Annotated in this window: 43 protein-coding genes, 1 tRNA gene, 1 other RNA gene and 4 pseudogenes (2 of these 49 cut by a window edge); 21 read left to right on the top strand and 28 right to left on the bottom strand. The window is 62.2% G+C overall.

Annotated features, from left to right (window positions below):
- From pcaD to ABS769_RS03885, 7 genes are all read right to left on the bottom strand, one after another.
- Window positions 1-661: the 5' portion of a 3-oxoadipate enol-lactonase gene (gene pcaD / locus ABS769_RS03915; RefSeq protein ID WP_317060940.1), read on the bottom strand. The gene continues 122 nt to the left of window position 1, outside the view; the window shows 661 of its 783 coding nt (coding positions 1-661); the start codon lies at window positions 659-661; its stop codon lies off the left edge, out of view.
- 10 nt (window positions 662-671) lie between these two features.
- A complete protein-coding gene (locus tag ABS769_RS03910; RefSeq protein WP_317060939.1) occupies window positions 672-2,024 on the bottom strand; it encodes a 3-carboxy-cis,cis-muconate cycloisomerase in 1,353 nt (450 codons plus the stop codon).
- 111 nt (window positions 2,025-2,135) lie between these two features.
- Window positions 2,136-2,699 (bottom strand): protocatechuate 3,4-dioxygenase subunit alpha, encoded by a 564-nt coding sequence (gene pcaG, locus ABS769_RS03905; RefSeq protein WP_317060937.1) that lies wholly within the window; start codon window positions 2,697-2,699, stop codon window positions 2,136-2,138.
- A 4-nt stretch (window positions 2,700-2,703) separates the two neighbouring features.
- Complete coding sequence (pcaH, locus tag ABS769_RS03900) at window positions 2,704-3,432, bottom strand: protocatechuate 3,4-dioxygenase subunit beta (protein ID WP_023902289.1); 729 nt, start codon at window positions 3,430-3,432, stop codon at window positions 2,704-2,706.
- Window positions 3,433-3,546: 114 nt separating this feature from the next.
- On the bottom strand, window positions 3,547-4,755 hold the full coding sequence (gene pcaF / locus ABS769_RS03895) for a 3-oxoadipyl-CoA thiolase (protein WP_317060936.1): 1,209 nt from the start codon (window positions 4,753-4,755) through the stop codon (window positions 3,547-3,549).
- Window positions 4,752-5,540, bottom strand: coding sequence for a CoA-transferase subunit beta (locus ABS769_RS03890; RefSeq protein ID WP_039517333.1), 789 nt, complete (start codon window positions 5,538-5,540; stop codon window positions 4,752-4,754). The genes pcaF and ABS769_RS03890 overlap by 4 nt, the downstream gene beginning before the upstream one ends.
- Window positions 5,537-6,400 carry a CoA transferase subunit A gene (locus ABS769_RS03885; RefSeq protein ID WP_317060935.1) on the bottom strand — a complete coding sequence of 288 codons (864 nt, stop codon included), beginning with the start codon at window positions 6,398-6,400 and terminating at the stop codon, window positions 5,537-5,539. Before ABS769_RS03885 ends, ABS769_RS03890 begins: the two co-directional genes overlap by 4 nt.
- A gap of 256 nt (window positions 6,401-6,656) precedes the next feature.
- On the opposite strand from ABS769_RS03885, the gene ABS769_RS03880 reads away from it, so the two are divergent.
- The 8 genes from ABS769_RS03880 (at window position 6,657) to glpK (ending at window position 14,913) form a co-directional block, all read left to right on the top strand.
- Entirely contained in the window at window positions 6,657-7,733 is a 1,077-nt protein-coding gene (locus ABS769_RS03880; RefSeq protein WP_006449036.1) for an aromatic ring-hydroxylating dioxygenase subunit alpha, read from the top strand.
- A gap of 21 nt (window positions 7,734-7,754) precedes the next feature.
- Window positions 7,755-8,558, top strand: coding sequence for a GntR family transcriptional regulator (locus ABS769_RS03875; protein WP_317060934.1), 804 nt, complete (start codon window positions 7,755-7,757; stop codon window positions 8,556-8,558).
- Window positions 8,551-9,534, top strand: coding sequence for a PDR/VanB family oxidoreductase (locus ABS769_RS03870; protein ID WP_317060933.1), 984 nt, complete (start codon window positions 8,551-8,553; stop codon window positions 9,532-9,534). The genes ABS769_RS03875 and ABS769_RS03870 overlap by 8 nt, the downstream gene beginning before the upstream one ends.
- Before the next feature lie 59 nt (window positions 9,535-9,593).
- Window positions 9,594-9,683, top strand: a non-coding RNA gene (locus tag ABS769_RS03865) — sX9 sRNA.
- Window positions 9,684-9,694: 11 nt separating this feature from the next.
- Window positions 9,695-10,522: a DeoR/GlpR family DNA-binding transcription regulator gene (locus tag ABS769_RS03860; protein WP_317060932.1), complete on the top strand. Its 828-nt coding sequence runs from the start codon at window positions 9,695-9,697 to the stop codon at window positions 10,520-10,522.
- Between the two features lie 223 nt (window positions 10,523-10,745).
- On the top strand, window positions 10,746-12,260 hold the full coding sequence (glpD, locus tag ABS769_RS03855; protein WP_317060931.1) for a glycerol-3-phosphate dehydrogenase: 1,515 nt from the start codon (window positions 10,746-10,748) through the stop codon (window positions 12,258-12,260).
- Window positions 12,261-12,456: 196 nt separating this feature from the next.
- Complete coding sequence (locus ABS769_RS03850) at window positions 12,457-13,278, top strand: MIP/aquaporin family protein (RefSeq protein WP_317060930.1); 822 nt, start codon at window positions 12,457-12,459, stop codon at window positions 13,276-13,278.
- A 135-nt stretch (window positions 13,279-13,413) separates the two neighbouring features.
- On the top strand, window positions 13,414-14,913 hold the full coding sequence (glpK, locus tag ABS769_RS03845; RefSeq protein WP_104592572.1) for a glycerol kinase GlpK: 1,500 nt from the start codon (window positions 13,414-13,416) through the stop codon (window positions 14,911-14,913).
- Window positions 14,914-15,028: 115 nt separating this feature from the next.
- Here glpK and ABS769_RS03840 read toward each other — a convergent pair whose 3' ends face one another.
- From ABS769_RS03840 to ABS769_RS03830, 3 genes are all read right to left on the bottom strand, one after another.
- Window positions 15,029-15,541 (bottom strand): nuclear transport factor 2 family protein, encoded by a 513-nt coding sequence (locus ABS769_RS03840; protein WP_317060928.1) that lies wholly within the window; start codon window positions 15,539-15,541, stop codon window positions 15,029-15,031.
- A 321-nt stretch (window positions 15,542-15,862) separates the two neighbouring features.
- Window positions 15,863-17,980 (bottom strand): peptidase domain-containing ABC transporter, encoded by a 2,118-nt coding sequence (locus ABS769_RS03835; RefSeq protein ID WP_317060927.1) that lies wholly within the window; start codon window positions 17,978-17,980, stop codon window positions 15,863-15,865.
- Between the two features lie 437 nt (window positions 17,981-18,417).
- Window positions 18,418-18,612 (bottom strand): hypothetical protein, encoded by a 195-nt coding sequence (locus tag ABS769_RS03830; protein WP_317060926.1) that lies wholly within the window; start codon window positions 18,610-18,612, stop codon window positions 18,418-18,420.
- 30 nt (window positions 18,613-18,642) lie between these two features.
- Between ABS769_RS03830 and ABS769_RS03825 the strand changes: the two genes are divergently transcribed.
- Window positions 18,643-18,843 carry a hypothetical protein gene (locus tag ABS769_RS03825; RefSeq protein WP_317060925.1) on the top strand — a complete coding sequence of 67 codons (201 nt, stop codon included), beginning with the start codon at window positions 18,643-18,645 and terminating at the stop codon, window positions 18,841-18,843.
- A gap of 73 nt (window positions 18,844-18,916) precedes the next feature.
- Here ABS769_RS03825 and ABS769_RS03820 read toward each other — a convergent pair whose 3' ends face one another.
- The 3 genes and pseudogenes from ABS769_RS03820 to pobA all read right to left on the bottom strand — a co-directional run bounded on the left by ABS769_RS03820 (window position 18,917) and on the right by pobA (window position 22,213).
- A complete protein-coding gene (locus ABS769_RS03820; protein WP_317060924.1) occupies window positions 18,917-20,161 on the bottom strand; it encodes an HlyD family secretion protein in 1,245 nt (414 codons plus the stop codon).
- 227 nt (window positions 20,162-20,388) lie between these two features.
- Window positions 20,389-20,631: pseudogene (locus tag ABS769_RS03815) on the bottom strand (transposase); the annotation flags it as partial.
- A gap of 397 nt (window positions 20,632-21,028) precedes the next feature.
- On the bottom strand, window positions 21,029-22,213 hold the full coding sequence (gene pobA, locus ABS769_RS03810) for a 4-hydroxybenzoate 3-monooxygenase (RefSeq protein WP_317060923.1): 1,185 nt from the start codon (window positions 22,211-22,213) through the stop codon (window positions 21,029-21,031).
- A 98-nt stretch (window positions 22,214-22,311) separates the two neighbouring features.
- Here pobA and ABS769_RS03805 point away from each other — a divergent pair, with 98 nt between their 5' ends.
- Window positions 22,312-23,208, top strand: coding sequence for a helix-turn-helix domain-containing protein (locus ABS769_RS03805; RefSeq protein ID WP_317060922.1), 897 nt, complete (start codon window positions 22,312-22,314; stop codon window positions 23,206-23,208).
- A gap of 669 nt (window positions 23,209-23,877) precedes the next feature.
- Here ABS769_RS03805 and ABS769_RS03800 read toward each other — a convergent pair.
- Window positions 23,878-24,456, bottom strand: a complete 579-nt coding sequence (locus ABS769_RS03800; RefSeq protein ID WP_006449316.1) for a response regulator transcription factor — start codon at window positions 24,454-24,456, stop codon at window positions 23,878-23,880.
- The gene (locus ABS769_RS03795) at window positions 24,453-25,679 is read right to left on the bottom strand and encodes an ATP-binding protein (RefSeq protein ID WP_180973927.1); all 1,227 of its coding nucleotides are present in this window, start codon (window positions 25,677-25,679) and stop codon (window positions 24,453-24,455) included. The genes ABS769_RS03800 and ABS769_RS03795 overlap by 4 nt, the downstream gene beginning before the upstream one ends.
- A 120-nt stretch (window positions 25,680-25,799) precedes the next feature.
- Here ABS769_RS03795 and ispG point away from each other — a divergent pair, with 120 nt between their 5' ends.
- From ispG to ABS769_RS03780, 3 genes are all read left to right on the top strand, one after another.
- On the top strand, window positions 25,800-27,065 hold the full coding sequence (gene ispG / locus ABS769_RS03790) for a flavodoxin-dependent (E)-4-hydroxy-3-methylbut-2-enyl-diphosphate synthase (RefSeq protein ID WP_317060921.1): 1,266 nt from the start codon (window positions 25,800-25,802) through the stop codon (window positions 27,063-27,065).
- Window positions 27,046-27,759, top strand: a complete 714-nt coding sequence (locus ABS769_RS03785; protein ID WP_317060920.1) for a phosphatase PAP2 family protein — start codon at window positions 27,046-27,048, stop codon at window positions 27,757-27,759. The genes ispG and ABS769_RS03785 overlap by 20 nt, the downstream gene beginning before the upstream one ends.
- Before the next feature lie 308 nt (window positions 27,760-28,067).
- On the top strand, window positions 28,068-28,355 hold the full coding sequence (locus tag ABS769_RS03780) for a cupin domain-containing protein (RefSeq protein ID WP_317060919.1): 288 nt from the start codon (window positions 28,068-28,070) through the stop codon (window positions 28,353-28,355).
- 79 nt (window positions 28,356-28,434) lie between these two features.
- Here ABS769_RS03780 and ABS769_RS03775 read toward each other — a convergent pair whose 3' ends face one another.
- The 8 genes and pseudogenes from ABS769_RS03775 to amaB form a co-directional block, all read right to left on the bottom strand.
- Window positions 28,435-29,733 (bottom strand): MFS transporter, encoded by a 1,299-nt coding sequence (locus tag ABS769_RS03775; protein WP_317060918.1) that lies wholly within the window; start codon window positions 29,731-29,733, stop codon window positions 28,435-28,437.
- A gap of 165 nt (window positions 29,734-29,898) precedes the next feature.
- Window positions 29,899-30,048, bottom strand: a pseudogene (locus ABS769_RS03770) (aspartate/glutamate racemase); the annotation flags it as partial.
- A gap of 184 nt (window positions 30,049-30,232) precedes the next feature.
- Window positions 30,233-31,144, bottom strand: coding sequence for a DMT family transporter (locus tag ABS769_RS03765; protein ID WP_317060917.1), 912 nt, complete (start codon window positions 31,142-31,144; stop codon window positions 30,233-30,235).
- Window positions 31,138-32,190 (bottom strand): UDP-N-acetylmuramate dehydrogenase, encoded by a 1,053-nt coding sequence (gene murB, locus ABS769_RS03760; protein ID WP_317060916.1) that lies wholly within the window; start codon window positions 32,188-32,190, stop codon window positions 31,138-31,140. Before murB ends, ABS769_RS03765 begins: the two co-directional genes overlap by 7 nt.
- Window positions 32,187-33,242 carry a quinone-dependent dihydroorotate dehydrogenase gene (locus ABS769_RS03755; RefSeq protein WP_317060915.1) on the bottom strand — a complete coding sequence of 352 codons (1,056 nt, stop codon included), beginning with the start codon at window positions 33,240-33,242 and terminating at the stop codon, window positions 32,187-32,189. Before ABS769_RS03755 ends, murB begins: the two co-directional genes overlap by 4 nt.
- 5 nt (window positions 33,243-33,247) lie before the next feature.
- Window positions 33,248-34,015, bottom strand: a complete 768-nt coding sequence (locus ABS769_RS03750) for a class I SAM-dependent methyltransferase (protein ID WP_317060914.1) — start codon at window positions 34,013-34,015, stop codon at window positions 33,248-33,250.
- A gap of 2 nt (window positions 34,016-34,017) precedes the next feature.
- Window positions 34,018-34,302, bottom strand: a complete 285-nt coding sequence (locus ABS769_RS03745) for a DUF4190 domain-containing protein (RefSeq protein ID WP_006449325.1) — start codon at window positions 34,300-34,302, stop codon at window positions 34,018-34,020.
- A 378-nt stretch (window positions 34,303-34,680) separates the two neighbouring features.
- Window positions 34,681-36,216, bottom strand: a complete 1,536-nt coding sequence (gene amaB, locus ABS769_RS03740; RefSeq protein ID WP_317060913.1) for an L-piperidine-6-carboxylate dehydrogenase — start codon at window positions 36,214-36,216, stop codon at window positions 34,681-34,683.
- Between the two features lie 133 nt (window positions 36,217-36,349).
- Between amaB and ABS769_RS03735 the strand changes: the two genes are divergently transcribed.
- The 3 genes from ABS769_RS03735 to ABS769_RS03725 all read left to right on the top strand — a co-directional run bounded on the left by ABS769_RS03735 (window position 36,350) and on the right by ABS769_RS03725 (window position 38,457).
- A tRNA-Arg gene (locus ABS769_RS03735) sits at window positions 36,350-36,423 on the top strand.
- 191 nt (window positions 36,424-36,614) lie between these two features.
- Complete coding sequence (locus tag ABS769_RS03730) at window positions 36,615-37,721, top strand: AAA family ATPase (RefSeq protein WP_317060912.1); 1,107 nt, start codon at window positions 36,615-36,617, stop codon at window positions 37,719-37,721.
- Window positions 37,714-38,457, top strand: coding sequence for a DUF4435 domain-containing protein (locus ABS769_RS03725; protein WP_317060911.1), 744 nt, complete (start codon window positions 37,714-37,716; stop codon window positions 38,455-38,457). The genes ABS769_RS03730 and ABS769_RS03725 overlap by 8 nt, the downstream gene beginning before the upstream one ends.
- Window positions 38,458-38,631: 174 nt before the next feature.
- On the opposite strand, the pseudogene ABS769_RS03720 reads toward ABS769_RS03725, so the two are convergent.
- Window positions 38,632-38,736 (bottom strand): annotated as a pseudogene (locus ABS769_RS03720) (IS5-like element IS1646 family transposase); the annotation flags it as partial.
- Between the two features lie 68 nt (window positions 38,737-38,804).
- Here ABS769_RS03720 and ABS769_RS03715 point away from each other — a divergent pair.
- The 3 genes and pseudogenes from ABS769_RS03715 to ABS769_RS03705 all read left to right on the top strand — a co-directional run.
- Window positions 38,805-39,937 (top strand): IS3 family transposase gene (locus ABS769_RS03715; RefSeq protein ID WP_317060910.1). Its coding sequence is split into 2 segments (ribosomal slippage): window positions 38,805-39,066 and window positions 39,066-39,937, totalling 1,134 coding nucleotides; the frame shifts between segments, so codons are not numbered across the junction.
- 184 nt (window positions 39,938-40,121) lie between these two features.
- Window positions 40,122-40,820 (top strand): hypothetical protein, encoded by a 699-nt coding sequence (locus ABS769_RS03710; protein ID WP_317060909.1) that lies wholly within the window; start codon window positions 40,122-40,124, stop codon window positions 40,818-40,820.
- A 395-nt stretch (window positions 40,821-41,215) separates the two neighbouring features.
- Window positions 41,216-41,595: pseudogene (locus ABS769_RS03705) on the top strand (transposase); the annotation flags it as partial.
- 164 nt (window positions 41,596-41,759) lie between these two features.
- Here the strand turns inward: ABS769_RS03705 and pgaD are convergent.
- From pgaD to ABS769_RS03685, 4 genes are read right to left on the bottom strand one after another with little or no spacing between them, the layout of a single operon-like run.
- Entirely contained in the window at window positions 41,760-42,206 is a 447-nt protein-coding gene (gene pgaD / locus ABS769_RS03700; protein ID WP_176341808.1) for a poly-beta-1,6-N-acetyl-D-glucosamine biosynthesis protein PgaD, read from the bottom strand.
- Complete coding sequence (gene pgaC, locus ABS769_RS03695) at window positions 42,203-43,456, bottom strand: poly-beta-1,6-N-acetyl-D-glucosamine synthase (RefSeq protein WP_317060908.1); 1,254 nt, start codon at window positions 43,454-43,456, stop codon at window positions 42,203-42,205. Before pgaC ends, pgaD begins: the two co-directional genes overlap by 4 nt.
- A 3-nt stretch (window positions 43,457-43,459) precedes the next feature.
- Window positions 43,460-45,358: a poly-beta-1,6-N-acetyl-D-glucosamine N-deacetylase PgaB gene (gene pgaB, locus ABS769_RS03690; protein WP_317060907.1), complete on the bottom strand. Its 1,899-nt coding sequence runs from the start codon at window positions 45,356-45,358 to the stop codon at window positions 43,460-43,462.
- Entirely contained in the window at window positions 45,340-47,298 is a 1,959-nt protein-coding gene (locus tag ABS769_RS03685; RefSeq protein ID WP_317060906.1) for a tetratricopeptide repeat protein, read from the bottom strand. Before ABS769_RS03685 ends, pgaB begins: the two co-directional genes overlap by 19 nt.
- A gap of 748 nt (window positions 47,299-48,046) precedes the next feature.
- Here ABS769_RS03685 and ABS769_RS03680 point away from each other — a divergent pair.
- Entirely contained in the window at window positions 48,047-49,747 is a 1,701-nt protein-coding gene (locus ABS769_RS03680; RefSeq protein ID WP_317060905.1) for a ShlB/FhaC/HecB family hemolysin secretion/activation protein, read from the top strand.
- A 69-nt stretch (window positions 49,748-49,816) separates the two neighbouring features.
- Window positions 49,817-57,671 carry the 5' portion of a hemagglutinin repeat-containing protein gene (locus ABS769_RS03675; protein WP_317060904.1) on the top strand. Its footprint extends 5,609 nt past the window's final position, so the window shows 7,855 of its 13,464 coding nt (coding positions 1-7,855); it begins with the start codon at window positions 49,817-49,819; its stop codon lies beyond the right edge, outside the window.

Genomic DNA, 57,671 nt, shown 5'->3' with positions numbered 1-57,671 from the left:
GCAGATCGGTGGGTGGGCAGACCGGGTCATCTTCGCCAGCGACTGCGAGCAATGGCAGCGCCAGCGTGTCGAGCGCGCCACGAAAGTCGGCATCGGCCACGGCCTGGCAGCAGGCGATATAGCCGTCCGGCGAGGTCGCCACGAACGCGGCCACGATCATCTCCAGCCGTTGCGCGTGGCTGATGGTAAACGGCGGCGTGAACCAGCGCTGCAAGGTGGCATCGACCAGCACGGCCAGGCCTTCGCTGCGCACCTGTGCGATGCGCGCGTTCCAGCTCTCGCTGCTACCGATCTTCTGCGCAGTGGCGCAGACCACCAGCCGCCGCAGCCGTTGCGGTGCGTGCAGGCCCAGCCATTGCCCGGTGAGGCCGCCGATCGACACGCCGCAGAAGTCGCTCTGATCGATCTGCAACGCATCCCACAGCGCCAGCACGTCCTGGCCCAGGTCGCCAACGCTGTAGGGGCCGGGCGGCGTGTCCGAATCGCCATGGCCGCGGCGGTCGTAACGCAGGATGCGGTAGTGCGGCGCAAAGGCAGCGATCTGCATGTCCCACATCTGCAGGTCGGTGCCGAGCGAGTTGCAGAAGGTCAGCCAGGGGCGGCCTTCGGTGCCGTCCAGCCGATAGTGCAGGCGGTGCGTGGGCAACTGCAGATAGGCCATCAAAGTACCTTCAGCGAGAAAAAGAAGCGGCAAGCACGCGATCGATCCAGACCGAGGACATGCCGCGCCAGCTGCCCACATCGAACAGCGCCTGCAGTTGCGCATGCGTGAGCACCGCACTGACCAGTGCATCCTCGGCGAGCACCTCGCGCAGATGCCGCTGCTGCGCCTGCGCGCGTGCCACCGCCTGCTCCACCACCGCATGCGCCTGCGCCTTGCCGAGCTGCGCTGCGAGCGCGAACACCACCGCCTCGGCATACAGCACGCCGCCATGGCTATCCAGATGCGCGCGCATGCGCTCGCGGTCCAGTTCCAGATCGGCCAGGCACAGCTGCATCTGCGCAAGACTTCCGGCAGTGAGGCACACGATCTGCGGCAAGGTCTCCCATTCGGCGTGCCATTGCCCGGCGGCGCGCTCATGCGGCTGCGCCATCGCGCTGAACAAGGTCGCGACCAGGCCGGGCACGCGCGTGGCAGCCGCAATCGCGGCGACGCTGGAGACCGGATTGCGTTTGTGCGGCATTGCCGAGGAGCCGCCCTTGCCGGCAGCGGCAGGCTCGAACACTTCGCCGACTTCCGATTGCATCAGCAGCACCACATCGCCGCCGATCTTGCCCAAGGTGCCGGCCAACAGGCCGAAGGCGCAGCCGACCTCGACGAGGCGGTCGCGCGCGGTGTGCCACGGCAATGCAGGCAACGGCAGCGCCAGCGTCGTGGCCAGTGCCTGGGCGACATCGAGGCCGCGCTCCTGCAACGACGCCAACGTACCGGCTGCGCCACCGAACTGCAGTACCAAGGCATCGCGCTGCAAGGCCTGCAGGCGGTGGTGCGCGCGCTGCAACGCATCCAGCCAGCCGGCGACCTTGAGCCCGAAGGTGACCGGCACCGCCTGCTGCAACAAGGTGCGCCCAGGCAGGCCGGTATTGCGCTCGCGTTCGGCCAGTGCGGCCAGATCGGCGCACAGGTATTGCAGACGCGGTAGCAACAGGTCGAGCGCAGCGCGCAGCTGCAGCACCGTGCCGGTATCGATGACGTCCTGACTGGTGGCGCCCCAGTGCACCCAGCGCGCGGCCTGCGCATCGCGTTCGGCCACGCGTGCGGTCAGCGCCTTGACCAATGGAATGGCAGGGTTGCCGGCGAGTGCAGTGGCCTGCGCCAACGCGGCCAGATCGTAGTGCTGCACGTCGCAGGCATTGGCAATGGCCTGCGCGGCCTCGGCCGGGATCACACCGCATTGCGCCTGCGCGCGGGCAAGCGCGGATTCGAACGCCAGCATCGCCTGCACACGCGCCGCGTCGTCGAACAACGCGTCGCACGCAGGCTCGCCAAACAAGGATCCCAACAGGGAAGACGTCGCAGTCATGCATGGCCTCTCTTGACGTGCGGGCAGCATGGCACCGATGCGCAGGAGTGCCAACTGGCGTGCGCGGTGCGCACGCATCGCAGCATGGGCAAACGCGCAATGATGCTGCGATCAATAATGGAAGAACACCGTTTCCGCATCGCCCTGCATGTGAATGTCCCACACGTAGTTGCCACTACCGCGCGATTGCGCCAGCAGCGTGGCACGACGTTCGGCCGGCACCAGGGCAAGGATCGGATCGCTGCTCAGTTGCGGGTCGTCGGCGAAGTACAGCCGTGTCGACACGCCGCGCAGCAGCCCGCGCATGAACACCAGCACGGTCAGATGCGCGGCCTGCAGCTTGCCGTCGGGCCCGGCGACCTGGCCTGGCTTGATGGTGCTGAAGGAAAATCGCCCCTGCGCATCGGTCGGCACGCGGCCCCAGCCATCGAAGCTGGGGTCATGCGTTTCATAGCGAGTATCCGCGGCATGCGCATAGATGCCGGCCGCATCGGCTTGCCAGAGTTCCAGCACCGCGTCGGCCACCGGAGTGCCGGCGCCATCGAAGACACAACCGCTGATCTGCACCTGCGTGCCTGTGGCCTGCGCAGGTGCGAGCTGGTCGCGATACAGCGGCTCCAGCCCGAGCCGGTAATACGGGCCAACGGTTTGCGACGGGGTGGTGTGCAGGCTCATCGATTCACTCCCAGACCGTTTGCTTGCGACCGCGCAACACGATGTCGAAGCGGTAGGCCAGCGCGTATTCGCTCACCGCGTTTTCCCAGTCGAAACTGGACACCATGCGTTCGCGCGCCAGCGGATCGTCCACGCAGTTGTAGATCGGGTCGTGCGCCAGTAACGGATCGCCGGGGAAGTACATCTGGGTGATCAAGCGCTGTCCGATGCCATCGCCATGCAGCGAAAAATGGATATGCGCCGGCCGCCAGGCGTTGTAGTGATTACGCCACGGATACGCACCCGGCTTGATGGTCTTGAACGCATAGCGGCCGTGGTCGTCGGTGAGCACCTGGCCGGTACCGCGAAAATTGGGATCCAGCGGCGCATCGTGGCGATCGCCCGCATGTTGATAGCGGCCGGCCGCGTTGCATTGCCACACTTCCACCACGCTGTTGCGCACTGGCTTGCCGTTTTCGTCCAGCACGCGGCCGGAGACGATGATGCGCTCGCCCAACGGCTCGCCGGCAAAGCCGGCAGTGAGATCGGCGGCATGCTCGCCCAGGGTCAGCCGATCCAGTCGCGGCCCGGTGACTTCCGACAGCGTGACCGGGATGTCGATCGGCGCGCGTGTGGGGCCGCGCAACGCGGTGGATGCATAGGGAAGATGCAGATACGCCGGCTGCGTGCCGATCCGGGTGCGGCGATAGCCAAGCAGCGGATCGACTGGCGTGTCAGAGCTGGGGTCGCGCATGCGGGATCTCCATCGGTTGCGCTGCGGCGCGGTCGAGAATGCTGGCGTCAACGCTGCAAGCGTCGAGAACGCTATGGGTGTGCGGTAACGGCAGCGGTGGTTGCAACGGGCGCACTACACGCGCTCGATCGCCAGCGCCACGCCCTGCCCCACGCCGATACACATGCTGGCCAGGCCAAGCCGTCCGTTGCTGGCTTCCAGCTGCCGCAGCAAGGTCAACGCCAGCCGCGCGCCGCTCATCCCCAGTGGGTGGCCGAGTGCGATGGCGCCGCCGTTGGCGTTGACGTGTGGCGCATCGTCGGCCAGCCCGAACGCGCGCGTGCAGGCGAGCGCCTGCGCGGCGAAGGCTTCGTTGAGTTCGATCGCATCGAACTGCTCGATGGTCAGGCCCAACCGCGCCAGCAAGCGCTGCGTGGCCGGCACCGGGCCGATGCCCATGTAGGCCGGCTCCACACCCGCCGAGGCGAAGCCGAGCACGCGTGCCCGCGGGGTCAGCCCATGCGCGTGCACGGCCTGCGCAGACGCCAGCAACAGGGCGGCAGCGCCATCGTTCAGACCAGCCGCATTGCCGGCCGTCACCGTGCCGGGCTGGCGAAACACCGGCTTGAGCTTGGCCAGCATCTCGGCAGTGGTGTTCGGGCGCGGATGCTCGTCGCGATCGACCGCGCTTGCCTCGCCCCCTTTGCGTGCGGCCACCGGCACCGGCGTGATTTCTCCATCGAAGAACCCGGCCGCCTGTGCAGCGGCAACGCGTTGCTGACTGCGCAATGCAAAGGCATCCTGGTCTTCGCGCACGATGGCATAGCGCTGCGCCACGTTCTCTGCAGTTTCGCCCATCAACTCCACGCCATAGGCGCCCTGCAGACGCGGATTGACGAAACGCCAGCCCATCGTGGTGTCTTCCAGCTTTTGCGTGCGGGCGAACGCGCTCTCGGCCTTGCCCATGACCCAAGGCGCGCGGGTCATCGATTCGACCCCGCCGGCGATCGCCAGCCCCAGCTCGCCGGCACGGATGCCGCGCGCCACCGTGCCCACCGCATCCAGCCCGGAACCGCACAGGCGATTGAGCGTGCTGCCCGGCACCGAGCTGGGCAAGCCCGCCAGCAACAGACTCATGCGCGCGACATTGCGATTGTCCTCGCCGGCCTGATTTGCGCAGCCCAGGTAAACATCGTCGATCAGCGCCGGCTCCAGTTGCGGATTGCGTGACATCAACGCGGCGATCGGTATCGCGCCCAGGTCGTCGGCGCGCACGCCGGCCAGGGCGCCGCCGTAGCGGCCGATCGGCGTGCGGATGCCATCGATCAGATAGACCTCGCTCATGCCTCGGCTCCGGCTGCCTGCTTGCCATGCGCTGCGTCGGTGCGTGCCTGCAGCGCGCGCAGCGCCTGCAGTTCCGCAGCACTGGGTGGGGTGGTCTGCGCCAGATCGGCAGCGAAGCGGATCGGCCAGCCGGTGGCCGCGCTCACCTGCTCGCGGGTGCTGCCGGGATGCAGCGCGGTGACGGTGAGTTCGCGGGTCACGGGATCGGGCTCCATCACGCACAGGTCGGTGACGACCACGGTGGGGCCGGCGCCGGGCAGGCCGGCACGCTGCCGCGCATCGCCACCGTCCAGATGCCCGACCGTGGTGATGAAGTCCAGCGCAGGCACGAAACTGCGTCTGGATTGGCGAATGATGATGAACACCTGCTTGGCGCTGGCCGCGATCTCCGGCGCACCGCCCGCGCCAGGCAGCCGCGTTTTCGGCGCGTCGTAGGGGCCGATCACCGTGGTGTTGAGGTTGGCATGGCGATCGATCTGCGCCGCGCCCAGGAAGCCCACGTCCACGCGCCCGCCCTGCAGCCAGTAGCGGAAGATTTCCGGGGTGGAGACCACGGTGTCGGCGGTTTCGGCCAGTTCGCCGTCGCCGATCGACAACGGCAGCACCTCCGGGCGCGCGCCGATCGGGCCGGATTCGTAGATCAGGGTGACATCCGGCGCATGCGTCAGCCGCGCCAGGTTGGCGGCGGTGGACGGCAGGCCGATGCCGACGAAGCACACCGCGCCATCGGGCAGGCGCCGCGCCGCCGCCACGGTCATCATCTCGTTGGTGCTGTAGTCGCTCATGCGGCCACCTGTAGCTGCGATTGCGCGTGCACGCGCTGGAAGGCAGCGAAATCCTCGGTATCGAGAATATGCGTCTGGATCCACGCCTGAAAGCGCGCACGGTCGCGGGCGATCGCATCCCAGGCCAGATAGAAGCGATTGTCGCGGGCGTAGTAGCCATGCGCATACGAGGGCGCGGCGCCGCCGGGCACGTGGCAGACCGCATCCACCACCCAGCGCGGCAGGATGCAGGCGTTGGGAGGCGCATCCAGCGTATCGACGATCTCTTCCACCGTCACGATCACCTTGCGCGCCGCCAATGCGGCCTCTTTCTGCACGCCCAGAATGCCCCATAGCAGCACATTGCCGCGGCGGTCGGCCTGCTGCGCATGAATCACGGTGACATCGGGATTCACCGCCGGCGTGGTGGCCAGCGTTTCGCCGGTATACGGGCATTGCAGGAACTTGATGCTGTCGTTGACGCGCGGCAGGTCCGAGCCGACATAACCGCGCAGCACCGCGAACGGCAGGCCCGAGGCACCGGCCACGTAGGCGTTGGCCATATCGGCATGGCTATGTTCGCGGATCTGTAGCGGCTGCGGCCAGGCGTGTTCGACCGCATCGCGCAGCCGGTGCAGCGAGCCGACGCCGGGATTGCCGCCCCAGGAAAACCGCAATGCCGCCGCGCACCCGGCGCCGATCAGCTGGTCGTAGATCAGATCCGGCGTCATGCGCACCAGGTGCAGGTCGCGCTTGTGCTGGCGGATCACCTCATGGCCGGCGGCGTGCGGGATCAGATGGGTGAAGCCTTCCATCGCCACGCAATCGCCGTCAGCGATCAGCTGGGACACCGCTTCTGAGAGGGAGACGATCTGGGCCATTGCAAGAGTCCTGCGCAGCGAGCGTGCGGTCACGGTAGGCGCAGCGGCACAGCCCGGTCAATCCGATTATCGGTGTGCATATTCGATAATCGCACAATTTCGCTTGGCGACTGACGCTCCAACATTGTCTCCGGTGTATACATAACTTCGCTTGCAAGCAGACGCCAGCGCTGGCAAGCGGGTCAACTGATTGCCAGCCGGCGTACCACTGCCGATCCGCACCCCAGGTTGTATACAAACCCCAGGAGTCACGGTCATGTCCCAGTCCAAGCAGCTGTTTCCCCTCAACGCGTGGTATGCCGTCGCCTGGGACCACGAGATCAAGCACGCGCTGGCCCCGCGCAAGGTCTGCAACCTGGATGTGGTGCTGTATCGCAGCACCGCCGGGGCCGTGATCGCACTCGAAGACGCGTGCTGGCATCGCCTGGTGCCGCTGTCGATGGGCAAGCTGCGCGGCGACGATGTGGTGTGCGGTTATCACGGGCTGGTCTACAACACCCAGGGCCGCTGCGTGCACATGCCCTCGCAGGAAACCATCAATCCGTCTGCCTGCGTGCGCAGTTTCCCGGTGGCCGAGAAGCATCGCTATGTGTGGATCTGGCCCGGCGACCCGGCGCAGGCCGACACCAGCCTGATTCCCGATCTGCATTGGGCGCACGACCCGGCCTGGGCCGGCGATGGACGCACCATCTACGCCAAGTGCGACTACCGGCTGGTGCTGGACAACCTGATGGACCTGACCCACGAGACCTTCGTGCATGGCTCCAGCATCGGCCAGGACGAGATCGCCGAAGCGCCGTTCGATGTGATGCACGGCGACCGCTCGGTGGTGGTGTCGCGCTGGATGCGCAATATCGACGCGCCACCGTTCTGGGCCAGCCAGATCGCGCGCCATCTGGATTACCACGGCAAGGTCGATCGCTGGCAGATCATCCGTTTCGAAGCGCCCGGCACCATCGCCATCGATGTCGGTGTGGCCATCGCCGGCACCGGTGCGCCGGAAGGCGACCGCAGCCAGGGTGTCAACGGCTACGTGCTCAATACCATCACGCCCGAAACCGACACCACCTGCCATTACTTCTGGGCGTTCATGCGCAACTATGCACTGCACGATCAATCCCTGACCACGCTGACCCGGGCCGGCGTCACCGGCGTGTTCGGCGAGGACGAGGCGGTGCTGGAAGCGCAGCAGCGCGCCATCGATGCACATCCGGATCACACCTTCTACAACCTCAACGTCGATGCCGGCGGCATGTGGGCGCGCCGCGTGATCGATCGGCTGATCGCACAGGAACAGCGCGCGCAGGAATTGTCGCTGCGCATGGTGGGCTAAAGCACCGCGACGGAGGTTCGCATGTCACCGACCACCCCGTTTCGCAGCAGTGCCGCGCAAACCACGCGCGCGCTGCTGTCGCTACGCGAACTGATTCTCGACGGCACCCTGCCGGCCGGCGCGCGGCTGTCCGAGCTGGCGGTGGTGCAGCGGCTGGGCATGTCGCGCACGCCGGTACGCGCCGCGTTGCAGCGTCTCTGCGAAGAAGGCCTGGCCAGCGCACTGCCGGGCGGCGGCTACGCTGTGCAGGCCTTCAGCGAACGCGATGTGCACGATGCGATCGAACTGCGCGGCACGCTCGAAGGCCTGGCCGCGCGCATGGCCGCCGAACGCGGGGCATCCGCCGCATCGCTGACCCAGGCTCGCCAGTTGCTGGACACGCTCGACGGCATCGTCGGCTCGCCGCTGCACGCCATCGACTTCACCGCCTATGTGCAGGCCAATGCGCAGTTCCACGCGTTGCTGGTGGCCATGGCCGGCAGCGATGTGCTGGGCCGCGAACTCACCCGCGTGCTGCAGTTGCCGTTCGCCTCGCCCAACAGCCTGGTCATGGCGCAGACCACCAGCGCCGAAGCACAACTGATCCTGACCCTGGCGCAAGACCAGCATCGCGAAGTCATCGCTGCCATCGAATACCGCCAGGGCGCGCGTGCCGAAGCGCTGATGCGCGAACACGCACGGCTTGCGCATCGCAATCTGCGCCACGTACTGCAAACCCCGGCGGCGATCACCCAGGTGCGCGGTGGCGCCTTGATCGGCCGCGCCCATCCGTCCAACGCTGGCAGCAGCCAGCACACCCTTCTGCCCGGAGTTCCCCATGCGTAAAGACACCCAGTGGCACCGCGCCCACGTCGTCAGCATTGCCGATGCCTGCGAGGGCGTGCGCGAGATCGTGCTCGATCCCGGCACTGCGGCGCGCCCGTTCGAGGTGGGCAGTCATCTGGATTTTCGCGTGCAGTTGCATGGCCGGCCCGATGTGCGTTCGTACTCGCTGGTGGGCGAACCGCGCTCCGATGGCCATTACCAGATCGCGGTACGGCAGATGCCCGACAGCCGCGGCGGCTCGCGGCATATGTGGACCTTGCAGCCCGGCGATGTAGTGGAGATCTCGCCGCCCAGCAACAACTTTGCGCTGGATGAGAGTGGCGAGGAAATCCTGCTGATCGCCGGCGGCATCGGCATCACGCCGATCATCGGCATGGCGCAGCGGCTGTCACGTCGCCACCGGTCCTTTCGCCTGCTGTACGTCGGTCGCTCGCGTGCTGCGATGGCGTATGCGGACGAGTTGGAAACCTTGCTCGGCGAGCGCCTGCAGCTGCATTGCGACGACACCGCTGGGCGGCCGGATCTTGCCGCCGAATTGGCGCGCCTGTCGCCCAATGCCGAGGTGTATGTGTGCGGGCCGCTGGGCATGCTCGAAGCAGTGCGCCAGCACTGGCACGCCGCCGGGCGTTCGCGTGCGCGGCTGCATTTCGAAACCTTCGGCAATAGCGGGCGGGTGCCGGCGCAGGCCTTCGTGGTCAAGCTGCCCGGGCTCGGCCTGGAAGTGCCGGTGGCGGAAAACGAATCGATGCTGGATGCCCTGGCCGATGCCGGGGTGGAGCTGATCGCCGAATGCCGTCGTGGCGAATGCGGGCTGTGCGCGGTGGAGGTGCTGGACAGCGCGGCCGATATCGACCACCGCGATGTGTTCTTCAGCGACGAACAACGCCGCGAGAACCGCAAGCTGTGCGCCTGCGTTTCGCGCGCGGTCGGTGGCAGCATCAGTATCGATACGGGGTATCGCGGCGAGCTGGGCTGAGGGCGCAGCAAAACTGCCGCGCCCACCATCAGCCAGGCGTGGCAGGCACTCGCTGCGGCGTGTGCCACGCGCACACTGCGGTTTCTGCGTGCGCCGTCCACGCCCACCTGACGACTGCTCGCTACGGCTTGCACGCAGCCGTGTTTGCATCCTCACGCACATGCGCGATCATCTGCGCATGGAGTCGACTCACTACAGGACGGTCCCGGCGCCGGCGCTCAACCCGCGCCAGGAGCAATTGGTGGCATTGGTGCGGCAGCAGGGCTTTGCCGAGGTGGAAGGGCTGGCAACGCGCTTCGACGTCACCCCGCAGACCATTCGCCGCGACCTCACGTTGCTGTGCGATGCCGGCGTGCTGCGCCGCTATCACGGCGGCGTCAGCATGCCCTCTAGCGTGGAAAACCTGGCCTACACCGCGCGCAAGGCGCTACAGGCGCGCGAAAAGCAGCACATCGCCGCCCAGGTCGCCCGCTTCATTCCCGACGATGCCTCGCTGTTCATCAACCTGGGCACCACCAATGAAGAGGTGGCACGCGCATTGCTGCAGCATCGCGGCCTGCGTGTGATCACCAACAACCTCAACGTGGCGGTGATGCTCAGCGCCAATCCCAGCTTCGAGGTCATCGTGGCCGGCGGCGTGGTACGCGGACGCGACCAGGGCGTGACTGGCGAGGCGACGGTGGAGCTGATCCGTCAGTTCAAGGTGGATTTCGGGGTGATCGGCATTTCCGGCATCGACCTGGACGGCACCTTGCTGGATTTCGACTACCAAGAGGTGCGGGTGGCCCAGGCCATCATCGAGCACTCGCGGCAGGTGCTGCTGGCTGCCGACCACAGCAAGTTCGGCCGCAACGCCATGGTGCGGCTAGGCGCGATCGCCCAGGTGCACGACTGGTTCACCGACCGGCCACCGCCGCAGGAACTGGCCGCGGTGCTGGCCGAGGCCGGCACCCGGGTGCATCTGGCCGAGCCTGGCGACGCCGGCTGAGCCAATTGTTCGTTTTTGTGCGTTTACGGTGCGGCGTGCCGATCTGGCCGCCCTAATGATCCGCCCTGACTATCGAATTTCCGGCTTCGATAGGCCAAATTCCTCTGTGTTCGCCAAGTTCTCAGGCCTGACGCCTCTTCACGTCCCGAAAAGGTTTGATGCTCGAATATGTTCGAACATGACAACTTGGGTTCGCTACTGGCGCGCCCGGACGGAGACACCGATGGGCGAGACATACGATCTTCTGGTGATAGGCGGCGGCATCAACGGGGTCGGCATCGCCCGCGATGCGGCCGGGCGTGGCCTATCGGTGTGCCTGTGCGAGCAGGACGATCTGGCCGCGCATACCAGCAGCGCCAGCACCAAGCTCATTCACGGCGGCCTGCGCTACCTGGAGCAGTACGAGTTCGCGCTGGTCGGCAAGGCGCTGGCCGAGCGCGAGGTGCTGCTGCGGCTGGCCCCGCACATCATCTGGCCGTTGCGTTTCCTGCTGCCGCATCAACCGCATCTGCGTCCGGCATGGATGATCCGCGCCGGGCTGTTTCTGTACGACCATCTCGGCGGCAGCAAGCGCAGCCTGCCGCGCTCGCGCCGGCTGTCGCTGCGCACGCACCCGGTCGGCCAGCCATTGCAGGAATCGCTGCGCACCGGTTTTGTGTACTCCGATGCCTGGGTGCAGGACGCGCGGCTGGTGGTGCTCAATGCGATGGACGCCGCCAGGCGTGGCGCGCAGATCCATACGCGCACGCGCTGTGTCGGTGCCTGGCGCGATGCGGGGTTCTGGTATGCCGAACTCGAAGGTCGCGACGGCCGCCGCCGCACCGTGCAGGCGCGTGCGCTGGCCAATGCGGCCGGTCCGTGGGCGGTGTCGTTCCTGGACAAGGTGGCCGCGGTGCCGCACAAGCATGCGCTGCGCCTGGTCAAGGGCAGCCACATCGTAGTGCCCAAACTGTTCGACCACGACCATGCGTACATCTTCCAGCAACCGGACCGGCGCATCGTGTTCGCCATTCCGTACGAGCACGACTTCACCTTGATCGGCACCACCGATGTCGACCACGAAGACGACCCCGCCACGCCCAAGATTGACGCGGCCGAGGTGCAGTATCTGTGCGAAGCGGTGAACCTGTATTTCCAGCAGCAGATCAGCCCCGCCGATGTGGTCTGGAGCTATAGCGGCGTGCGCCCGCTGCTCGACGATGCCGAGGACAACGCCGCCGAAGTCACCCGCGATTACCAACTGGAAGTGCTCACCGACGGCGCGCCGTTGCTCAATGTGTTCGGCGGCAAGCTGACCACGTATCGCAAGCTCGCCGAAGAGGCGGTCGACCGCCTGACTCACGCATTGGGTGCGCGCAAGCCGGCATGGACGGCGCGTGGCGACGCATTGCCCGGCGGTGAACAGCGCGATATCGCCAGCCTGCTCGAACGCGTCAGCAGCGCGCGGCCGTGGCTGCCGGCACCTACCGCACAGCGGCTGGTACGCAACTACGGCACCTGCGCGGAGCAGTTGTTGGGCGAGGCGCAGGACATCGCGGCCTTGGGTACGCACTTCGGTGCCGATCTGTACCAGGCCGAGGTGGACTACCTGCGTGCCCACGAGTGGGCCGTGACCGCCGACGACATCCTGTGGCGCCGCAGCAAACTCGGTCTGCGCATCGATGCGGCCGGGCGCCAGCGTCTGGAAGACTATCTGCAGACGCAATCGGTCCAGCAGGCGGACGTGGTACCGGCCTGATCGAACAGCGTTGCCGGCGAGGACGGGTCGTTCGGCAACGTATCCTGGCGCATTCGCCAGCATCATCCTGAGTCACGTGGAGGGCAACCCAGATGAGCACCAACCAACACCCCTGCGCGCCAACATGCGCGCCGCACCACCCTGCCTGCGTCATTGAGACCAGCATCCCCACTGTCGCAACCATGAGTCCGCGCGCATGAGCCGCCAACTCGTAGGTGAGTTGATCTCCGAAGCGGTGGCGATGTTCATCATCATCGCGCTCGGCGATTCGGTCGCGGCGATGTACATCCTCTACGACCCCAGCCCGTATCAGAACGCCTACTGGGGCGTGTGTATCGCCTGGGGCCTGTCAGTGACGCTGGCGATCTATGTCACCGGCTCGGTGTCCGGCACGCATGCCAATCCGGCGGTGACGCTGGCGCTGGCGTTGTTCCGCGATTTCTCGTGGAAGAAAGTGCTGCCGTACTGGGGCGCGCAAGTGATCGGTGCGTTTCTGGGCGCGGCCATCGTTTACCAGATGTACTGGCCGGTGATCGATCACTACAACCAGGTGCAACAGCTCACCCGCGAAGCCGGTGGTGCAGCCGGGGTGTTCTTTACCGCACCCGGCCTTGCGGTCACGCCGATGCATGCGTTGGTGGACCAGATCATCATCACTGCGTTCCTGATCTTCGGCATCTTCGCCATCACCGAACAGTTCAACGAAGCCGCGCCGACCGCCAACTCCGGCGCGCTGATGATCGGTCTGCTGGTGGCCACGCTGGGCGCGTCGATGGGCTATCTGGAAGCCTGGGCGATGAACCCGGCGCGCGACTTCGGCCCGCGTCTGTTCGCCTACTTCGCCGGCTGGGGCGAGGCTGCGTTGCCGGCCAAGGACAATTACTGGTGGATCCCGATCGTCGGCCCGTTGATTGGCGGCCCCATCGGCGCGCTCGCCTACCAGTGGCTGATCCTGCCGTTTCTGCCGGCACGCGTGCGGCATCTGCAAGGCGGCAAACCGCCGCTCGATCCGCGGTAATCGCACTGCTGCACGACTGACAGCACAGCGCCGCTGTTGAGCAGGTCTTGAGTTGTTACCGGCCTCTCACACAACGGCGTGCACCACCCACTTTCTCGCCGTGCGCCAGCGCCGGCACTGTTTGAGGAATCTCCGATGGAAAAGCAATACGTCCTTGCGATCGATCAAGGCACCACCAGCTCACGCGCGATGTTGTTCGATCGCCAGGGCAAGGTGGCCGGTGTGGCGCAGCGCGAGTTCGGCCAGATCTTTCCGCAGCCGGGTTGGGTGGAACACAACCCGCGCGAGATCATGACCAGCGTCTACACCACCATTACCGAGCTGCTCAACAACGCGCAGATCGATGCGCGTTCGATCGCCGGTATCGGCATCACCAACCAGCGCGAAACCGCAGTGGTGTGGGACAAGGCCACCGGCCAGCCGATCTATAACGCCATCGTGTGGCAATCACGGCAGACCAAGGACATCTGTACGCAGCTCAAGGAAGCCGGGCACGAGCAGATGGTGCGCGACAAGACCGGCTTGCTGATCGACGCGTATTTCTCCGGCACCAAGGTCAAGTGGATTCTCGACCATGTGGAAGGCGCACGTGAGCGGGCGCAGAAAGGCGAACTGGCCTTCGGCACCATCGACAGCTGGCTGATCTGGAATCTCACCGGCGGCAAGGTGCACGTCACCGACTACACCAATGCCTCGCGCACGCTGATGTACAACATCCACACGCTAGAGTGGGACGCCGAGCTGCTGGCGATGCTCGACGTGCCCGCGGCAATGCTGCCGGAGGTGCGCTCGTCCAGCGAAATCTACGGCATGACCCAGACCCAGTATTTCTACGGCGAGCAGGTGCCCATCGCGGGCATCGCCGGCGACCAGCAGGCCGCGTTGTTCGGCCAGGCCTGCTTCGAACCGGGCATGGCAAAGAATACTTACGGCACCGGCTGCTTTGCATTGATGAACACCGGCGAGAAGGCGGTCGCCTCCAAGGCCGGGTTGCTGACCACGATCGCCTGGGGCATCGACGGCAAGGTCGAATACGCGCTGGAAGGCTCGATCTTCGTTGCCGGCTCGGTGGTGCAATGGCTGCGCGATGGCCTGCGCATGCTGGGCAAGGCCAGCGACTCGCAAGCCTATGCCGAGCGCGCCGGCGACAACGACGGTGTGTATCTGGTACCGGCCTTTGTCGGCCTGGGCGCACCGTATTGGCGCAGCGATATCCGCGGCGCGGTGTTCGGGCTGACCCGCGGCACCACCAAGGAACACTTCGTGCGTGCGGCGGTGGAATCGATGGCGTATCAGACCCGCGACGTACTCACGGCAATGCAGGCCGATTCGGGCATCGAGCTGAAAGAGCTGCGTGCCGACGGCGGCGCGATCGCCAACGACTTCATGGCGCAGTTCCAGAGCGACATTCTCAACGTGCCAGTGCTGCGTCCGGAAGTTTCAGAAACCACCGCACTCGGCGCGGCCTATCTGGCAGGGCTGGCGACCGGCTTCTGGAGCAGCCGCGAAGAGATCGCCAAGCAGTGGGCAGTGGATCGCCGGTTCGAGCCGAACATGGCCGACGACAAGCGCGAACAACTGTATGCCGGCTGGCAGCAGGCGGTGGAAGCCACGATGGGCTTCCGCATCAGCTAAACACTGCCACCGAAACGACTGCGCCCACCATCCGGTGGGCGCAATGTCAGGTTAGCAACTCGCTTGAGTTACGCATTGCAGGGTTGCACGCTGCAGCCCTGCAATGCCGCAGCACTTACTGACCGCCGGTATTGGCGCGGCCGGCAATCGTGTCCGGATCCCAATGTTCCTTGATCAGGCCTTTTTCGATGCGGAACATGTCGAACCAGGTGGTGGTGTAAGTCTTGCTCGGATCACGCGGATCCGGCAGCGTGCGCACCGACACCAGCGTGACCAGGTCGCGATCTGCGGTGATGGCCACCAGCGGCAACTGCACGCGTTCCTGCACCGGCGTCGGCGGCACGAAGGCGGTCAGAAATGCGATGAAGGCGTCGCGCCCGTTTGCCACATTCGGGTTGTGCTGAATGTAGTTCTTGTCCATGTACATCGGCGCGTACTGCACCTGACCGGCTTCGAACACGATGCGCCAGAAGTCGTAGACCAAGCGCTTGTTGGCGGTTTCAATCCAGGTGGAACCGACCAGCATCTTCTGGTGGTTGGGATTGGCGGTCACTGCGGTCTGCGCGAACGCAGCCACGGGCGCCACCAGCATGACCAGTAACAAAGCGCGGGAGAACAGCTTATTCATGGAGTACTCCTTACGTGGAGAAGAGCGCTGCGCTGGCTGGGGGTGCCAGCACGGTGCACCGTTGATTAGTGGATGACGCGCCTTGGCAAACAGTGATTCTGCGCGTCACCGTCACGCTACAGAACAAACCGTCAGACACGCTAGTCTCCCACTGGCGCACCTGGTTACATCCAGGAATGCAGGTAATATGGAAATCACCTTCGCCGTGTTATCACTCGTCTGGAGAATTTATTAAGTGAAAATGGATCCTCTAAACCCTTTTCCACAAAGGAGGTCACCGATCTTTCAGAAATCGACCACATTAGCGAATGACACTGCACCTCAATTCATTACAAATTCACCCAGATCATCTTTTATGGATGGAGCGATGTTCTGCTGCCTTATGTCTTTAACGATCCGTCCCTGCTCCATAACCAGAATCCTCTCAGCACTATTTATGGTCTCTGGACGATGGGCAACGATAACCCTGGTGAGACTCATTTTCTGGATAGCATCATTAACCAATTTCTCCTTCATAACATCAAGATGGCTGGTCGCTTCATCCAGGAAAAGAATCTTTGGTTTTCGATAAAGCGCACGAGCGAGAATGATGCGCTGCTTCTGCCCGCCAGACAGCGAACTCCCCATATCCCCGATCAGACCATGATAGCCCATTGGCATGCATGCAATATCTTGGTGGATGGCGGCCATAGACGCCGAATTCTCGATACGCGCCTGATCGAACGAATTGTCAAAGCAGCTAATGTTCTCAGCAATACTTCCGGCAAACAACTGATCATCTTGCATCACAGCACCTACGATTGATCGCACATTGCGCGGACCGCATTTATGTATATCTACGCCCCCGAAACTGATTGTACCCTCTGTCGGCTTTAGCAAACCAAGCATGAGTTTTATCATTGTCGACTTTCCACATCCAGATGTACCGATGATGGCAACAGATTCGCCCTGAGCAACTTGGAATGAACAATTGCGGATGACCCATGGCTCTCCATCTGCATAACGAAAAGACACGTTAAATGCCTCGATGCTGTAATTCAGCGGAGCATCTAGTTCCGGCATCCCTAATGATTCGTCAGGCTCGGCTAGCACGATGTCGGCAAGCCTTTCTCCATGAAGCTTCAACATACGAAAATCTACAGCCTTATCGATAAGCGCCGCAGTCCTCGCCGCAAACTGATCTTTGTAGGCAAGATACGCAACAAGCATACCCACTGAGAATACATTATTCATAGCCAACATCGCACCTATCCAAATTACGGCGATGCGCTCAATACCAAAAACCAACTGACTTGAACTGGTAAAGCCTAGCGTGAGCTTTGCTAGCCTTACTTCCTCGTTGATCGTATCGACCATCAGATTTTCGTAAGTCGCCTGCCTTGAAGGCTCTTGGCCGGCGATCTTCAAGCTCTGCATGCCCCGGATGGATTCAAGAAGATGAGACTGCTGCTTGGCGCCTGAAACAAGATGACGTTCAGTGCGGTCTCTCATAGGGCCGTATGCAGCACTTCGGATAATCAAATAAATAGTGACTGCTAACAACGTCACTAGCGCAAGCTTCCAACTATAGAGAAGCATGACCCCAAATGTGACCAGTGCCATAAGACCATCAATCAGTGCTTCGACGAAGCTGGTAGTCATCGTCTTTTGGATCGATTGTACAGAGGAAACACGTGACGTAATGTCCCCCAAATGTCTCTTCTCGAAAAAGTCCAAGGGCAGACGCAGCAAATGAGAGATGACATTCCCCATCCACCTGATCCCCAACCGCGATGACAGATAGATGACGGCCCAGCCTCGAAGCAGACCTATTGCTACCTGTAGAAGCATGGCAAGACCAAAACTGATTCCGAGAACTGTAAGCAAATCACGATCCGCAGATATCAAAGCTTGATCAACCACCCATTGCGTAAAGAATGGAGCGAGTACTACAAATACCTGAAGTGCAATTGATAACAGCAGGATGAGCCCCAGAGAGTGCCACAGTCCATCAATGCGTCCAGTCAGCTGACTTACAGTGATCGATGGCCCACTTACCTCCTTCTTGAATTCTGCTAACGGGTTGAGCTCCAGCGCGACACCCGTAAAATGGTCTGAAGCCTCAGCTCGTGTCAGGACGCGACGGCCAATCGCAGGATCCAGGATGACTACATTTGAACGAGCGACTTTTGTCAGCACCACATAGTGATTCAAATCCCAATGCAGTATGCAGGGCAACTTCAGGTCATCCAAATGCTCCAGATCAAGTCGGAGCGGTCGGGATGATAAGCCGAGCTGCTGTGCGATGTGAATCAACTGGCTTAGCTTTGCCCCCTTTAGAGACAAAGGAAAGCGTCGCCGAATTTCGGTAAGCCCAATATTACTTCCATGAAAATTGGCGATCATGGCGAGCGACGCCAAGCCACATTCTGTCGCCTCGGATTGCAATATAGGCTTCATATTATTACAATTCTTAATTTGTGCACGAAAAAATTCTCAACCACTTGAGAAAATAGGACTTAAAAAATTTACCTAAGTGCGTGCAAACGGGGGACGTGCCATCATCCGAAACTAAATAAACTCATAATAACTACTTCACATCCTCGTGAGTCCTTCCAGTTTTCTTATTCCATGCATCCGTCAGTCGAGCCGCAGTGATCACAAGCGCCGCAAAGCAAGCTATAGGCAGGAACTTTTTGTCGGCCGTGGCAACGAATATCGCTAGGCCGCTGGCGCAAGCTGCAAATGTTGCATTGCTAATTCCATGGATCTTCATTTTTTGTGACCTTGGATGTAGTTTTATAAGATAATCGCCCAGTCGCAGCAAAACGTTGAAACTAAATATTTATTTACAACATTTTTAAGAGGGCGGCGTATGCCGCCCTCTAGTCATCTTATCAATTCAGATTCAGATAGTGCCCGATAATCGCACCATGGATACCACCGCTGACAGCACCAGCAAACGCACCGACTGGACCACCGACCAAGAAGCCGATTGAGGCTCCCGCAACTACGCCGGCAGAAAATCCATTCGAAGCACCTTCGCCTGCACCATCGACATCGTTTATTTCTAAATAATTTAGTTCACGCATGTCCGTAGCCTTTAAATTTCTGTAGATTTCATGAAATCAAATGAGATAGAGAGCGACCGCGATGCCACCGCCGATGAGGGCGCCAGCAGCAGCTCCAGGCAGACCGCCAACGAAGCCACCGGCGAAACCACCAGCACCTGCGCCGGTCAGGAACGCGGTGGTGGCACCACCCTCACCATCAACTTCGAAAGTCTCTTCAATAGTAAGTTCACGCATAACTTTCCCCCCTAATGTAGGCACACACAATGCGTGTGCAGAAAGCTGGACTATGCCAGCGGCTCACAGTGTTCAGTCAATGCTCAAGTCATCGACCGAACACAGTTCCTTTAATTGAGTAGATAGGCTCAAGTACCCACTCAAAAAATGATCTAGATTCGCCAAGAATGTCTGCATCTACAAGCATTCCTGGCTTAAGTTGCTCAGCTTTTCCATATGCGTCAACTGTCTGTGTCTTTAGTGCAACTGTGATCCTGTACATAGGCTCGGCTGATGCAACCGCTGGATTTGATTCCAGAGTGCTCCGACTGATACGGGAGACAAGTCCCTCATGATGACCAAATTTCTGATATGGATATGCCTGATAGCGAAGTAATACTTTGTCCATCGGCGAAATAAAGCCGATCGCTCTGCTTGGGATCAAGAGTTCAGCTTCCAGTTTTCCATCGCCCGGCAACACACTCACTAGAGGTTGTCCGTTCTGCACTGCCTGACCTGCCTTGACTTGCTGGGCCGCAACTATCCCCGACGCAGGTGCAATGATCGCAATTTCACTACGGGCGACATTTTCAACACGCTCTTGCTCAAGCGAGGCGATATTCTGCTGAAAACTGGCATAGGCTTCTTGATCCTCGCTCGGAAGCTCATTGAGCATCTGTGCTATTTGATCGATCAGCCTACGCGTCGAAATTGCCTGTCGCTGCAGGGCCTGCATCTCGCCTTTCTGCGCAAGCGCAGCTGACTCCTGCTGCTTGATCTGTAAAATACTGACATATCGCTCATCTTCGAGCAGAAGCAAACGATCGAGCGTTTCCTGCGCAATCCGGATTTGCTCCTTGCGTGTAAGGATTTCGATTTCTATTTGACCAAGCTCGCTTCGCGCATTAGTCAGCTGTCTAGTTAGTCCATTGCGCTGCGCCTCGAACTTCCGTTTCCGTGCAACTTGTGCAGCCTCTAGGCCTGCCGCCCTTTGTCCAAGACGTACCCCAAGCGCGGCGAGCGTATCTCCATCTGTGGTTGTAGCGCGAGGGACCGTCAACACCGCCATTACTTGGCCGACCTGCACACGATCACCTTCTGCAACGTTGATTCGTGACATGAAACCACTCGCAGGCGCAGCCACTACAGCCATTCCATTTACGGGAACAAGCTGCCCCGCCACATGCGAGCGGCGCGTGTAAGAACCAAAGGCCAGCAAGAGCACGACTGCGAGTGCAATTGCACCCGAACTGATCGCTAGTATCCAAATGCTTGTTGGCTGAACGATAGATATGGTTCCCAACCAGCCAATACGCTTAGCTTCCACCACTTCCTTGCGAAATAGATCCGACATCTATGCCAACACCCCCCGTGCGTTTAGCATTTATATGCGAAGAGCGGACGCCACTGCAAGAGGGTCAATCGAAAAATTTTAAGGAAGGTCTGATCAACGCCGTCTTGGGAGGAGGCAGGCCCCATCGGCCATGCCGACCGCGCTCTGGCTCTCGGTTTTTCGCCGTTTCCGGCGCGTCTCCGAGGTGTAGCCCGCGTTACAGCCACGCCCTCCCCCAAAGACAAGCATCAACAGCTTTGCTTCAAAAACGCAAGCAGCGTCAGCACCTGCGCAGTGTTCTTCGCCAGCTCGCGATAGCGCGGCTTGACTTAGCCAAACTGGCGTTTGATCACTCGAAAGGGGTGTTCCACCTTCGCACGCAGGCTGGCGTTGGTGTGCTCCCAGCGTTTGGCTCACTTCAATTCGCGCTTGCTCTTGATCTGCTTCAGTTTCGAGGGCTTTTCCGCGATCAGATAGCGTAGCGTGCGCTTTCAGTTGTACTCCGCGTCGCCGAAAGACAGTGACATCGCCCTTATCCCATTGGAATTTAAAAGATTTTCGTAGGATCAGAGGAGTTATTTGGCCCTTCATTAAACTCGGAGTCTGGCGACATGCCTCCTACAGACAAGCCCTGCAACCTTTCTCACGACTGTAGGTACAGCACGAACCCAGCGAGTGGGCTCGGACACTCAGGTAACCCTGGCAGTGCACAACAAAGTAAATAATTAAATATAATATATTAAATATATATATAAATTTAAGACTGCCGATACCAGCAGGGGAGATGATGCAATAATTTGAGTGATTTGCATCAATGGCCATATTATGCACAGGTGACGGGAAGTCCGTAATTAGCTCCCGAGCGCTGATCCTTATAGTTACGCTGTCTCAGTCGGGCAGGAGGACTAACGGCAGCCCCGCATAGTTCTCTGCGATGGTCACCTGACCCGCCTTACTATCCAGCAGATAGTCGATCTCGGCAGTACGTATGCGTGCGGCAAATGCATCGTCGTGGTCGAGGGTATGCAAAAGGCTGGTCATCCACCATGAAAACCGTTCGGCCTTCCAAATCCGCTGCAGCGCCAGCGCCGAATACTGCTGCAGCACCGCTGTATCGCCACGCTCTTTCCAGCGTTCGAACAACTGTGCGAGTAAGCCGACATCGGCCAGCGCCAGGTTTAAACCCTTCGCGCCAGTCGGCGGCACGATATGCGCCGCGTCGCCGGCCAGAAACAGGCGACCGTACTGCATCGGTTCGGCAACAAAACTGCGCAACGGCGCAATGCTCTTTTCGATCGATGGGCCGGTCACCAGTTGCGTGGCCAAGGTGTCTGGCAGCCGCGCACGCAATTCATTCCAGAATGCCTGGTCGCTCCAGGCCTCCACACGCGCATCGGCAGGCACCTGCACGTAATAGCGTGAGCGTGTGGGCGAGCGCATCGAACACAACGCAAACCCGCGTGGGTGACGTGCGTAGATCAGCTCATCGTGCACTGGCGGTGTGTCGGCAAGCACGCCCAGCCATCCGAACGGATACACGCGCTCGAACAGGCGCAGTCGCTCGGGCGGAATGCTGGCGCGGCTGATGCCATGGAAGCCGTCGCAGCCAACGATATAGTCGCAGGCGATACGCTGGCGTTGGCCATCATGGGTGAATTCCACTGCGGGCGCATTGCTTTGTACCTCGCACAGGGTGACGTCCTGGGCGTTGTAATAGGTCGGCGCAGCGCTACGCGCACGTGCCTGCATCAGATCGGCGGTAACCTCGGTCTGGCCGTAGACGGTGACGCCACGCCCGCAGCCGCGCAGCAGGTCGATGCGCTCACGCTGGCCATCCAGCGACAGTTCGAAGCCGTGATGCAGCAAGCCTTCGCGCTGCAGGCGCTCGCCGACGCCTGCGCGCTGCAGCAGCTCCACACTGCCCTGCTCCAGCACGCCGGCACGAATACGGCCGAGCACGTGCTCCGGTGTCTGCCGTTCGATAATGACGGTATCGATGCCGGCGCGCAGCAACAGCTCGCCCAGCAACAGGCCGGACGGACCTGCGCCGATGATCGCAATCTGGGTTCGCATGCAATGCTCCTGCCTCAGCGGGCTGATGCAGGCCAGTGTCGGTAGCCAAGCGTGCGCTTTGAAGGGATGATTGCGTGCAGTGCTTGGACTTTTCGACGATGCCGACACGCGCGCCCGATATTGCTGCAGCCACCCACGTGCCCGCCTTTGGTCTGTACGGCGAGCACGATGCCGACGCGCCGGAGTTATTGCACTGGGAGTCGATCGCCGCACGTAGCCGGTTGCACGATTGGCATATCGTGCCGCACCGCCACGAAGACCTGGCGCAGCTGCTCTACGTGCAGCGCGGGCCGGCAATGCTGCAACTGGATGGCCGCAGCCAACGCCTGCGCGGCGCAACCGTGGTGTGGCTGCCGCCGTTATGCGTGCACGGCTTCGGATTCGATCCACAGGTGCGCGGGCACATCATCACCTTGTGCATGCCGTTGGTACGCAGTGTACTCAGTGCCACACCACTGCTGCAGCGCGCATTGGCGGCGCCTTTGGTGTTGCAGGTCAATCAAGCACGCAGACTGCTCGACGTGTTGTTCGCCACCATTGCCGACGATCACGCACGCCAGCGCATCGGCCACGAGGCCGCGTTGCAGGCGGCTGCGGCGCAGCTGTTGATCTGGACGGCGCGCACGGCACTGGAACGCGCACAAGATGCAGCTGCGGTAAGCCCGCAGGCCGATCCGGCATTGCGCCATCTACGCGGCTATCAGGCCTTGATCGACCAGCACTATCGGGCGCATTGGCCGATCTCCCGCTACGCCGATCAATTGGGACTGACCCCGGGCCATCTCAACGCACTGTGCCAGCGACTGGCAGGTGCCTCGGCATTACGCCTGCTGCAGCGCCGGATCATGCTGGAAGCACGCCGCAGCCTGCGCTACACCAGCCTGAGCGTGCAACAGATCGCGGCCAGCCTTGGATTTTTCGACGCTGCGTATTTCAGCCGCTACTTCGCCCGCCACACCGGCTGCTCGCCTACGCGCTTCCGTGCTGGCGATTGAGAGCGGCTGACAAGACTATGGCGCTCACCGCTATTTGGGCGCAGCCGGCTATTACTCAACCCCCGTACGTCTTGAAGTGATTGCAGAGCATGGATAGCTCAGTTGCCAGGGCGGCTGATCTGCGGGTTGGCTGCAGGGCCCTTGCCCGCCCACCATCGCGGGACACGCCGCAAGTACGTCCATGTAGGCTCTTACGCGGCATCCATGCCGCGTAAGAGCCCGCGACGGTGGGCGGGCAAGGACCAGTCGAGAGTGTCGGTGTGCAGGGTTGCAGGCAATGCATGACGTGCTTCTGATCTGCTAGCTATCGTGTCGTTCTGCGACCCGCACCAGCAAGGACACGCTACTTGTGGGGCCCTCAGCTTTTTACCCAGCGACCGACCAACATTCTGGTGCGGTGTCCTCACCGATTGCGGGACCGTGTGGCGGCATGGATGCCGCCACCGAGCCTACATGGACGTACTTGCGGCGTGTCCCGCGGGCGGTGAGGGCGCCGCGCCCTCGACTGACTAGGTTTGAGCGCATTTAGACGCCGCCACGACTCGAAATCTTGCTTGTCTTGCTAAGTGATTGGACAGTGCAGGCAGGTCGTGCTGAGTGGCGAGGGCACCGCGCCCTCGGCCAGCTCGCCCCCCGACCAGCTCGTCCTCACGACAACCTAGCCAGTTCTCAACGCCCCGGCTCGCGTAACGGGCCCGGGCTTGGACGCTTGGTCAGCTTGCGCTGCAGCGAGCGGCGGTGCATGCCCAGCAGGCGTGCAGCAGCGGAGACGTTGCCGCCGGTTTCGTGCAGTGCCTGCTGGATGTGCTCCCACTGCAGACGGCTGAGCGGTGTCATCATTTCCTGCGCGGTTTCTTCTTCGTCCGGCTCGGGTAGCTCGTCGTCTTCTTCGCCCAGCGCGCGCATGATGGTGGGGATATTGGCCGGCTTCGGTAGATAGTCGTCGGCGCCGAGTTTGATGGCCTCCACTGCGGTGGCGATGCTCGCGTAACCGGTGACCAGCAGGATGCGCATGTCGGTGCGAATCTCGCGTAGCGGCTGGATCAGGTTCAAACCCGAATCGTTGCCGAGCTTGAGATCAATCAGCGCGAAATCCGGCAAAGCACTGCGCGCGATCGACAACGCACTGGCCGCGTCGGTGGCGGTCAGTGTTTCCACACCGCGTCGCGCGAGGCTGCGTTGCAGGGTGCGCAGGTACAAGGTGTCGTCGTCGACCAGCAGGCCGGTACGCAGGGGAGTGCTTGTCATGCGAGTGCCTCGTGTTCGGAGAGCGGCAGACGGAAACCGACGCGGGCGCCGCTGCCTTCGGCTGGCAGCATCCACAGCTCGCCCTGCAGCCGTTCGACGGTGGCGTGCGACAACGCCAATCCCACCCCCATGCCGTCGTGCTTGCCGCTGTTGAACAAGGTGCCCGGCAACATGGCTTGCGAGGTGTCGAAGCCAGGCCCGTAGTCGCGCACTTCGCCGCTGAGATGGTCCTGCTCCACGCGCAGGGTGAGATCGATCTGCGGGCGCCCGGCACGTTCGCCGGCATCGGCCGCGTTGTTGAGCAACACCATCAGCAGATGGCTGACGCCGGGCTGCAGCAGCAGGCGCATTGGGGCGTCGTCGTTGCGGCGCAGCTCGATAGTCGGGCGCACCAGCCGCCATTGTTCCAGCACGTCCTTGACCGCTACCTCGCGGCTCAGGTGGCCGTTGTCGGCCGGCGCTGCCAGTGCCAGCACGCGCTCGTGGCACTGCACCAGCAACTCGCGCAAGGTATCCAGATCTTCGCGCAACTCGCTCTGGTCGCATTGGTCGGCGATGTCGTCGACCAGCAGGGTCATCGTCGCCAACGGGGTATTCAATTCGTGCGCGACCGAGGCCGCATGCGTGGCCAGCGCCACGATGCCTTCGTTGCGTGCAAAGCGCTCGCGCAACGTGGAAATCTCGCGCTCGCGCTCGCGCATCGACAAGGCCAGCCGCGTGGCGAACGCCAGCACCACCACCGTGGAGAGCAGGAAGTTGGCTGCCATGCCCCACATGTGCAGGCTCAGCGGGTCGAAGCTGCCGTAAGGCAGCGGCAGGCCGAAGGCGGCGCTGATCACGTAACCGGCCACACAGGAGGCAGCCACCGCCATTGCCCAGCCCAGCGGCAGAGCCAGCGCGGCCAGCGCGATCAACACCAGGAACAGCGAGCCGAACGGGTTGGCGATGCCGCCGCTCCAGCCCACCATCCAGGTCAGCACGGTGACATCGACCAGGATGTGGCCGAACTCGGTGGCCGGGCTGACCGCGCCGCGGTGGGCTACCCGCAGCTGTGCATACAGGTTGAACACCGCCAGCGCGGCCACGCCGGCCCACAAGGGTTGCTGCGGCAGGTCCAGGCCCATCAGCCCGGTGGCGACCAGGATGGTGGCGGCCTGGCCGGCGGTGGCCAGCCAGCGCAGGCTGCACAGGGTTCGCAGGAAGGAAGCGTCGGAGCTGTTCATCACGGCAATGCTATGCGCTCGGGGAGGTGGCGGTATGCGACAAACCGTCGCATCGGCGTGGAAGACCGCCCACGCGGTGCTTCAGCTGTGATCGGACCGCTGACAGGCTAAAATACCGCGATGTACGACGCCGTGACTCGCCCAACCCCTCCCGCCGACGCCACCGCCTGGCCGCGCCGCATCACCCAGGCCGTCAAGATCGGTAGCGTGATCGTGGGCGGCGGCCACCCGGTGGTCGTCCAGTCGATGACCAATACCGACACCGCCGACATCGCCGGCAGCGTCAAGCAGGTGTCCGAGCTCTGGCGCGCCGGCTCGGAAATGGTGCGCCTGACCGTCAACAACGCCGAATCGGCCGCGGCCATTCCGCGCATCGTCGACAAGCTGCGCATGATGGGGATCGAGGTCCCGTTGATCGGCGACTTCCATTACAACGGTCACCAGCTGCTCGCCGCCGAACCGGCCTGCGCCGAAGCGCTGGCCAAGTACCGCATCAACCCCGGCAATGTCGGTTTCGGCAAGAAGAGGGATCTGCAATTCGCGCAGCTGATCGAATTCGCCATCAAGTACGACAAGCCTGTGCGCATCGGTGCCAACTGGGGCTCGCTGGACCAGTCGCTGGCGGCGCAGCTGATGGACGAGAATTCGCAGCGCGCCACGCCCTGGGACGCCGGCCGCGTGCTGCGCGAGGCCTTGATCCGCTCGGCGGTGGATTCGGCCGAGCGTGCGGTGGAACTGGGGCTGGCGCGCGAGCGCATCATCCTGTCGGCCAAGGTGTCCGGTGTGCAGGAGCTGATCGCGGTGTATCGCGACATGGCGAGCCGCTGCGACTTTGCGCTGCATCTGGGCCTGACCGAGGCCGGCATCGGCAGCAAGGGCATCGTGGCCTCGGCTGCGGCGCTGAGCGTGCTGCTGCAGGAAGGCATCGGCGACACCATCCGTATCTCGCTGACGCCGGAGCCGGGCCAGTCGCGCACCCAGGAAGTGATCGTTGCGCAGGAGCTGTTGCAGACCACCGGCCAACGCGCCTTCACCCCGATGGTCACCGCGTGCCCGGGCTGCGGCCGCACCACCTCCGAGTTCTTCCAGGAACTGGCCGGCGTGGTGCAGAACCATGTGCGCGCCAAGATGCCGGAGTGGAAGATCAGCAATCCCGGTGCGGAAAACATGACCCTGGCGGTGATGGGCTGCGTGGTCAACGGGCCCGGCGAATCGCGTCACGCCAATATCGGCATTTCGTTGCCGGGCACCGGCGAGGCGCCGTCGGCACCGGTATTTATCGATGGCGAAAAAAGCGTCACCCTGCGTGGCGAGAACATCGCCTACGAGTTCATCGATCTGATCGACCAGTATGTCGAACGCACCTATGTCCGCCGCGCCGGCTGAATCGCCGGCCGGTTTCAGACATTGGCTGCGCAACAATGCGTGGCGCATGGCGTTGTTGTTCGCCGGCGTGTTGTTGCCGCTGGGGCTGTTTGTTGACCTGGCCGATGAAGTCCACGAGCTGGAAAATTTCTACTTCGACGAGCCGTTGCTGTGGAGCATGCGCAGCATCGCCACGCCGGGGCTGGATGCATTTTTCGGCCTGATCTCCAGAGTCGGCTACCAGTACGGCGTGATTCCGATCGATATTGCGATCGTGCTGGTACTGCTGGCGTTGCGGCGCTGGCGCGAAAGCACCTTCGCCGCGTTGGGGTTCGGTGGCTCGGCGTTGTTGAACATGGGCGCCAAACAGTTCTTTCAGCGCAATCGTCCGAGCTTGTGGGAATCGATCGCGCCGGAAAGCACTTTTAGCTTTCCCAGCGGGCATGCGATGGGCTCGATGACGCTCGCCGCGGTGGTCATCGCGCTGGCCTGGAACACGCGCTGGCGCTGGCCGGTGACCATGATCGCCAGTCTGTTCGCAGTGCTGGTAGGCGTGTCGCGGATTTACCTGGGCGTGCATTACCCCTCCGACATCCTGGGCGGCTGGTCGGCCGCACTGGTGTGGGTGGTCGGGTTGTATCTGGTGATGTTTCGCGGCGCACGGCGGCCGCATTGGCGTCGCCATCGCGCTGGCGCTTTCGTATCGCCGGAGTAGGTTTCGCGTTTCTGCCCGGGCTGGCGTAACCGCACGACTATCGTCATCGATCTGCAAGGTGCTGGCCGCCGAGACGGCGCGTTGCCTGCTAGAGACGCGCAGCGCAGTTGTCCTGTCGCCGCGCTTGCCCGCGACGATGCAACAGCCCACGCTCTTTGGAGGATCTCCGCGTGCAAGACGTCTTACCGAACGACTCCCACCCAAAGCAATGTCGCGTGTTGCGTGCCAGCGAAAGCGCACTGGCAGCGCAAGGCGTCCATTACGCGATGGGGATCTCCGCGCAAAGTACCGGCGCGACAGGACTAAGCATGCATGTTGTGACCATCGCGCCGGGCGCACGCGCCAAGCCGCATCTGCATGCCTCGCATGAAACCGCCATCTACGCGCTGACCGGAGTTTCCAAGGTCTGGCATGGCGCAGCCCTGGAGCATCATGACGTGGTGCAGCCGGGCGATTTTCTGTATATCCCGGCCGGGATGCCGCATCAGCCTTATAACGACGGCGTGGAAGCGGCCGTGGTGCTGGTGGCCCGAACCGACCCGAATACGCATGAAAGCGTCGTGCTGCTGCCCGAGCTCGATGGGCTGAATGGCTGAACGTGCGGACTGACAGCGTGTCTGCAGACGGGGGCGCGTCTGGAATGTGCCGATCGCAGCGGCCAACACTGCCTTGCACTCAGGCACGACTTGCTCGCTCCCGTCGCGACAACTGCAGCCCGATCACGCTGCCAATCACTGCCAGCAGAATCATGTAGTACGCCGGTCCCATCGGGTGCTGCTTGAGTAACATCACCACCACCAACGGTGTCAGACCACCAAAGACGGCATAGCCCAGGTTGTAGGCGAACGACACGCCAGACAGGCGCACCACCGGCGGAAATGCTTCGACCATGATGCGCGGGATCGCACCCAGGACGCCGAGCGCAGCGCCCAGCAGGGCATACAGCGGAAACAACAGCTGCGGGTCGCCCGCCAGTCGATAGAACAGCCATGCGCTAATGCCCAGAAACATACTGCCGGCAAGCAGCACGCGTCCGTTGCCCCAGCGGTCGGACAAAGCACCGGCCACGATCGAGCCGATGGCCTGCAGCAGGACCGCGAGCAGATTGGCCTGCAACGCAACCGCTGCCGGGTAGCGATACACGCTCTGCAGCAGCGTGGGCGTCATCAGCGATACCACCAGCACCCCGGCCGCGACCATCCAGGTCAGCCACAACGACAGCGCCACACTGCGTGGATGATCGCGCAGCACCACCTTGAGTGGCGTTTCGCGCGCGATCGCACGCATGGCCATCAGTTCGGCGAACACCGGGGTTTCGTGCAGCCAGCGCCGCAGATAGACCGAAAGCAGCCCGAAGACCCCGCCTGCCAGGAAAGGCAGGCGCCAGGCGTAGTCGGCGATCTCCTGCGGGGTGAAGGCGCGGTTGATCGCCCCGGCGCTCAGCGAACCGAGCAGGACGCCGGCAGCCAGGCCGGCGGTCAATGTCCCGCAAGCGAGTCCTCTGCGCTGCGCCGGCACGTGTTCCGCGACGAACACCCATGCACTGGGGACTTCGCCGCCGATGGCCGCGCCCTGCAGCAACCGCATCGTCAGCAGCAGGAGCGGTGCGGCCAGGCCGATCTGCGCATAGGTCGGCAGCACGCCGATGGCCAGCGTGGGCAATGCCATCAGCCCGATGCTCAGCGCGAACATGCGCTTGCGACCAAGCAGATCGCCGAAGTGCGCCATCACGATCCCGCCCAGCGGGCGGATCAGGTAGCCGGCCGCAAAGATGCCGAAGGTCTGCAACTGGCGCATCCAGTCCGGGATGCCTGGCGGAAAGAACAGCTCTCCCAGCACCGTCGCGAAGAAAATGAAGATGATGAAGTCGTAGAGTTCCAGCGCGCCGCCCAGCGCAGACAGGGCCAGCGTCTTGTAATCGCCGCGTGTGAGCTGGGTTGCTGGTGCAGTGCCTGGTGATGGGTCGGTCTTCAAGGCGTGACCTCCTGTGGCAGGTGATGGCGCGCATGCGCGTGCTGGAACGGTGATCTTTAACGCAGCTGTGCTGCCGCGCCAGCAAGGCACAGCTTGCACGTTTGTACGCAAGCAAGACGCAGGTGCACTTCGGTAAAGGCGCGGTGGCTGCGTCTTCGATGCCGATCAATCGTGCACGCTTGCCAGCGCCGCCGCCTCAGCGTGCAGTGCGGTGGTATCGAATAGCGGCAGCGGCGCATCGGCGGCACCCACCAGCAGCGAAATCTCGGTGCAGCCCAGGATGATCGCCTGCGCAGCTTGCTGGCCGACGCATGTCCCCGATCAGGCCAATGGTTTTGCTTGGAACTGGCATGCCGACCTCATCGCGGAGCATTCAATGAAAGTGCGCCTGCCGACGTGGTCCCGTCAATGTCAGGGTCGCGCCGACAGCGCAGTGTACGTTGGCATCGTTGCCATGCCATCGCGCGGGCCTGCGAGGCGCCGCTGCACGGACGGTTGATCACTCGCCTGGTTTTACGCCCTCTACCGGCGCGTGCGTGGCAGCGCGCCGTGCCAGCACGCTTTCGCGATGGGCGATATAGACGTTGGCGCCGATGATGATGGCCGCACCAATCAAGGTGTGGCGTTCGATCGCCTCGCCGAACAACCACCAGCCCAGCAACGCCACCAGCGGCAGCTGCATGAAGCTGATCGGCTGCAGCGCCGAGACTTCGCCCAGCTTGAGCGCGCGCGTCCAGAACAACTGCCCTGCGGTGCCGAAGATGCCGGTCGCCACCAGCCACAGCCAGTCGATGCCCTGCGGCCAGGTCCATTGAAACATCGCCGGAATCAATGACATCGGCACCCAGAACACATAGGTGTAGAACACCACAGTGTCGGAGTCGTCGTTGCGCGAGAGCTGTTTGATCTGGATCGCGACAATGGCGCTGATGACTGCAGCCAACAGCGCAACCAACAAGCCGGGCGTAAAGGTGGACGAACCCGGCCGCAGGATCACCAACACACCGATGAATCCTGCCGCCACTGCCAGCCAGCGGCGCATGCGCACCTGTTCGTGCAGCCATACCACCGCCAAGACGGTGACGAACAACGGCGTGGAATACGACAACGAAATCGCCTGCGACAGCGGCAGATGGCCGATCGCCCAGAACCCGCACAGCATCGAGGCCAGACCGATCGAGGTGCGCGCCAGATACTGCGGCAATTGCCGCGTACGCGGCAGCGGTTTGCCCGGCCGCACGATCAGCGGCAACAACGCCAATAACCCGAACGCGTTACGAAAAAACGCAATCTCGGTGGTGGAGATATTGCTTGATGCCAGCCGGATGGCGATGGCCATCAGGCCGAAGGCGAAGGTACTGGTGAGCATCCACAGCGCAGCACGTCGTGATGCCTGCTGCGCTGTCACCAATGCGCTCCGATGACGCGCGGTTCCGGTTCAAGAATCACCGAGTAACGCTCGCGTACCGACTCGGCGATGCGCCGTGCAAATTCCAGCAATTGCGCGCCGCTGGCCGTGCCGTAGTTGACCAGCACCAGTGCGTGGTCCGGCGACACACCTGCATCGCCCTCGCGCCGGCCTTTCCAGCCGCACTGCTCGATCAACCAGGCCGCTGACAATTTGCCCTGGCCTGGCTGTTCGCCGGGATACACCGGCATGTCGGCAAACGTGGCTTGCAGCGCGGCGATCTGCTCGCTGGGCAGCAACGGATTCTTGAAGAAGCTGCCTGCATTGCCCAGCACATCCGGGTCCGGCAATTTGCGCTGGCGGATGTTGATCACTGCCTGTGCCACATCGGCCGCGCCAGCCAGTTCGGCGCCCATGCTGGCGAGTTCCTCGCGGATACCTGCGTAATCCAGCCGCAGCTCGTGCAGCAGCGGCAGATTGAATTCCACCGCGACGATCAGATAGCGCTCCGGCAGTTGCTTGAACACGCTGTCGCGATAGCCGAACGCGCACTCGGCCGCAGCCAGCCGCACAAACTGCTGCGTGTGCCGATCGAAGGCTTCCACCACATGGATGAAGTCGCCCACCTGCGCACCGTAGGCGCCGATGTTCTGAATCGGACAAGCGCCTACCTTGCCGGGAATCAATGCAAGATTTTCCAACCCCGACAGGCCTTGCTGCAGCGAATACAGCACCAACGCATGCCAGTTGACGCCGGCACCGGCGCGCACGATGGCGTGGTCGGCGTGGTGCGCGATGATGCTCAGATCGCGGTTCTCGAAACACAGCACGCAGCCCGGCGGGTCGCCAGCCAGCAACACATTGCTGCCGCTGCCCAGGACCAATAGCGGTTGCCCGGCGATCTCGGGAGCGGCCAGTGCCTCGGGCAATGCGTCTGGCACATGGATGCTGAGCAACCAGCGCGCCGTGGCCTCCACATGAAAGGTGTTGAGCGCACGCAGCGGCGCGTGCTCGCGCAACTGCCAGCCCGGCTGCACGGCCTGGCTCATAACGGCGACACCGCACCGCCGCTCGGCGCTTCGCGGCGGCGACGAATTGCATCCACGCATTCGCCGATCAACTGCGGCCCGCGATACACCAGGCCGCTATAGCACTGCACCAGGCTTGCGCCGGCGGCCATCTTCGCCAGCGCATCGGCACCGGAGTTGATACCGCCCACGCCGATCAACGGAATCGATTCGGGCAGGCGCGCGCGCAAGCGGCGCAGCACCAGGGTGGATTGCCCCAGCAGCGGTGCGCCGGACAGTCCACCGGCCTCGCCAGCCAATGGATGGTTGGCGATCAAGGTGCGCGTCACCGTGGTGTTGGTGGCGATCACGCCATCCACCGCCAGGTCGGCCAGTACGCGCGCCGCAGCATCGATGTCGCGGTCGTTGAGATCCGGCGCCACCTTCACCAGCATCGGCACGCGTTTGCCATGTTGCGCAGCCAGGGCTTCCTGGGTTTCGCGCAACTCGGAAATCAAACGACGTAGCGCCTGTTCTTCCTGCAACTCGCGCAAGCCGGCGGTGTTTGGGGAGGAAATATTGACGGTGATGTAGTCGGCCAGCGGGTACACGCGCTCCATGCAATAGCGATAATCGCTGGTCGCCTCTTCGTTGGGCGTGTCCTTGTTCTTGCCGATGTTGATGCCGAGCAGCCCGCCGCGACGGCGCGCGCGCTGCACGTTGGCCACCAGCGCATCCACGCCCAGATTGTTGAAGCCCATGCGGTTGATCACCGCCTGATACTCCGGCAGCCGGAACATGCGCGGCTTGGGATTGCCTTCCTGCGCACGCGGCGTCACCGTGCCGATTTCGACGAAGCCAAAACCCAGCGCCAGCAGCGCATCGATATGTTCGCCGTTCTTGTCCAGCCCGGCACCGAGCCCGACCGGATTGGGAAACATCAAACCGAATGCGGGTGTCGGCAGCGGCACCGGGCGCTTGGCCAGCAGCGGCGTGGTGCCGGTGCGGTAGGCGGTGTCGATGGAGCGCAGGGCCAGCGCGTGGGCGCGCTCGGCGTCGAGGGAAAACAGCAAGGGGCGGGCAAGCGAATACATGCGGGTCAGTTCAATCTCCCGGCGAAAACGCGGGTCTGGTATTGGAAGTCGATGTGTCCGTCATGCGCATGCGCATCGAACAGCGTGCGTAGCGCGGCGAGCATCGGTGCATGGCGCGGGTCGTGCGCAAGCGGCGCATACGAAGACGACAATAGCCGGCCGCGCAAGGCGTCGAAATCCAGCTGTTGCGCATTGGGAAAGCGCGCCATCGCGCGGAAGCCATCGCCGAACCAGGCCTGCATCGTGGCGTCGTCCTGGTAACGCTCGGCCACGGCCGAATAGTCGGTGCCGTAGTCCAGCAGGATTTGCTCATAGCCGCGCAAGAAGTCGGTGGTGTCCAGCTCGCGGGTGTTCCAGTAGATCATCGCCAGCCCGTCGGGCTTCAGGATGCGCGCCCATTCGGCGCGAATGGCCTGCGTGTCGAACCAGTGGAACGCCTGCGCGGCAGACACCAGGCCAACGCTGGCATCGGCCAGCCCGGTGGCCTCGGCGGTGCCATCGATCGCCTGAAACTTGGGGAACCCCGCCAGCCACTGCTGCGCGGCTTCACGCATGGCCGGGTTGGGTTCCACTGCCGTGACCGGATAACCGGCCTCCAGAAACAGGCGGCTGGAGATACCGGTGCCGGCGCCAATATCGGCCACCGCGGTTGCCGGGGTCACACCCAATTCTTCGTGCAACCAGCGTAGCAACTGCGGCGGATAACCGGGCCGGTAGCGCACGTAGGCCGCGACGCGGTCGTTGAAGCGCTGAGCAGAGGAGGGCGCGGCCATGCTCAACTGTTTGCGGCCGCAAGCCAGGCCATACCGCCGAAAAACAGGATGAAGATCGCGAGTCCTGCCACCCAGAGCGCCACCGCCAGCCAGCCAAGAATCAGCCCGCCGATGGCCAGCCCGTCGCCGTCCAGGCCTTGCGGGTTGCGGCGGATTTCCGCCCGCGCCAGATGGCCGGTAATGATGGCGCAGAGGCTGCCCAGGAACGGGATGAGCGTCCAGCCAAGAATGCCTGCAACCAGGCTGACGATGGCCATGGCACTGGTCTGTCGAACGACGACGTTCATCAGCAACTCCTGTAGAAGGGCCGGCAGCCGACGGCTGACGTACCGCGATTATCCCAGAGCGGCCGCCCGAAAGGCGTGCCGTTTGCGGCCAAACGGCGATCGCGTGGGCGCGTTTGGCGCATTTGAGCGCTCGAATCGGCTGAGTGTGAGGCGTTGGGTGCCGCTACTCACGGCAACAAGGGGGGCAGGATGCTCCGCAGATTGCTGGTCCGGTGGCCTTGGTGCAGGCGGTTATCGGCTGCCGGTCGCGGGACATCGGCGACCAACGCCGTCACTGTCAGGCTGTCTCGCCAGCAAGCCGCCGACCGCAGTGCAGCGGCGTTGCCCAGCCGCAGATACGGCAGCGCGCCGGGCATTCTCCGGCGCGCCATGCGGTCTTCAGTCAAGATCGAACTTGATGCCCTGGGCCAGCGGCAGTGAGTCGGAGTAGTTGATCGTATTGGTCTGGCGACGCATATAGACCTTCCACGCATCCGAGCCGGATTCGCGACCACCGCCGGTTTCCTTCTCGCCACCGAACGCGCCACCGATTTCCGCCCCGGAGGTGCCGATGTTGACGTTGGCGATGCCGCAATCGCTGCCGGCTGCCGACAGGAACTTCTCGGCCGCCTTCAGGTTCTGGGTGAAGATCGATGAGGACAGGCCCTGCGGCACACCGTTCTGCAGCTCGATCGCCTCGTCCAGCGTGCTGTACTTCATCACGTACAGGATCGGCGCGAAGGTCTCGTGCTGCACCACTGCGTCGCTGTTCTGCAGCCCGGTGACGATGGCCGGAAGCACGAAGTTGCCGGGGCGGTCGATCGCGGTGCCGCCCACTTCGACCGTGCCGCCAGCGGCCTTGGCCTTGGCGATCGAGGCCAGGAACTGCTCCACCGCGCCCTGGCTGTTGAGCGGGCCCATCAGGTTGGCCGGATCTGTGGGGTCGCCGATCTTGCTGTCGAGCTGCTTGTACGCCTTGACCAGCGTGGCCAGCACGTTGTCGTAGATGGATGCGTGCACGATCAGGCGGCGCGTGGTGGTGCAGCGCTGTCCGGCGGTGCCCACCGCGCCGAACACGATGCCCGGGATGGCCAGCTTCAGGTCGGCGGTTTCGTCGAGGATGATGGCGTTGTTGCCGCCCAGCTCCAGCAGGCAACGGCCCAGGCGGTGCGCGACCTTCTCGGCGACCACGCGGCCGATCTGGGTCGAACCGGTGAAGCTGATCAGCGGCACGCGGCCGTCTTCGACCAGCTTCTCCGACAAGGAGGTGCCGGCATCGTTGATCAGGAAGAAGATGTCCGGGAAACCGGCGTCCTTCAACGCCGCATTGCAGATCTTCATCGTCGCGATCGCGGTCAGCGGGGTCTTGTTGGACGGCTTCCAGATGCAGATATCGCCGCAGATCGCCGCCAGAAACGCATTCCACGCCCACACCGCCACCGGGAAGTTGAACGCGCTGATGATGCCGACCAGGCCCAGCGGCTGGTACTGCTCATACATGCGGTGGCCCGGCCGCTCCGAGTGCATGGTGTAGCCGTAGAGCATGCGGCTCTGGCCCACCGCAAAGTCGGCGATGTCGATCATCTCCTGTACTTCGCCATCGCCCTCGGGCTTGCTCTTGCCCATTTCCAGCGCCACCAGCGAGCCCAGCGCATCCTTGTGCGCACGCAGCGCCTCGCCACACAGGCGAACGGCTTCGCCACGGCGCGGCGCAGGCGTGGTCCGCCACACCTTGAAGGCGGCCTGCGCACGTTGCACGATCAGCTCGTAGTCGTCCGGCGTGGTCGCCTGCACATCGGCGATGACTTCATTAGTAGTCGGATTGACCGGCTGCAGCACCCCGGCGCCGGTGGCCTGCGACCAGGTCGCCTCGCCAAGATAGGTACCGGAATTGGACGCGGCGAGGTCGAGCGCCTTGAGCAGGTCAGCGGACATGGGATCTCCAAAGGTCGGGACGGTCGCGCGGCGGCCAGGGCCCCCGCGACACGGGTAGCCGCCGATTTTAGCAGGCTCCGCCGACCACCCACCGGCTTGGCAATCGCAACGATCGTGCGACAATGCCGCCCTTGGCCCCGTAGCTCAGCTGGATAGAGCGTCCCCCTCCTAAGGGGAAGGTCGCCCGTTCGAATCGGGCCGGGGTCACAAGGATCAATGGATAACTTTTTGTCCAGATTTGTAATGTGCCAAATTTCTGTATTTATCCACTGGACGTTGCCAAATTGGCATAATCTGTTGTGGGAATGTCAAGGGCAATGAGAGTTGCTCATCGTCGCTGGAATGCAGTACTGACTTAACACCCTGTTTTAGTCGAGTTCCTAAGCATTGGTGAAATTATGCGAATAGATTCTGTCTCTGTCAGCGGTTTGCTCGGTCAATCTGACATCGTTAAATATCAATTTAATGGTGATTTGAATCTGTTGACTGGAAGGAATGGTTCCGGTAAGACGACTATACTAAAGTTAATTTGGCTAATAATTAGCGGAAACGTATTGATTGCTCTGAAAGAGGTGCCCTTTAGGTCATGCACCATTGTGACAAGTGAATACAGTTGTACGGTTGTCCGTACTGGAAGAGTCAACTGCAAGATCGAGATGGAGATCGGTGGTTTACCTTATAGCTTCGAAGACGATTCGGAAGAGCTCGGTGAATTCGGGGAGGCTGCGGAAGATAAGGCGGCGTCGCACCTGAGTGTGGGAAGTTCTCTGTTTTTTCCAACATTCCGCCGTATTGAGGGGGGCTTCTCGATGACGCCCACGCAGCGGAATCGCTCTGGAAATTTTTTCAGGACTGAATCAGATATTGATGAGCCCCTTGCTGCGCTGTCTCGTAAACTCACCGAAAAGGATCACATTTTTGTTTCTGCAATTTCTACACAAGACATTGTGAGCCTTCTCTTGAAGAAGTATGCAATCTTCTCGGAGGAGATAAATGGGTTTCAAGGTAATGTATCTCGTAGTGTAATTAATAAAATAAGGCAGTACGAGAATACTCAGGGGGGAGGGCAGAATGCGGATCAGTTGCTTTCGGAGACAAGAGCCGAGATTGAGAAAATTGAAGAATTTAGATCCGAAACCATGCAGCCATTGGATGCAATACGTAGCTTAGTTGAACGCCTCTTTAGACATTCAGGGATTTCGTTTGGAAAACGTTTGAGTTTTGGTGACGCCGCTGAGGCTGTAAATAGTGAGGCACTCTCTGCCGGAGAGAAGCAGATGCTGAGCTTCATCTGTTATAACGCGTTCTATAAAGATGCGGTTGTTTTTATTGATGAGCCCGAATTGAGCCTGCACGTCGACTGGCAGCGGCAACTATATTCAATTCTGGAGTCGCAAAATTCCGGAAACCAGTTTATATTCGCTACGCACTCTCCGTTCATTTATGCAAAATATCCTGACAAGGAAGTTATGGTAGGTAGCGATAGGGGGGATTTACATGTCTGAGAGTGTGCGGCCTACGGTAGATGAGATATATCATTTATTGAAAAGAACAAGTATCCCTACTGTTTTGGTGGAGGGTAAATGTGATGTTATTTTGTATAGACGAATAGAAGAGGATTTGAAGCAGTATGGGGTTGATATTCTTCCTGCAGGCAATAAGGGGGCAGTTCTAGCTCTAAGGGAAAGAATATTGAATGATCCTGTTTCGTGTCAGGTGCTTTTTATTGTTGATAAAGATTTGTGGGTGCACTGTTCCCCGGGTCACGGGCATGACGAATTAATCACCACGGAAGGGTATTCCATAGAGAACGACCTTTTCAGAGACGGTGAGTTGGAAAATCTATTAAGCGCTGATGAGGGAAAGGTCTTTCGTGCAGAACTTGCTGTTTTTGTTGAGTGGTACGCGCTCTCTGTCAACCGGTCGCTGGCAGGTATTGAGGATGGCTTTAGAACTCATCCAAATAAAATTTTGGACAACCGCGATGAGACTGTGATGAACATGCAGTTGCATGTTGGTGAACACTATCCGCACAAATTGAAAGATGAAATAATCGCTGATTATCGTCGTGTTCTGCGTGGGAAGTCACTGTTCGCACTGTTGGTGAGGCGTCTAAGTGGAAGAAAGCGGAATACAAAGTTTGGGGTGAATCAGCTTATGGAAATCGGGGCATCAAGGCGAGGCGAGAATTATCATCGTATTTGTTCCGCTGTAAGGGCAAGGTTGGAAGGTGGTGGCTGAGATAGCGATTAGCAAAACATAATTTTTCTGAGGGCATCGCAGTACCCTTCATGTTGTTAGGGATGGTCTGATCAATACTACCCAGCGATGAGACATGTGACATCGGCACGCTGAGCTGCGCTCAGACGTTGGAATTTCCATCGTTTTCGGCGCTTTTTCGCGCAATTCCCCGGATCAAAGGCGCATCTCGGCCGCGACAGGCAGCAATTGCTTTCGCTTCATCCACAGGTTCGACAGCGCAAACAGCGTCAGCACCTGTGCCGTGTTCTTTGACCCCCCTAATAACAGGCGCATCGTAAAGTAGAGACTTCGCCGACATGGGCCCCGTCATCACGAGGAGTCAAGCAATGAAGAAGTCACGCTTTACCGAGGAGCAGATGGCCTACGCGCTCAAGCAGGCTGGGTTGGGGATGGCGGTCGGCGAGATCTGTCGAAAGATGGGAATTGCCGAGGCTACGTTCTACGTCTGGCGCAAGAAGTACGGCGGCCTGGGCCCCTCTGAGCTCAAGCGATTGCGGCTACTGGAAGAGGAAAATCGGAAGCTGAAGCAGCTGGTGGCAGACCTGAGCCTGGATAAGGCGATGCTGCAGGAAGTCGTTACAAAAAAAATCTAAGGCCTGCCCAGCGACGCACCTGGGTAGGACAGCTTCGTGAGCGCTTTGGGGTCAGCGAGCGGCATGCGCTGCGGATCATGGCGATGTCGCGCTCGGCGTTTTCCTACAAGGCCAAGGCGCGCGATTGCAGCGCCATTCGTCAGCGGATGCGCGAGATCACCCAGACGCGCGTGCACTACGGCTGTGAGCGCGTTTTTGTGGTGCTGCGTCGCGAAGGATGGCGGGACAATCACAAGCGCGTCCACCGAATTTACAAGGAAGAAGGCCTGTCTTTAAGGCATTGCAGGCCGCGCCGCAGTCGCAGCGCACGGCGACGTCAACCGCTGAAGATGGCCACTGCACCGAATGCACTCTGGGACATGGATTTCGTGAGTGATGCACTGTTCGATGGTCGCCGTTTCCGATCGCTGACGGTGGTGGATCACTTCACGCATGAGTGTCTGGATATCGTTGTTGACCAATCGTTGAAAGGCGACGACGTCGCCGATGCGATGACGCGACTGGTGGCGCAGAGAGGCAAGCCTGCGGCCATCAAGGTGGACAATGGGAGTGAGTTTGCCGGCAAGGTCATGGATCGGTGGGCGTATGAAAACGGGATGGAGCTGGACTTCTCCCGGCGTGGCACACCCACCGATAACGCCTTAGTGGAAAGCTTCAACGGACGCCTGCGGCAGGAGTGTCTCAACGCGCATTGGTTCTTGTCACTGGCCGACGCACGGAGCAAAATCGAACAGTGGCGGCGCTTCTATAACCAGGAGCGACCCCACAGTGCACTGGCATGGAAAACCCCTGAAGAATTCGCCCGAAAATACGGGTCCCAAGCGAATTCCCAGGCGCCAAATCAGGCCGAAATCTCTACTAGCTAATGGCCCTGGATTCGGGGGGTCATACCTGTCTTGCCATGCTTAGCGGGTTCATCGAGCAGCTGCTGCAGCGCAGGTGGCCACTTCGCGTGCTTTTGCTAGTGCATAGACCAAAACGGCCAGATTCTTTTGCTGGCAGGGAGGTTGCGCATGGCAGAATACGCGCAAGCTTAAAAGGGGAGCTATCGTGATTGAGTTCTGTCCGCTCGAGGCGGCTTGGGGAAACTTGGCTGATTGGGCTGCTGTTGTGGTCGGTGTCGGCGCGGCAGTAGCAACCACAGTGGTTGCAGTTCTCGCTCACCGTACGTCGAAGCGTGCGGCTGAAATTGCAGAGGAAGCGACAAAAATCGCAGCGCAGCAGCATGATGAGTTCATCAAGACCCGAGAGGCAAACGGAAAAATTGTTGGACGGGTACTGGTTCATGAGGTTTCTCAGCTTCCAGTTGAGCTTTTCGCATTGCGAGAAAGCTGCAAGCGTGTCCTCGCTCGTGGCCTTCCAAGAACGGAAGCTGAAGTCGAATTTTTGGAAAAAATCCTCAAAAGGGCAGCGAGGTCGTTTCTTCGTGGGACGGAGCAATCGGAAGATCGATTGCATACTCTTCCCGATACGATTGGTAACGATTTGGCTGTTCTTATCGGATACAACCGATCGCTCAACGAGATGAGCGCTGAGCTTCTGAGTTTTATAAAAATCAACACCTATGCCAATCAAGAGCCTTCGACGGTAAAGGTTTTCGGAGGTAAGCTGGAGCAAATTGAACTTTTGCAGAATTATCTGGAGAAGTTCTCCACATACTGTGTTGGTGTAGTCAATGAGCTGCGTGTTTATGTGGGAGCTGAGCCCGCTGATTTTTCTAAGTTCGATGTGGATAAATCCACCAGCTGATTTCATGGTGTCACCCCCTGGTACCATCAGGTAGATCGCGTCCACGCGATCACGCAGCTGCAGGCACGCGCGGCCGAGCTGTTTCGTTACGTTCCCCTGATCGTCCTTCGTACTGAAGTGAAGGTTGGCGTGTGCATATTTGGCGCGCTAGTATGATGGTGGCGGAGAATGCGCCAGATGAGGACGGTCCCACCGCGCCACGGCTAGAGCCTCTGTTGCGCTCAGGCGCGTGTTGAATGTGCTGTGGCTTCAAGCGGCTTTTGGCCGCTTTCATGACAATGAGGGAAATCACTGTCAGCCTCTCGTAAAATTGATCCAGCCACAGTTAGAGGTCTCCGGGCACACTAGCCCCCAAGGAGACCAACGATGCGAAAAGCAAGTTCACCGAGAGCCAGATCGTCGCCACTCTGAAGCAGGTCGAGGGCGGCCGCCAGGTCAAGGATGTCTGTCGCGAGCTGGGCATTTCCGAGGCCACGTACTACGTCTGGACGTCAAAGTACGGCGGCATGGAGGCCGCTGATGTGCAACGCCTTCGCGACCTGGAGACCGAGCACGGCAAGCCATGCACTGAAGGATGTCATCGCAAAAAAGCTGTAGACCCAGCGCACAAGCGCCCGCTTCTGGCCTGGATCATCGAGCAGCATGGCTGTAGCGAGCGCCGGGCCTGTTCGGTGCTGGGGTTCCTCGCTCGACGGCACGCTATCAGCCTCGTCCTGCTCGGGATGATGAGGTTATTGCGCTGTTGTCCGAATTTGCCGAGCGTTTTCCTGTGCGTGTTGAGAGCGACTTGGTCCTGGCCGCAAGCGCAATCAATGTGCTGATACAAAACATCGTTGGCTCCAGCATCAATATCTTGTCTGCGCCGCGGCTGCCAGGGCGGCTATGCGGTAAGTAAAATCATGTCTTAAGGTAGGAAGGTTGCATGCAGCACTTCCGTGCCTACCCATGCCGCACCACCCGCACCCCCACCGGCCTGGCAAACTTATCCATCGCCACCGATGAGATACGGCTATGACGCAGCAGGCTACCAAGCTGTTCGGGAACGCCCAAACGTTGATCGACTTCCGGTTCGAGCACGGTGCGGCGGCGTTTACGCCGGTCGGCTTTGGCAAAGCGCAGGCGGTTGTACTCGGCCCAGCCGACGGTGGTGATGGCGCTCATCAGTGCGATCACCGGCAGGGCGCCCAGTGCGAATGGGTCCAGTGCGTTGTGCTTGAGATAGAGCTCCGTATAGGCGCTGCGCAGGCCGAAGAACCAGGCGATCAGCGTTGCCAGTGGTGCCCACAGATAGAAGTAGACCATCCAGGCGCCGGCGGTGGCGGCGCCGTAGGCGAGGCGGCGCGAGCGGCCGAGGCGTTGCGGCAGGTTGATGATGGGCGGTGTCATTGGATTCCTCGGTCGGGGCTTTTCCAGCGGGCGCGTTTGCTGCGACGCGCGAGCAGGGCACGTGGGAAGGCGATGACGGCGGTGAGCATGCCGATCATCCAGAAGGCGACCGGATACCAGATCACCCAGAAGAACTGGCGCGCCAGGCCTTTTTCGTAGCGGCGTTCGATTACCAGGCTGGTGGCGAACTGCATCAGGCACACCACTGCCAATACCAGGCCATGCCAGCGCGGCAGGATGGTGTCTATGTACAACGCAGGCGGCATGGCGATGAACTTGCCGAGCAGCCACAGCACGATGATGAAGAGCATCGTGTAGGCCCAGGCCAGGCTGAGCGCGTATTCCAGCAGCACGCCCCACATACGTCGGCTGCGCCAGGACAACACGCGGCGGCCATGGCTCTGCAACACTTCCACGCCACCGCGCGCCCAGCGCAGGCGCTGCATCCACAGGCCGCGGAAGGTCTCCGGCATCAGGATCCAGCACAGCGCATTGGGCTCGTAGCGGATATCCCAGTCGTCGAGCTGCAGACGCCAGGAGATGTCGATGTCTTCGGTGACCATGTTGTCGGACCAGAAGCCGACGTGATGCAGCGCCGAACGGCGAAACGCGCAGATCACGCCCGACACGGTGAACAATCGTCCGTAGACCCGCTGCGCACGCTTGATCAGCCCCACGATGGCGGAAAATTCGCCTACCTGCATGCGGCCCATCAGCGTGGTGCGATTGCGCACGCGCGGATTGCCGGTGACGCCGCCGACGCGTGGGCCGGAGATCAGGTGGCCGACCATCCAGCGCGTGGCATTCGGGTCCAGGATGGCGTCGGCATCCACGCACACCAGATAGTCCGAGCGCGATGCCAGCGTGCCCACGCGCAGTGCGTTGGCCTTGCCGTGGTTTTGCTCAAGATGCACTACGCGCAGGCGCGGATGCTGGTGGGTGAGATCGTCGAGCGCTTCGGCCGTGTTGTCGCTGCTGCCATCGTTGATGGCGATGATCTCGAAATCCGGATAGTTCTGCGCACTCATCGCGGCGATGGTTTCGCCAACGTGCTTGGCCTCGTTGTAGCAAGGCACCAGCAACGACACGAACGGCTCGCTGGACAACGGTGGCGGCGATGAAGGACCGGGCGTGCCGCGTTCGCGCCGCAGGTAGTAGTACGTGCCGCCGATCATCCAGAAGAAGGCCATGATGATCGGATAGAAAAACGCGAAGTTGAACAGGGCGCCCAACAGGAGGCTGGTCGTCATCGGTTACCGCTCGATATAAGGGAATTGCCGAGCCGACATGGCCTCGCGCGCTTCGGGAAGAGACGGGTGGCCGCCGATGAAGTCGTCGGGGTAATACGCCAGATGCCGCACGCCCGCAGCCAGAAGCAACTTGGTGTGTTCGAGCAGCAAACCGTCGGGCAGCGGCTTGCCGGTGCGCCAATCCACGGTCTGCAGTTCGAAGATGGTGTTCTCGAAGCCACGCGGCTGCTGGCTGACACGCTGCGCCAGCTGCTGCAGCCAATGCTGCGGGTCGTTGGCCTGTTCCATGTACGGCATGGCCATCAACGCGGTGTAGTCGTAGGCCGAAGCAAACGCGTCCAGGCGCTGCGCAAACCAGGCTTCGCTCTGGGGCTCCAGCACTGGCTGCGCGAACAGGTTGCGCACCGTCACCAGCTTGGGACGCCAACGTTCGGCGGCCGCTTTAAGTTCCTGTGTGAAGCCGATCAGCTGATGCGTGCGTTTGGCCGGATCGCCATTGCCGTAAGCAGGTACTTCGTCGTCGCGCAGGTAAGCATCGTCATGGAACAGCAGGCCTTCGAAATACGTGTTTGCGGCAAGGTCTTCGTAAATATCCGCGACCAGCTGATGCGTGCGCGGATTGCCCGGATCCAGGCGCGGCACATCCTTGGCGTCCTTGCCGCGAATCTGCAGTGCGGCCTGCTGCTCGGCATCGGGCAGATGAAAGCCCAGCACCGGCAGCCAGGCGAACACGCGTACGCCTGCACGGGTGCGCAGCTGCCAGGCGACTCGCCCGAACAGATCCGCGCGCATCGGCAGATGCCGGTTGGGGAAATACAGCGCATCGGCTGCGCCATCGCCATCCGGGTCGGCGAAGGCCTGCAGGAACACATGGCTGGGGCCGATGTCCTTGACGCGCTGGACCAGGACGTCGAGGTTGCGTGCCAGTTGCGCCGGATCCGGGTCGTAGACGTAATCCAGATCGATCTGGATCGCACGCAAGCCATCGCGCGACAGATCGCGTCGCAGTTCGCCGGCCAGATCGCGCACATCCGGATTGTTGAACAGCAACAGGCGGCCAAGGCTGGCCAGCGATTGCCCATCCACGCGATCGCGGCCTTGTTGGCCGATATCGGCCTCGTGCGAGCGGCCTTCCAGATCGAAGCTGAGCGTCATGCCCAGTTGCGCGGCAATGGCGTTGCTTGCACGGTTGTACGCGGCATACGGCCACACCATGGCACGCGGCGGTTTGCCCAGATGCGCCACGATGGCGTCGCGGCTATGGCGCAGATCGGTCTGGATGCGCTGGCGATAATCCGCTTCGCTCTCGTAGCCCTTGCCTGCATCCCAGTGACGGGTGACCGCGGCAGGCGTCTGATTGCCGAACGGATTGCCGGCGATGCCTTTGTGCAAGTCATCGCTGTGCGAGCCGATTTCGATCAAGCCGCTGTCCTGCATCTCGCGCAGTTGCGCCCAGGTGACGAAATCATCGTGAGTGAAATCGCGATGGCCGTAGGGCACCACTTGACCAACCGGTAATTCGACCCAGCTGGTGACGGGTGCGACCAGCGCGGGATAGCCGTAGGCCTGCAATAACGGAAACACACGCGTGTAGACGCTGCGCAAGCCGTCGTCGAAGGTGAGCAATACCGGCCTGGAGGGCAGGGCACGCTTGCCGGCACGTGCGTCCAGCACTTGCTGCACGCTCACCGGGTGGTAGGCATGCGAGCGCAGCCAATCCAGATGCGCGGCGAAGTTGCTGGTGGACACCGCATAACGATCGGGATCGCCCTTGGCGGCGACGTCGTCGCGAATATCGTGGTAGCTGAGCACCAGCAGGCCCGCCTGCGCCGATGACGCAAACGTCATCAGCAGCAAGGCGACCAGCAACAGCGGCAGGCGGATCAAGGCGTACCTCCCCATCGGAAATCCAGGTCAAATCCAAGTTGTTGTTCGCGCTGGCCGTCGTAGACCGGGCGCGACCAGCTCACGCCATAACTCAGCGCACTGCCGTCGCCCAGCGACCACAGGTGCCGATAGGCCGCGCTGGGCACCCACTGGCTGCCGAAGCCGGATTGATAGGTCGGCCCGGCAGTGACTTCCAGCCGCTGCCGAAAGGCGTAGTCGTAGCGGCGCCAACCGATCTGATCGATGCGCACGCCGGCGGCCACCGCAGAGCTGCGGCGCGGATTGAAGTAATTGACTGCGCGGTCGTCTTCGGCGCGTCCGGCCGAGGCGGCGAACAGGCCGTCGAGCAGCACGTGCGGGCTGGCCCACAGGCGTTGGCTTCCCGAAAGATCCAGCTGATCGCGCCGATTGCCATCGCTGTAGCGCAACTGGCGTGCCTGCAATTCCCAGCGGCTTTCGTCGTTGGGTGTCCAGCGCACGGCGGCGCCGATGCTGTCGCCGGTGATGCCGAAGCGGCGTGCCTGCAATGAAGCTTCTGGATCACGCGTGCGCCAGGCGACGCTGCCATACCATGCATCGGAAAAACGCCAGCCGGCATCCAGCGCCCAGGCGGTGCCGTCGCGATCGAACTCATCAAGCGCACGTCCGCCGTAAGCGCTGAGATCCAGCCGGTCGTAGTGGTAGTGCGTTCCCAGCCAGAAGCTGCGATAGCGCACCCGCGTGTTCTGGAAATCGGCCCAATCATCGCGTGCGCGCAAACCCACACGCCAGCCCTCGCCGAGAAACGGCGACTCGGCTTCCAGCAACGTACTGCCGAAGTCGTTGCCGAGCGGCGAGGTGCTGTTGGTCAGGGTGTCGTTGTCGCTGCGTCCGCGCGCATGGCTGAGATGTACCTGCCAGCCGCGTTGCCGTTCCAGCGAAGCGCCGAGCCGTTGCAGGCCGGCATCGTCCGGGTATTCGTTGCGAAGCGGCGCAAACGTGGCATCGGCCAGATCCAGACGGTCCAGATCGCGCTGCGCTTCCACCACGCCACTGCGGGCCTGTTTCTGATGCGGATCCAGCGTCAGCGCAACCGCGTTACGTTGCAACGCTTTGGTGGGTTGCCCTCGACGAAACTCGATCGAGGCCAGTGCGGCCTGTAGCTCTGCATTGTCGGGACCAATTGCAACGCGCTCGCGCAGCAAGGCGTCTGCGTTGCGGTTGTCGTTCGCTGCAGAGCGTGCAGTGGCCAGTGCGATATCTGCACTGAAGCGATCCCAGTTTTCGTAACCGCTGGCCGCACCGTTGCGACGCGGCCACGGCGCTTGTGTGGTCGAGAGTTTTTCGAACAGTGGCATCGCCAGATCGAAGCGTTCCTGCTCCAGCAATGCGTAGCCGAGCAGGAGCTGGGTATTGAAGTCGTTCGGGTTGTGCTGCAAGGCTTGCCGAAGCACGGCTTCGGCTTCGGCCGGGCGACGCAGGCCCATCAGCGAATCGCCGACCGTTGGCAACACATACGCGGGAACGTCGATCCCTTCGGCTCTTAATGCCTGGTAGTTGGCCACCACATCGCGATGGCGCTGACGTTGGTTAAGTGCAACCAAGGTGTCGACACGCAGCCGCGTGGCTTCCCATGTCGAATTCGGCGGTGATTCGCGCTCGATGCGGGCGACATTGACCAAGGCCTGGTCGGTCTCCGCATAGCGATGCGCGGCATCGATCGGTTCGGCACTGGTCCACCCGATCACGCGGGCAACGCGATCGTTTTCGATGCGCTCGCGTTCTTGCTGCGAGAACCAGTCCGGACGCCGCCAAACGGCCTCCGCCGCAAGCTGCGCGCTGCCGAGGTCGGTCAGCGTGATCGCACGCATGGTGTAGGCACCGCGGTCGCGTGGGTCTTGGCGTAGTACACGCTCGTAAATGGCGAGCGCATCTGCATAGCGCTGCTGGCCGCGTAACTGCTCAGCCTGCTGCATGGGAGTGTGGGCAATGGAGGCGCCAGTCACTTCTGTCGGCCGCACTTCACCGCTGTGCGCCTGAGGCACACATGCGGCAATCAAAGAGAGGCTGAGCAGGGGAGTGAGTGCGCCTTTGCGGTCAGGACAGCCGCGACGCACGTGGTTGCGTAGGCAGGAGGGAAAGGGTGTTCATTAGCGTTCCAGGCGTATGACGACTGGCGATACTGCGTATGCCCATGTAAAGCCTATGTCGTCACGGAGCTGACGAGATCTTCATCGGTTGTGTTCGCTTAAAAAGCGACTCCCATCACATTTGTGCTTGTGAGCTCGGACTTTGACCAACGTTCTGATAGCAGTTTCCGCAGTAAGCACGAGCACAGCGAGCTGCAAAACATAGGGGCCCAAGTATTCCTAAAGTCAGTAAATGAAAACTAATCGATATGCATAAATAGTCATCTCTGAAATTTCTTATTTGGCAACATGTTGCCGGATGTTCGAGTCATTGCATTGGGGACGGATGGTCGGTTTAACGAATCCGTTCTTTGGACACATCCACTTTTTAAGTGATTCAAGTCACATAATCGAAAGGGTCGGGTTTTTCTTACAGGGTGGCCCCTACACGGCACGTTGACCCGCTCTTAACGTTCCAGCAAAGTTGCGCCGCATTCGTTGTGCTGAAGGGTTGCGCCGCCGTGTTGGCGGCCAGGCACAGCGGTGTAAGCGACGGCGCGCTGAGGCGCGATCCGTCGCACAGGGGGCAGGACAGATGTGGATGCGATCGGCGCCAACGGCGCTGGCGGCTTGCCTTTGGGCTGTCGCCGGGCTGGCGGCTGCACAACAGTCGGCACCGACAACGCTGGATCGGCAGGAGCAATTGCGCCAGGCCGAGGAGATCCAGAGGCGTCAGGACCAGGAGCGTCAAGCGCCCTTCGCCGGCCCGCGTGAGGAGGCCGAGCGCGTGGACGCACGCAGCACAGTGCTGCCGAAAGAAGAACTCTGTTTCCCGATCGCCCGCGTACGCCTGTCCGGTGCGGGCGACGACGGTGCGCGCTTTGCGTGGTTGTGGGAATCGCTGCGCCGTTATGAAGGCCGCTGCATCGGTCGTGCCGGCATCGACATCATCCGCCGTCGCGCGTTGGATCAATTGGTCGCGCGCGGCCTGGTCACTACCCGCATCGGCGTGCCCGAACAGGATCTGTCGCGCGGCGAACTGCGTTTCGAACTGATGCCCGGCCGCTTGCGCGCGGTGCGTGTGGTTTCCGACACCGGTGGCGAGCATTGGAAAAGTGCATTGCCAATACGCACTGGCGATCTGCTGGATCTGCGCGCGATCGAGCAGGCGGTAGAGCAATTCAAGCGGCTGCCATCGCAGGACGCCAAGATCGACATCGCACCGGGCGAGGCGCCGGGCGAATCGGATTTGGTGATCACCCTGCAGCATGGTCGGCGCTGGCGCGGCGTGGCCAATGCCGACGACTCTGGCGTGGAAGCCACCGGGCGCGTGCAGAGCGGGCTGGATTTTTCGCTGGACAACCCGCTAGGCCTCAACGATCTGCTCAGCGTCGGCTACAGCCATGACCTGGCCACGCGCGACCAAGAGCGCGGCACGCGTGGCAACAGTCTCAGTTACAACCTGCCGTGGGGCTGGTGGACGTTTGCGTTGTCGGCTTCGTCGTATCGCTATCACCAGCGTGTGGATGGGTTTTTGCAGACCTTTCAGTCCAGCGGTGAATCCAGCAATGCGCAGCTGGATATCCAGCGTGTGCTGCATCGCGCTGGCACCAGCAAGACCTCTGCGGGCGTGACGGTTGGCCGGCGGCGTGCGCGCAGCTATCTGGATGGGGTGGAGATTGGCATCCAGCGCCGCGATACCAGCAGCGCGGAGTTCTACTTCACCCATCGGCGTTATCTGGGTGCGATGCAGCTGGACGTGCGCATCGCGCATCGGCGTGGCACGCCGTGGTTCAACAGCCAGTGGACCGGTTACGACCCGCAGATCGGGTTCCCGACATTCCGTTATGGCGTGACCACGCTGGACGTGAGCACCGCCATGCCGTTCAAACTGGGACCGGTGCCGATGGCGTGGGAAAGCAGCCTGCGCGCACAGACCGCCGGCGAGCTGCTGCTCGGTTCGGAGTTCGTCACCATCGGTGGTCGCTATAGCGTGCGCGGCTTCGACGGCGAAGCGACGCTAGGTGCGGAAAAAGGCGCTTATTGGCGCAATACCTTAAGTTTTCCGATCCAGCAAATTGGCTTGACGCCGTATCTGGGGTTGGATGCCGGCCGCATCGATGGCACCAGTGCCAGCGGGCTGCGCGGGCGCAGTCTGGTGGGCGGCGCAGTGGGTCTGCGCGGCGGTTGGTTCGGCGCCAGCATCGATGCATTTGCCGGCTGGGCGATCCATCGCCCGGATGGTTTTGGAAGTGCGCAGCCGGCGTATGGCGCGCGTGTGATCTACCAGTTCTGACATGGATCGCGCCGCCATCCGGCAGCGCGCTGTTGATTGATGACGCCCACGAGCGGCGAGAGAGAAACGATGGACACCGAAGCGATGAACCTGCGTGGTTACCTGGCCGAACAAGGCAAGCGCGCGCTTGCCTTGCTGCTGTGCTGCACGGTTACCTGGACATCGTTTCCGGCGTGGGCACAGGTTGCGCCAACGCCCAATCCCGGCGGGCAGACACCTGGTCAGCAGGTCGCAGCCAATGGCGTACCGGTGGTGGATATCGTCGCGCCCAATGCGCGCGGCATCTCGCATAACCGCTACAGCAATTTCAACGTTGGCCCGAACGGGTTGATCCTCAACAACAGCGCGCAGATTTCCAAGACCGAACTGGGTGGTTATGTCGCCGGCAACGACAATCTGCAGCGCAGCGGTGCTGCGTCGCTGATCCTCAACGAAGTGACTTCGGCAAGCAGCCGCCTGCAGGGTTACACCGAAATCGCCGGCGCCAAGGCGCAATTGGTGATCGCCAATCCCAATGGCATTTCCTGCGATGGCTGCGGATTTCTCAACACCTCGCGCGTCACCTTGACCACCGGCACGCCCAATCTGGGCAGCGATGGTGCATTGAATGGCTTCAACATTACCGGCGGTGCGCTGAGTATCGGCAACAATGGGTTGGACGCGTTCAATGTGGATCGCCTGGATCTGCTCTCGCGCCAGCTCAGCGTAGAAGGCTCCATCTGGACCAGAGAACTGGTCGCTGCCGCAGGCGCAGGGCGGGTCAATTACGACGGCATGCTGCTGGACGTGGTGCCTGGCACCGATGGCGCGGCACCGTCGATCGGTATCGACGTGGCGCAGCTGGGCGGCATGTACGCCGACCGCATTCGCCTGATCGCGACCGAAGCCGGCGTCGGCGTGGTGAGCCGTGGCACTTTGGCAGCGCAAAGTGGCGATCTGCAGATCGACAGTGCGGGCCAGGTGAGTCTGAGCGGCACCACCGTGGCACGCGATGGAATGAATGTGCGTGCGGCCGGTGACCTGGATCAGCGCGGCGTACTCGGTTCGCAGCAGGGCGATGTGCGTCTGCGTGCTGCGCGCATGACGTTGGCCGGCGATCTGGTTGCCGCCGGTGGATTGGATGCGCAAGCCAGCGGCGTGTTGAGCCATGTTGGCCGCAGCAGTGCTGGGTCGATCCGTCTGTTCGGTTCGGAATTGACTGCCGATGGCAGCCTGCATACCGCCGGCGCCTTGGATCTGGGCGCTGATGGTGTGCTGCGTAGCGGCGGGGTGGCGTATGCAGGCGCGGGTGCCAACGTGCGTGCGTCGCGGATTGCCTTGACGGGCACGCTGCAGACTGGCGCTGCAATTGCATTGAATGCAAACGCGATCGATGCACTAGGCACCTTGGATGCTGCGACGACACTGCGCGTGAGCGGCAGCGGCGACGTGCGCCTGGGTGGATTGGCGCAGGCCGGGCAGGGCGCCGATGTGCAGGCCGGCGGCCGGCTGGAGTTGCAGGGTCAGTTGATTGCTGCGGATGCAGTGGCGCTGAATGCGACGAGCATCGACATTGCGCAGCGCGGTGCGGTGTCTGCGGGTGGCGATCTGGACTTGCGCAGTGCAGGTGCATTGAACAATGCCGGTAGCGGCTACGCCGGCCGTGATCTCCGTCTCCAGGCAGCGACTGTGACCACTGTGGGCAGTTTGTCTGCTGCGCGCGATGCGCAGGCGGCGGTTTCGGGTGGTCTGGTCAATAGCGGCACCTTCGTTGCGGGCAATGCGCTGACCATCGATGCGGCGCAGTTGGAAAGTCGCGGCGATATCGGCAGCCAACGTGGCGATGCTACGCTGCGTAGTCGCGCTGGTCTGACCCTGAGCGGCAACACTGTGGCAGGCGGTGCATTGGCATTGGACGCCGCAGCAGGTGCGCAGTTCTCCGGCACAGTCAACGCGGGCAGCTTCAGTCTTCGTAGTGGCAGCGAGACCGCAATCTCCGGCACGCTGCAGACCACTGCTGGTGGGTTGGTGATCGCCACCGGCGGCGATCTTTCCAGCGAAGCGCTTGTGCGTTCGGCAAGCACGATCGATCTGCAGGCAAACGGCGCACTGCGTCAGCGCGGACAGCTGCGCAGCGATGGCGCGCTGCAGTTGCGTGGCGCGGCGATCGAACACAACGGTGTGATCGATGCGGGCGGCGATCTGCGTATCGCAAGCGCTGCCGACCTAGTGTTGGACGGCACCGTGCAAAGTGCCGGCTCAGCCACCTTGCAGGCGGGCGCAGCACTGGATAATCGCGCGAAGGTGATCGCCGCCGGTGCGCTGGACGTGGATGCAGCAACGCTGCGTAACGCACAGGGTGCAGCGTTTTCGTCGGATGCCGATGCACGCGTGCGTGCGACTGGCGCGATAGACAATGCAGGCAGCCTGTATGCGGCGAACGATCTGCAGCTCGTCGCAGGCACGTTCACGCAAAGCGGTAGCGCCAGTTCGGGTAACACGCTTTCGGCAACTGTGAGCGGGTCATTCGACAACGCAGGCAATGTGGTCGCCAAAAACGCAATGCAGATCGATGCCGGCAGCTTGCGCAGCACCGGGCAACTCGGCAGCGAAGCAGCAGGTGTTCGTCTGGGCAGCCAGGGCGATATCGCGCTGCAAGGCGTTGTCGCCGCTGCGACCACGCTGCAGGCCAACGCCGCTGGCGATCTGCAGCAGGCAGGGTCGTTGAGGGCTCAATCACTGGCATTGAATGCCGGGCGTGATCTCACCGCCGCTGGCACACTGCAATCGACATCCACGTTGGATCTGCAGGCACAACGCGCACTCACGTTCGCAGCCCAGGGCCAGGCCGGCGGTGACGCTTCGATGCGCGCTGCCGCACTGACAACCAGCCAGGATGCGGTGTTGCAGAGCACTGGGGTGATCTCGCTGGACGGTGCGGCCATCGACAGCCGCGGCAAGCTGGATGCGGGTAGCGATCTGCAGATCCGTAGTCAGGGCGATCTGGCGCTGGCGGGTGTGGCACAAAGCGGGCGTGACATTGCGTTGAATGCCACCGGTGCGCTCAGCAACGCAGCGCAGGTGTTTGCAGACCGCGATCTGGCGTTGCAGGCAGGTAGCCTCGACAACACCACAAGCGGTGTGTTGGCGGGCGAGGGAAACATCGCCCTGACCACTACGGAACTGCTGAACAACGTTGGCCGCGTGCAGGCCGGTGGCGATCTGCAGATCAGCGCAGCAAATATGGACCAGGCCGGCAGCGCGTCTGCAGGCAAGGCGCTGCGCGCCGCCATCGCAGGCACGCTGGCCAACCGCGGCAATCTGATCGCCAAGGATGCGTTGCAGGTCGATGCGGCCACGCTGCGTAGCAGTGGGCAGTTGGGTAGCGAGCGGGCCGATGTCACGTTGAACAGCCGGGACGCGCTGCAACTCGATGGTGTGGTTGCAGCGGCCGCTGCATTGCGTGCGACCGCTGGCGGCGATTTGCAGCAGGCCGGTTCGCTCAAGGCACAATCGATCGCATTGCAGTCGGGGCGCGACCTCTCTGCAAATGGCACTCTGCAATCGGCATCCACGTTGGATCTGCAGGCGCAGCGCACGCTCGCTTTGAACGGACAAGCATCGAGCACCGGTGACGCGAGTGTCACCGGCGCGAACATTGTGACTGGTGCAGCAGCAGTGCTGCAGAGCGGTGCCGCCATCACGCTGGATGGCGGCTCCATCGAGAGCCGTGGTTCGCTCGATGCGGCGACTGATTTGAACGTGCACAGTGCCGGTGATCTTGAACTGGCTGGCGTGGTCCAGGCCGGGCGCGATGTTGCGCTGACTGCTGCGGGTGCATTGAACAATGGCGCTCAAGTCGTCGCGGCGCGCGATCTGCGTGTGGAAGCGGCTACTGTCAACAATGCCACGGCTGCGACCTTGGGCGCGCTACGCGACCTGCGTATCGATGTGGCTGGCGTGTTGGAAAACAATGGCAGCCTGCATGGCGAACGTGGCCTTGCACTGAACACCGGAGCCCTGCTGCAGCGCGGCCGTGTTTATAGCGGCGACGCCGTGTCGATCACTTCCACGGGCGCATTCGAAAACGCGGGCCAGTTGGTGTCCGGCAAGGACCTGACCATCGCTGCGGACAGCATCGTCAGCAGTGGGCAACTGGGCTCGGTCAACGGCGCACTGACGCTGACCAGCCAGAACAACATCGATCTGCAAGGCATTGTGGCTGCGAAGACCACCGTGCAAGCAACGGCGGGTAGCGACCTGCTGCAAGCCGGCTCGCTCAACGCGCAGGCCGTGACGCTGCAGGCTGGCCGCGATCTCACTGCCGGTGGCACGCTGCAGACCGCGTCTACGCTGGATCTGCAGGCGCAGCGCACGTTGACCTTGAACGGTCAGGCGCAGGCGGGTACCGATGCCAACTTGCGTGCCAACACCATCGCCACCGGTCGCGATGCCGTGCTGAAAAGCGTCGGCGCGATCAGCCTGGAAGGTGCGGCAATCGACAGCCGCGGCACGCTCGATGCCGGCACGGATCTGCGCCTGCGTAGCACGGGTGGTCTTGCGCTCGCAGGCGTGGCGCAAGCCAATCGTGATGTTGTGCTGAGCGCCACCGGTATCTTGAGCAACGCGAGCCAGGTCGTTGCCGGCCGTGATCTGTCGGTGCAGGCCGGCAACGTCAATAACCTGGCCGCTGGTGTGTTGGCGGCCGATGGCAGCGTTACGCTGACCACCGGCGCACTGCAAAACGCAGGCAGCCTGCAGAGCGGCGGCGATTTGCGCATCACCGCTGCCAGCATGGATCAGAGCGGTACTGCCATCTCAGGCAAAACACTGACCGCAAACGTTGCTGGTACCTTGGACAACCGCGGCAACCTCATTGCCAAGAATGCGCTGCAGGTGGAGGCAGGCAGCTTACGCAGCAGCGGCCAGCTTGGTAGCGAGACCGCCAACGTCACCCTGATCAGCCAGGGCGATATGACACTGCAAGGGGTCGTCGCCGCAGCGACCACGCTGCAGGCAAACGCAACTGGTGATTTGCAGCAGGCCGGCTCGCTCAAGGCGCAATCGATCGCACTACAGGCCGGGCGCGATCTCACCGCCGCAGGCACGCTGCAGTCGGCAACGCAACTCGATCTGCAGGCACAACGCACACTTACGTTCAACGGACAGGCCGTGTCTGCAGGCAATGCCAACCTGCGCGGCGCGCGTGTCACCACCGGTCAGACCGCGGTGCTGCAAAGCGGCGGTGCGATCAGCCTGGACGGCGCAGCGATCGACAGCCGTGGCGCACTCGATGCAGCCACTGATTTGAATCTGCGCAGCACCGGCGACCTGGCGCTTGCCGGTGTGGCGCAAGCCGATCGCAATATGGTGCTGAGTGCAGCCGGCGCGTTGACCAATGCAGCGCAGGTCGTCGCTGGTCAGACCTTGAACGTCACGGCAGCCAGCGCAAGCAATGCCGCCAGCGGCGTGTTGCTCGCGCAAGGCGACGCCATCTTCGCTATCGGCGGCTTGCTCGATAATGCCGGCGCCGTGCGTGCCGGCAACCAACTCACATTGGGTGTCGGTTCGTTGCGTCAAACCGGGCAGGCCTACGGCCTGCAACGCTTGGGTGTGATCGCCACCGGAGCGGTGGACAATCGCGGTGATCTGATCGGCGGCAATGGATTGCGCGTGGAAGCGGCGCAAGTCAGCAGCAGCGGCCAGTTGGGCAGCGAGCGCGGCGATGTTGCATTGATCAGCCGCGGCAACCTGCAGCTCGGGGGTAGCCTTGCATCGACTGGTACCTTCTCGGCGCAGGCCGATGGCACGCTGGCACAAAGCGGTACCTTGAGTGCAGGCAGCACGCTGGAATTGCGCTCGAAGGGCGACCTAAGTGTGGCCGGCCAGGTCGGTGCTCAGCAGGTCACCCTGACCAGCGATGCCGTGTTGCGTCAGCAGGGTACCGTCAGCGGTACGACGGTGGGCCTGCAAGGCGCGCGTATCGAGAATGCCGGGCAGACCGCCGCTTCGGGCAATCTGAGCCTACGTGCGGGTGAAATCAGTATTGCCGGCACGGTTGGTGCCGGTATCAACGCAGACGGCAGCCTGGGCAGCGGACGCACGCTGAGCCTGATCGCTGATCGTCAGCTCAGCGCCTCCGGCAAACTGCTGGCCGGCGGTAACCTCACCGCGCAGGGCAGCCAACTGCAGCTGGCTGGTGCCAGCACACGTGCCACCGGCAATGTCGCACTGACAACCGGCAGCAACCTCGATCATCGGGGCGGCGATTTGCTCGCAGGCGGCACGCTGACCGTGCAGGCTGGCGGCAGCATCGACAACGGGCGTCTCAACAACGTCGCAGGTCAAATGCAGGCCAACCAGCTGAGTATCGACGGCGGCAGCTTGAGTAATGTCGGCGGGCGGTTGGTGCAAAGTGGAAACGGGCTGACCCGCATCAGCATCGGCGGCGCGATCGACAACACCGGCGGCACGCTGGCCAGCAATGCGCAGGATCTGACCATTACCGCGGCCAGCCTGGAGAATGCGCAGGGGCGGGTCGAACATGCGGGTACTGGCAGTTTGTCGGTCACCAGTCGTGGCGCGTTGGGCAATAGCGGTGGGCGCATCCTGACGCAGGGTCAACTGACGCTGGGCGCCAGCGGCGCGTTGAACAATCAGGGCGGCGCGATTGCCGCAGCTGGCGATGCGGTGCTGACCGCTGCCAGCCTTAACAACGTCAATGGTTCGGTCTCCGCACGTGGGTTGAACGTGCAAACGGGCGGCACCACCGACAACCGCAACGGCCTGCTGCAGGCCAGTGGTGGTGCGCTGACCTTGCGCGCCGACAGCCTCAGTAATGCCGGCGGCACCGTGCAGGCAGTCGCCAGCGCTGGTGCGGGCGGCAGCTTGCGCGTTGAGCTCAATCGCGGCCTGGACAACGGCAACGGTACTATCGGTGCCGGCACCGACGCAGTGATCACTGCAGAAAACATCAGCAGCAGCGGCGGCAGTCTGCAAGCCGCACGCGACCTCAGCGTCACCGCACGCGGCCAGTTGGACAATCACCAAGGCGGCAAGCTCAGTGCGGGGCGCGATCTCAACGTTGCCGTCACCGGTGCGCTGCTCAATAGCGGCGGCCAGCTCGATGCCGGCAACACGCTGACCGCATCGGGCGGCCTGATCGACAATACCCAGGGCAGCATCGTCAACAATGGTGGCGGACTGACGCGCATCAGCACGGGCGGGGCCCTGACCAACACCAGCGGCAATCTCGGTGGCCGCGGCAGCGTGGTCATCGACGCTGCCAACATCGCCAACAACGGCGGCCAGCTGGTTGCTGGCGGCGATCTGATCGCTAGTACCAACGGATTGAATAATCAGGGCGGCAACGTTTACGCCGGTGCCAATTTCCTGCTGCAGCGCCCGGGCGCCACGCTCGACAATCAGAACGGCACCATCAAGGCCGAGCAATCGGTGCGCCTGACCCTGCAGAACTTGAACAATGCGGGCGGCAAGATCGGCGCCGGCAGCGTCACCGGCGGCACTGGCGACGTGGTCATCGACACAGTCGGCTTCGACGGCGGCGGCAGCATCCTGGCGCAGAACCTGCTGGATCTGACGCTGCGCAGCGACTACACGCATCGCGCCGGCGCCGACCTCACAAGCAACGGCAATTTCAATCTGCGCGTGGGCGGCAACCTGGTCAACGAGTCCACGCTCAAGGCCGCGCGTATCCTGGATATCACCGCCAGCAACATCACCAACCGCGCCGGCGCCAATATCCTCTCCAACGACACCCGCCTTAACGGCGGCAATCTCATCGACAACGCCGGCAGCATTTCCGGTAACAGCGCGCTGTCGCTGGTGGCAAACAGCATCAACAACACCGGCAGCATCGTCGGCGGCAATGTCTCGGTGAATACGGGCACGTTCGTCAATGGTGCCGACCTTGGCGGCGCGACCG

The sequence above is a fragment of the Xanthomonas hortorum genome, from assembly GCF_040279205.1.
Classification (GTDB): Bacteria; Pseudomonadota; Gammaproteobacteria; order Xanthomonadales; family Xanthomonadaceae; genus Xanthomonas; species Xanthomonas hortorum_F.
The sequence above is the reverse complement of the archived record's forward strand: the minus strand, read 5'-3'. Positions and strand labels throughout refer to the sequence as shown.

Bases quoted from the DNA above. Each gene is read 5' to 3' on its own strand.
- amaB (WP_317060913.1), bottom strand. From the start codon at position 36,216: ATGTCCGCTGACCTGCTCAAGGCGCTCGACCTCGCCGCGTCCAATTCC.
- ABS769_RS03780 (WP_317060919.1), top strand. From the start codon at position 28,068: ATGCATGTTGTGACCATCGCGCCGGGCGCACGCGCCAAGCCGCATCTG.
- ABS769_RS03800 (WP_006449316.1), bottom strand. From the start codon at position 24,456: ATGACAAGCACTCCCCTGCGTACCGGCCTGCTGGTCGACGACGACACC.
- ABS769_RS03680 (WP_317060905.1), top strand. From the start codon at position 48,047: ATGTGGATGCGATCGGCGCCAACGGCGCTGGCGGCTTGCCTTTGGGCT.
- ABS769_RS03750 (WP_317060914.1), bottom strand. From the start codon at position 34,015: ATGGCCGCGCCCTCCTCTGCTCAGCGCTTCAACGACCGCGTCGCGGCC.
- ABS769_RS03805 (WP_317060922.1), top strand. From the start codon at position 22,312: ATGCCGACACGCGCGCCCGATATTGCTGCAGCCACCCACGTGCCCGCC.
- ABS769_RS03745 (WP_006449325.1), bottom strand. From the start codon at position 34,302: ATGAACGTCGTCGTTCGACAGACCAGTGCCATGGCCATCGTCAGCCTG.
- ABS769_RS03820 (WP_317060924.1), bottom strand. From the start codon at position 20,161: ATGTCGGATCTATTTCGCAAGGAAGTGGTGGAAGCTAAGCGTATTGGC.
- ABS769_RS03785 (WP_317060920.1), top strand. From the start codon at position 27,046: ATGTCCGCCGCGCCGGCTGAATCGCCGGCCGGTTTCAGACATTGGCTG.
- pgaD (WP_176341808.1), bottom strand. From the start codon at position 42,206: ATGACACCGCCCATCATCAACCTGCCGCAACGCCTCGGCCGCTCGCGC.
- glpD (WP_317060931.1), top strand. From the start codon at position 10,746: ATGGGCGAGACATACGATCTTCTGGTGATAGGCGGCGGCATCAACGGG.
- ABS769_RS03875 (WP_317060934.1), top strand. From the start codon at position 7,755: ATGTCACCGACCACCCCGTTTCGCAGCAGTGCCGCGCAAACCACGCGC.
- ABS769_RS03885 (WP_317060935.1), bottom strand. From the start codon at position 6,400: ATGGCCCAGATCGTCTCCCTCTCAGAAGCGGTGTCCCAGCTGATCGCT.
- ABS769_RS03870 (WP_317060933.1), top strand. From the start codon at position 8,551: ATGCGTAAAGACACCCAGTGGCACCGCGCCCACGTCGTCAGCATTGCC.
- ABS769_RS03730 (WP_317060912.1), top strand. From the start codon at position 36,615: ATGCGAATAGATTCTGTCTCTGTCAGCGGTTTGCTCGGTCAATCTGAC.
- ABS769_RS03890 (WP_039517333.1), bottom strand. From the start codon at position 5,540: ATGAGCGACTACAGCACCAACGAGATGATGACCGTGGCGGCGGCGCGG.
- pcaH (WP_023902289.1), bottom strand. From the start codon at position 3,432: ATGCGCGACCCCAGCTCTGACACGCCAGTCGATCCGCTGCTTGGCTAT.
- ABS769_RS03755 (WP_317060915.1), bottom strand. From the start codon at position 33,242: ATGTATTCGCTTGCCCGCCCCTTGCTGTTTTCCCTCGACGCCGAGCGC.
- ABS769_RS03840 (WP_317060928.1), bottom strand. From the start codon at position 15,541: ATGAATAAGCTGTTCTCCCGCGCTTTGTTACTGGTCATGCTGGTGGCG.
- pgaC (WP_317060908.1), bottom strand. From the start codon at position 43,456: ATGACGACCAGCCTCCTGTTGGGCGCCCTGTTCAACTTCGCGTTTTTC.
- glpK (WP_104592572.1), top strand. From the start codon at position 13,414: ATGGAAAAGCAATACGTCCTTGCGATCGATCAAGGCACCACCAGCTCA.
- pcaF (WP_317060936.1), bottom strand. From the start codon at position 4,755: ATGAGCGAGGTCTATCTGATCGATGGCATCCGCACGCCGATCGGCCGC.
- ABS769_RS03835 (WP_317060927.1), bottom strand. From the start codon at position 17,980: ATGAAGCCTATATTGCAATCCGAGGCGACAGAATGTGGCTTGGCGTCG.
- pgaB (WP_317060907.1), bottom strand. From the start codon at position 45,358: ATGGGGAGGTACGCCTTGATCCGCCTGCCGCTGTTGCTGGTCGCCTTG.
- murB (WP_317060916.1), bottom strand. From the start codon at position 32,190: ATGAGCCAGGCCGTGCAGCCGGGCTGGCAGTTGCGCGAGCACGCGCCG.
- ABS769_RS03850 (WP_317060930.1), top strand. From the start codon at position 12,457: ATGAGCCGCCAACTCGTAGGTGAGTTGATCTCCGAAGCGGTGGCGATG.
- ABS769_RS03725 (WP_317060911.1), top strand. From the start codon at position 37,714: ATGTCTGAGAGTGTGCGGCCTACGGTAGATGAGATATATCATTTATTG.
- ABS769_RS03830 (WP_317060926.1), bottom strand. From the start codon at position 18,612: ATGCGTGAACTAAATTATTTAGAAATAAACGATGTCGATGGTGCAGGC.
- ispG (WP_317060921.1), top strand. From the start codon at position 25,800: ATGTACGACGCCGTGACTCGCCCAACCCCTCCCGCCGACGCCACCGCC.
- pcaG (WP_317060937.1), bottom strand. From the start codon at position 2,699: ATGAGCCTGCACACCACCCCGTCGCAAACCGTTGGCCCGTATTACCGG.
- ABS769_RS03685 (WP_317060906.1), bottom strand. From the start codon at position 47,298: ATGCAGCAGGCTGAGCAGTTACGCGGCCAGCAGCGCTATGCAGATGCG.
- pobA (WP_317060923.1), bottom strand. From the start codon at position 22,213: ATGCGAACCCAGATTGCGATCATCGGCGCAGGTCCGTCCGGCCTGTTG.
- ABS769_RS03860 (WP_317060932.1), top strand. From the start codon at position 9,695: ATGCGCGATCATCTGCGCATGGAGTCGACTCACTACAGGACGGTCCCG.
- ABS769_RS03795 (WP_180973927.1), bottom strand. From the start codon at position 25,679: ATGAACAGCTCCGACGCTTCCTTCCTGCGAACCCTGTGCAGCCTGCGC.
- ABS769_RS03910 (WP_317060939.1), bottom strand. From the start codon at position 2,024: ATGACTGCGACGTCTTCCCTGTTGGGATCCTTGTTTGGCGAGCCTGCG.
- ABS769_RS03880 (WP_006449036.1), top strand. From the start codon at position 6,657: ATGTCCCAGTCCAAGCAGCTGTTTCCCCTCAACGCGTGGTATGCCGTC.
- ABS769_RS03825 (WP_317060925.1), top strand. From the start codon at position 18,643: ATGAAATCAAATGAGATAGAGAGCGACCGCGATGCCACCGCCGATGAG.